Annotated in this window: 57 protein-coding genes and 1 tRNA gene (1 of these 58 only partly in view); 13 read left to right on the top strand and 45 right to left on the bottom strand. The window is 39.8% G+C overall.

All coding sequences use genetic code 11. The features are described 5' to 3' along the window. Positions 1-52 precede the first annotated feature (52 nt). The 4 genes from CSV74_RS00575 to CSV74_RS00560 are packed head-to-tail and all read right to left on the bottom strand — an operon-like array spanning position 53 to position 2868. Positions 53-493 (bottom strand): disulfide oxidoreductase, encoded by a 441-nt coding sequence (locus CSV74_RS00575; protein WP_099690209.1) that lies wholly within the window; start codon positions 491-493, stop codon positions 53-55. Beyond that, positions 493-1167: a DsbA family protein gene (locus CSV74_RS00570; protein ID WP_099690208.1), complete on the bottom strand. Its 675-nt coding sequence runs from the start codon at positions 1165-1167 to the stop codon at positions 493-495. Before CSV74_RS00570 ends, CSV74_RS00575 begins: the two co-directional genes overlap by 1 nt. Positions 1168-1191: 24 nt before the next feature. After that, positions 1192-2286: a copper resistance D family protein gene (locus tag CSV74_RS00565; protein WP_099690207.1), complete on the bottom strand. Its 1095-nt coding sequence runs from the start codon at positions 2284-2286 to the stop codon at positions 1192-1194. Then, positions 2287-2868 carry a copper resistance CopC family protein gene (locus CSV74_RS00560; RefSeq protein WP_233190709.1) on the bottom strand — a complete coding sequence of 194 codons (582 nt, stop codon included), beginning with the start codon at positions 2866-2868 and terminating at the stop codon, positions 2287-2289. 310 nt (positions 2869-3178) lie between these two features. Here CSV74_RS00560 and CSV74_RS00555 point away from each other — a divergent pair, with 310 nt between their 5' ends. Next, positions 3179-3499, top strand: a complete 321-nt coding sequence (locus CSV74_RS00555) for an ArsR/SmtB family transcription factor (RefSeq protein ID WP_099690206.1) — start codon at positions 3179-3181, stop codon at positions 3497-3499. Between the two features lie 13 nt (positions 3500-3512). Beyond that, positions 3513-6071 carry a heavy metal translocating P-type ATPase gene (locus CSV74_RS00550; RefSeq protein WP_099690205.1) on the top strand — a complete coding sequence of 853 codons (2559 nt, stop codon included), beginning with the start codon at positions 3513-3515 and terminating at the stop codon, positions 6069-6071. A gap of 244 nt (positions 6072-6315) precedes the next feature. Here the strand turns inward: CSV74_RS00550 and CSV74_RS16845 are convergent, their stop codons facing one another. After that, a complete protein-coding gene (locus CSV74_RS16845; protein WP_233190706.1) occupies positions 6316-6981 on the bottom strand; it encodes a cytochrome P450 in 666 nt (221 codons plus the stop codon). 12 nt (positions 6982-6993) lie between these two features. Then, entirely contained in the window at positions 6994-7326 is a 333-nt protein-coding gene (locus CSV74_RS16840; protein ID WP_233190704.1) for a cytochrome P450 family protein, read from the bottom strand. 381 nt (positions 7327-7707) lie between these two features. Between CSV74_RS16840 and CSV74_RS00540 the strand changes: the two genes are divergently transcribed. From CSV74_RS00540 to CSV74_RS00530, 3 genes are read left to right on the top strand one after another with little or no spacing between them, the layout of a single operon-like run. Then, positions 7708-8844, top strand: a complete 1137-nt coding sequence (locus CSV74_RS00540) for a betaine/proline/choline family ABC transporter ATP-binding protein (protein WP_099690204.1) — start codon at positions 7708-7710, stop codon at positions 8842-8844. Then, entirely contained in the window at positions 8837-9490 is a 654-nt protein-coding gene (locus CSV74_RS00535) for an ABC transporter permease (RefSeq protein ID WP_099690203.1), read from the top strand. Before CSV74_RS00540 ends, CSV74_RS00535 begins: the two co-directional genes overlap by 8 nt. 1 nt (position 9491) lies before the next feature. Next, positions 9492-10382 carry a glycine betaine ABC transporter substrate-binding protein gene (locus CSV74_RS00530; RefSeq protein ID WP_099690202.1) on the top strand — a complete coding sequence of 297 codons (891 nt, stop codon included), beginning with the start codon at positions 9492-9494 and terminating at the stop codon, positions 10380-10382. Between the two features lie 152 nt (positions 10383-10534). On the opposite strand, the gene CSV74_RS00525 is transcribed toward CSV74_RS00530, so the two are convergent. The 6 genes from CSV74_RS00525 to CSV74_RS00500 all read right to left on the bottom strand — a co-directional run bounded on the left by CSV74_RS00525 (position 10535) and on the right by CSV74_RS00500 (position 14094). Next, entirely contained in the window at positions 10535-10987 is a 453-nt protein-coding gene (locus CSV74_RS00525) for an SRPBCC family protein (protein ID WP_099690201.1), read from the bottom strand. Between the two features lie 118 nt (positions 10988-11105). After that, entirely contained in the window at positions 11106-11477 is a 372-nt protein-coding gene (locus CSV74_RS00520) for a VOC family protein (RefSeq protein WP_099690200.1), read from the bottom strand. A 57-nt stretch (positions 11478-11534) separates the two neighbouring features. Next, entirely contained in the window at positions 11535-11921 is a 387-nt protein-coding gene (locus tag CSV74_RS00515) for a DUF1801 domain-containing protein (RefSeq protein ID WP_233190702.1), read from the bottom strand. Positions 11922-12110: 189 nt separating this feature from the next. Further along, entirely contained in the window at positions 12111-12539 is a 429-nt protein-coding gene (locus tag CSV74_RS00510; RefSeq protein WP_099671161.1) for a VOC family protein, read from the bottom strand. Between the two features lie 107 nt (positions 12540-12646). Then, a complete protein-coding gene (locus tag CSV74_RS00505; protein ID WP_099690198.1) occupies positions 12647-13042 on the bottom strand; it encodes a VOC family protein in 396 nt (131 codons plus the stop codon). 776 nt (positions 13043-13818) lie between these two features. Beyond that, positions 13819-14094, bottom strand: coding sequence for a DUF2564 family protein (locus CSV74_RS00500; RefSeq protein ID WP_099690197.1), 276 nt, complete (start codon positions 14092-14094; stop codon positions 13819-13821). Between the two features lie 131 nt (positions 14095-14225). Here CSV74_RS00500 and CSV74_RS16570 point away from each other — a divergent pair, with 131 nt between their 5' ends. After that, positions 14226-14399: a hypothetical protein gene (locus CSV74_RS16570; RefSeq protein ID WP_158231720.1), complete on the top strand. Its 174-nt coding sequence runs from the start codon at positions 14226-14228 to the stop codon at positions 14397-14399. Between the two features lie 289 nt (positions 14400-14688). Here CSV74_RS16570 and CSV74_RS00495 read toward each other — a convergent pair whose 3' ends face one another. The 13 genes from CSV74_RS00495 to CSV74_RS00435 form a co-directional block, all read right to left on the bottom strand. Further along, positions 14689-16338: a long-chain-fatty-acid--CoA ligase gene (locus tag CSV74_RS00495; RefSeq protein WP_099690196.1), complete on the bottom strand. Its 1650-nt coding sequence runs from the start codon at positions 16336-16338 to the stop codon at positions 14689-14691. A gap of 93 nt (positions 16339-16431) precedes the next feature. After that, a complete protein-coding gene (locus CSV74_RS00490; RefSeq protein ID WP_099690195.1) occupies positions 16432-17154 on the bottom strand; it encodes a 2-phosphosulfolactate phosphatase in 723 nt (240 codons plus the stop codon). Continuing rightward, positions 17151-18215: a phosphotransferase family protein gene (locus CSV74_RS00485; RefSeq protein ID WP_099690194.1), complete on the bottom strand. Its 1065-nt coding sequence runs from the start codon at positions 18213-18215 to the stop codon at positions 17151-17153. Before CSV74_RS00485 ends, CSV74_RS00490 begins: the two co-directional genes overlap by 4 nt. A 75-nt stretch (positions 18216-18290) precedes the next feature. Further along, the gene (locus CSV74_RS00480) at positions 18291-19061 is read right to left on the bottom strand and encodes an SDR family oxidoreductase (protein ID WP_099690193.1); all 771 of its coding nucleotides are present in this window, start codon (positions 19059-19061) and stop codon (positions 18291-18293) included. 15 nt (positions 19062-19076) lie between these two features. Beyond that, complete coding sequence (locus CSV74_RS00475) at positions 19077-20285, bottom strand: acyl-CoA dehydrogenase (protein ID WP_099690192.1); 1209 nt, start codon at positions 20283-20285, stop codon at positions 19077-19079. Positions 20286-20383: 98 nt separating this feature from the next. After that, positions 20384-21115, bottom strand: a complete 732-nt coding sequence (nfsA, locus tag CSV74_RS00470) for an oxygen-insensitive NADPH nitroreductase (RefSeq protein ID WP_099690191.1) — start codon at positions 21113-21115, stop codon at positions 20384-20386. A gap of 126 nt (positions 21116-21241) precedes the next feature. Then, on the bottom strand, positions 21242-22174 hold the full coding sequence (locus CSV74_RS00465) for a phosphoglycerate dehydrogenase (RefSeq protein WP_099690190.1): 933 nt from the start codon (positions 22172-22174) through the stop codon (positions 21242-21244). A 17-nt stretch (positions 22175-22191) separates the two neighbouring features. Then, positions 22192-23085, bottom strand: a complete 894-nt coding sequence (locus CSV74_RS00460) for an isocitrate lyase/PEP mutase family protein (protein WP_099690189.1) — start codon at positions 23083-23085, stop codon at positions 22192-22194. Positions 23086-23103: 18 nt separating this feature from the next. Next, positions 23104-23667 (bottom strand): TRAP transporter small permease, encoded by a 564-nt coding sequence (locus tag CSV74_RS00455; protein ID WP_158231719.1) that lies wholly within the window; start codon positions 23665-23667, stop codon positions 23104-23106. Between the two features lie 86 nt (positions 23668-23753). Then, positions 23754-25058: a TRAP transporter large permease gene (locus tag CSV74_RS00450; protein WP_099690187.1), complete on the bottom strand. Its 1305-nt coding sequence runs from the start codon at positions 25056-25058 to the stop codon at positions 23754-23756. 45 nt (positions 25059-25103) lie between these two features. Beyond that, positions 25104-26219 carry a TRAP transporter substrate-binding protein DctP gene (dctP, locus tag CSV74_RS00445; RefSeq protein WP_099690186.1) on the bottom strand — a complete coding sequence of 372 codons (1116 nt, stop codon included), beginning with the start codon at positions 26217-26219 and terminating at the stop codon, positions 25104-25106. A 72-nt stretch (positions 26220-26291) separates the two neighbouring features. Beyond that, complete coding sequence (locus tag CSV74_RS00440) at positions 26292-26801, bottom strand: 3-isopropylmalate dehydratase small subunit (protein WP_099690185.1); 510 nt, start codon at positions 26799-26801, stop codon at positions 26292-26294. A gap of 11 nt (positions 26802-26812) precedes the next feature. Further along, entirely contained in the window at positions 26813-28063 is a 1251-nt protein-coding gene (locus tag CSV74_RS00435) for a 3-isopropylmalate dehydratase large subunit (protein ID WP_099690184.1), read from the bottom strand. A 201-nt stretch (positions 28064-28264) separates the two neighbouring features. Here CSV74_RS00435 and CSV74_RS00430 point away from each other — a divergent pair, with 201 nt between their 5' ends. Both CSV74_RS00430 and CSV74_RS00425 read left to right on the top strand, forming a co-directional pair. Then, a complete protein-coding gene (locus CSV74_RS00430; RefSeq protein WP_099690183.1) occupies positions 28265-28879 on the top strand; it encodes a TetR/AcrR family transcriptional regulator in 615 nt (204 codons plus the stop codon). A gap of 84 nt (positions 28880-28963) precedes the next feature. After that, positions 28964-29173 carry a glycine betaine ABC transporter substrate-binding protein gene (locus tag CSV74_RS00425; RefSeq protein WP_099690182.1) on the top strand — a complete coding sequence of 70 codons (210 nt, stop codon included), beginning with the start codon at positions 28964-28966 and terminating at the stop codon, positions 29171-29173. Between the two features lie 100 nt (positions 29174-29273). Here CSV74_RS00425 and CSV74_RS16835 read toward each other — a convergent pair whose 3' ends face one another. From CSV74_RS16835 to CSV74_RS00410, 3 genes are all read right to left on the bottom strand, one after another. Next, entirely contained in the window at positions 29274-29462 is a 189-nt protein-coding gene (locus CSV74_RS16835) for a hypothetical protein (protein WP_233190701.1), read from the bottom strand. Between the two features lie 224 nt (positions 29463-29686). After that, a complete protein-coding gene (locus CSV74_RS00415; RefSeq protein ID WP_158231718.1) occupies positions 29687-31351 on the bottom strand; it encodes an S-layer homology domain-containing protein in 1665 nt (554 codons plus the stop codon). 227 nt (positions 31352-31578) lie between these two features. Next, entirely contained in the window at positions 31579-32919 is a 1341-nt protein-coding gene (locus CSV74_RS00410) for a Na+/H+ antiporter NhaC family protein (RefSeq protein WP_099690180.1), read from the bottom strand. Between the two features lie 238 nt (positions 32920-33157). Between CSV74_RS00410 and CSV74_RS00405 the strand changes: the two genes are divergently transcribed. After that, positions 33158-33631 (top strand): S-ribosylhomocysteine lyase, encoded by a 474-nt coding sequence (locus CSV74_RS00405; RefSeq protein WP_099690179.1) that lies wholly within the window; start codon positions 33158-33160, stop codon positions 33629-33631. 495 nt (positions 33632-34126) lie between these two features. Continuing rightward, positions 34127-35098 (top strand): polysaccharide deacetylase family protein, encoded by a 972-nt coding sequence (locus CSV74_RS00400; protein WP_099690178.1) that lies wholly within the window; start codon positions 34127-34129, stop codon positions 35096-35098. Between the two features lie 81 nt (positions 35099-35179). Here CSV74_RS00400 and CSV74_RS00395 read toward each other — a convergent pair. The 8 genes from CSV74_RS00395 to CSV74_RS00360 all read right to left on the bottom strand — a co-directional run bounded on the left by CSV74_RS00395 (position 35180) and on the right by CSV74_RS00360 (position 44192). Beyond that, positions 35180-35251, bottom strand: a tRNA-Asn gene (locus tag CSV74_RS00395). 130 nt (positions 35252-35381) lie between these two features. Next, on the bottom strand, positions 35382-36470 hold the full coding sequence (locus CSV74_RS00390) for an S-layer homology domain-containing protein (RefSeq protein WP_099690177.1): 1089 nt from the start codon (positions 36468-36470) through the stop codon (positions 35382-35384). A gap of 450 nt (positions 36471-36920) precedes the next feature. After that, complete coding sequence (locus tag CSV74_RS00385; RefSeq protein WP_099690176.1) at positions 36921-37655, bottom strand: type 1 glutamine amidotransferase; 735 nt, start codon at positions 37653-37655, stop codon at positions 36921-36923. A 38-nt stretch (positions 37656-37693) separates the two neighbouring features. Further along, positions 37694-39022, bottom strand: a complete 1329-nt coding sequence (locus tag CSV74_RS00380) for an aspartate aminotransferase family protein (RefSeq protein WP_099690557.1) — start codon at positions 39020-39022, stop codon at positions 37694-37696. 67 nt (positions 39023-39089) lie between these two features. Continuing rightward, complete coding sequence (locus CSV74_RS00375; RefSeq protein ID WP_233190699.1) at positions 39090-40460, bottom strand: glutamine synthetase family protein; 1371 nt, start codon at positions 40458-40460, stop codon at positions 39090-39092. 1 nt (position 40461) lies between these two features. Then, entirely contained in the window at positions 40462-41637 is a 1176-nt protein-coding gene (locus CSV74_RS00370; protein ID WP_099690175.1) for a M20 metallopeptidase family protein, read from the bottom strand. Then, positions 41630-43009 carry an APC family permease gene (locus tag CSV74_RS00365; RefSeq protein ID WP_099690174.1) on the bottom strand — a complete coding sequence of 460 codons (1380 nt, stop codon included), beginning with the start codon at positions 43007-43009 and terminating at the stop codon, positions 41630-41632. Before CSV74_RS00365 ends, CSV74_RS00370 begins: the two co-directional genes overlap by 8 nt. 25 nt (positions 43010-43034) lie before the next feature. Further along, a complete protein-coding gene (locus CSV74_RS00360; RefSeq protein WP_099690173.1) occupies positions 43035-44192 on the bottom strand; it encodes an amidohydrolase family protein in 1158 nt (385 codons plus the stop codon). A 165-nt stretch (positions 44193-44357) separates the two neighbouring features. On the opposite strand from CSV74_RS00360, the gene CSV74_RS00355 reads away from it, so the two are divergent. Continuing rightward, on the top strand, positions 44358-46058 hold the full coding sequence (locus CSV74_RS00355) for a sigma 54-interacting transcriptional regulator (protein ID WP_099690172.1): 1701 nt from the start codon (positions 44358-44360) through the stop codon (positions 46056-46058). A gap of 216 nt (positions 46059-46274) precedes the next feature. Here the strand turns inward: CSV74_RS00355 and CSV74_RS00350 are convergent, their stop codons facing one another. The 3 genes from CSV74_RS00350 to CSV74_RS00340 all read right to left on the bottom strand — a co-directional run bounded on the left by CSV74_RS00350 (position 46275) and on the right by CSV74_RS00340 (position 47821). Beyond that, the gene (locus CSV74_RS00350) at positions 46275-46523 is read right to left on the bottom strand and encodes a DUF3658 domain-containing protein (RefSeq protein ID WP_255408319.1); all 249 of its coding nucleotides are present in this window, start codon (positions 46521-46523) and stop codon (positions 46275-46277) included. A 12-nt stretch (positions 46524-46535) separates the two neighbouring features. Next, the gene (locus CSV74_RS00345; RefSeq protein WP_099690170.1) at positions 46536-47252 is read right to left on the bottom strand and encodes a DUF1835 domain-containing protein; all 717 of its coding nucleotides are present in this window, start codon (positions 47250-47252) and stop codon (positions 46536-46538) included. Between the two features lie 143 nt (positions 47253-47395). Next, positions 47396-47821, bottom strand: a complete 426-nt coding sequence (locus CSV74_RS00340; RefSeq protein WP_099690169.1) for a hypothetical protein — start codon at positions 47819-47821, stop codon at positions 47396-47398. Between the two features lie 232 nt (positions 47822-48053). Between CSV74_RS00340 and CSV74_RS00335 the strand changes: the two genes are divergently transcribed. Then, positions 48054-48893: a conserved phage C-terminal domain-containing protein gene (locus CSV74_RS00335; protein WP_099690168.1), complete on the top strand. Its 840-nt coding sequence runs from the start codon at positions 48054-48056 to the stop codon at positions 48891-48893. 274 nt (positions 48894-49167) lie between these two features. Here CSV74_RS00335 and CSV74_RS00330 read toward each other — a convergent pair whose 3' ends face one another. Together CSV74_RS00330 and CSV74_RS00325 are read right to left on the bottom strand one after the other, a co-directional pair. Beyond that, complete coding sequence (locus CSV74_RS00330; RefSeq protein ID WP_099690167.1) at positions 49168-49908, bottom strand: hypothetical protein; 741 nt, start codon at positions 49906-49908, stop codon at positions 49168-49170. A gap of 160 nt (positions 49909-50068) precedes the next feature. Continuing rightward, positions 50069-50572, bottom strand: coding sequence for a hypothetical protein (locus tag CSV74_RS00325; protein ID WP_158231717.1), 504 nt, complete (start codon positions 50570-50572; stop codon positions 50069-50071). Between the two features lie 535 nt (positions 50573-51107). Between CSV74_RS00325 and CSV74_RS00320 the strand changes: the two genes are divergently transcribed. After that, complete coding sequence (locus tag CSV74_RS00320; protein ID WP_099690165.1) at positions 51108-52340, top strand: Fic family protein; 1233 nt, start codon at positions 51108-51110, stop codon at positions 52338-52340. 132 nt (positions 52341-52472) lie between these two features. Here the strand turns inward: CSV74_RS00320 and CSV74_RS00315 are convergent, their stop codons facing one another. From CSV74_RS00315 to CSV74_RS00305, 4 genes are all read right to left on the bottom strand, one after another. Then, on the bottom strand, positions 52473-53915 hold the full coding sequence (locus CSV74_RS00315; RefSeq protein WP_099690164.1) for an S-layer homology domain-containing protein: 1443 nt from the start codon (positions 53913-53915) through the stop codon (positions 52473-52475). Positions 53916-54079: 164 nt separating this feature from the next. Further along, positions 54080-55864, bottom strand: coding sequence for a choline/carnitine O-acyltransferase (locus CSV74_RS00310; protein WP_099690163.1), 1785 nt, complete (start codon positions 55862-55864; stop codon positions 54080-54082). A 27-nt stretch (positions 55865-55891) separates the two neighbouring features. Beyond that, positions 55892-56014: a hypothetical protein gene (locus CSV74_RS16975; RefSeq protein WP_255408317.1), complete on the bottom strand. Its 123-nt coding sequence runs from the start codon at positions 56012-56014 to the stop codon at positions 55892-55894. Positions 56015-56023: 9 nt separating this feature from the next. Further along, positions 56024-57671, bottom strand: the 3' portion of a protein-coding gene (locus CSV74_RS00305; RefSeq protein ID WP_099690162.1) for a transglycosylase domain-containing protein. The gene runs 401 nt beyond the window's last position; only the last 1648 of its 2049 coding nucleotides appear in the window; its start codon lies off the right edge, out of view — the gene reads right to left on this strand; its stop codon occupies positions 56024-56026.

Here is a 57671-nt window from a genome sequence, read left to right as displayed (position 1 = left end):
AAGAAGCCAAAGATCGACAATCGACCACTTCGGCTTCTTAAAACAGCATTCTTTATTCGATTAACTTCTTTGGTTTAATAAGAAACATACAGACAGCGATTAGTACAAAGGCCATTAATGCCAAAAAGGGTATCGTAACAAATCCAAACCAATTGATGTACTCGGCATTACAAGGCACTCCGCTTACGCACGGCTTGATCCCTCCAAAACCCGGTATCTTCTGTTCCAAATAGTGCATGAAGGAGATGCTTCCTCCAATAAGAGCTAGCGGAAGCACAAACTTTTTAACAGTAGTGTCATTCTGAAAAGTTGCAATCCCCAATAGTAATGTAAGTGGGTACATCAGTATGCGCTGATACCAACATAACTCACATGGAATATAGCCTTTAATCTCGCTGAAATACAGGCTCCCAAACATAGCAACTAGCGAAACCACCCAAGCCACATATAAAAGGTATCCCTGTGGTTTGGATTGGTTTTCTTTATACTTCATCAGTCTTCATCCTTCTTCGCTTGCTCGATTGCGGCCTTAATCGCTTCGTAATCAAATGGATCCTCCATCACTTTTCCGTTTATAGTAATAGTTGGAGTCATGGAAACACCAACTTCTCTTACTAAATCTTCGTCGTGTTTAACACTCTCCATAGTCGCTTGTTGTTCCATATCTTCTTTTAATAGAGCCTGATCAATCTCAGGGAAGCCACTCGCAATTTCAAGAATTTTTTCAGGAGTTATCCACTCCGCATCATGATTCTCAGCTGGCTGTGCATCAAACAATGCGTGATGGAAATCCCAATACATACTCGGGTGACGCTCCAAAACGGATTCAGCGGCAATCGACCCTAACGTCGATTCTTCACCGTGGAATAATACATTCACGAATGCAAATTGAACTGTACCTGCTTCGATATAATCAGTAACTAATTTCGGATAAATCATTTCACCCCACGCTTTACATGCAGGACATTTGAAATCACCAAATTCAACTATCGTAACAGGAGCATCTTCATCCCCAAGTGAAGGTTGCCCGGTAATATCAATTTTCTTTATATCCGTTGGCGCGGATTCTTCTTTATTGCTGAATACAACGACTGCAGCCAGTATAGCGACTGCTAATAGTGTTAAAATAACTACAAATTTCATAGTAGAATTTTTATTCTGTTTCATCAAATACCTCTTCTCTTATCATTATTATTGCATGCTAGACATGATTCCAAAATAAAGCGATAGGACACTGAATATTCCCATGAAAAACGGGACAATTGCGGGCGTCTTTTTCATGAAGCTAAATACGATTAGCCCCATGAAGATCATCGCGACTACAAAAAATAGAATGTTTAGTGTGTTAAAACCAAATGGCAAACTCATTGAAGGTTCAATAACCCCTGAATAGAAATACTCGAAGCTTGCTGAAGGACCGCTGCCTGCAAGAGTGGTCTCGATACTATGCGGTGGTTCCTGCTGTCCTAAGACGCCAGTCGAAACGAACGTAAAGAATAGAAGCACGCTTTCGAACTTCAACCACGGTATTGGATTCATTTGCTCTTGCATTTTCAATTTACGTTTAATCCAAAATCCGTTGATAAAAGCGAAAAACAGAACAGGGATGATAGTCAAATGCTTCACCAATAAGGCTTGTCCATAGGGCAGCATCCATGCATCGCCATACTCATTTACATCAATCACCAATGTCATAAGAAATAATCCCGTTCCTACAATCGTAAGAAAACAAGCGATTGCCACTGGGGTAAACCATCTTAAATATGAAAGCCAATTCTCTTGGTTTTTTGAACACCAACCGACGATCAGGAGGATCCCAATCCAAACAGTCACTGCTAGAAAATGTAACGAATGAACAATAAACCCACTCCATTCGGTAAGCGACGCTCCATGACTTGCCCATCCCAATGCTAGGAGCAGGACGAAGGTGAAAGCTAATGAAATACCGGAAAGTACTTTGCTATTCAAGACTGAAAACAAGGAGACAAATAAATAAAAGAATACTGCAACTATAATGGTGACTATCCATGCCTTTCCTACTTCAAACCCCGTAAGCACATTTTGCATCGTCAACATTAGACCGATGTCTTCATAAAGAAACAAGATGACTCTAATCAGGGGGGCGATCGAAAAGAACACGACGCCTAGTATGGACAATTGAAGTAGCCTCTTCGAAATACGGATTTCAGGTTTCAACCGTTTCGGAATGAATTGAATGATCAATGCGCCCATCAATAGGGAGAAACATAGATACAATAAACTTTCTGAAATATAAATCCAAATCATTTATGTTTGCCTTCTTCCTATGATCCAGCCGAAAAATCCGCCAGCAATCGTTAATAAAACGACCAGGATGATAACTAAGACATCATTCGAAGCTATTTTTGATTGAACTTCAATTGACTGCTCCACTTTTTCTTCTACTCGTTCTTCACTGGGCTGAACAGGTGTTTGTTGGGCTTCTTCTGACACGATCGGATCCTTTGATTCGTCTTCATTGACAACGAATGAATACGTTCCTTGTATCGGATGACCATCCGCCCCGATAATCTTCCAGTCCACAGTATATGTACCAGGGACTAACGGAGACAAAAAAACAGCAGTCATGACATGATCATTCACGTTAATAGTACTGACGGTGACTTCCTCATTCGCCTCGTTAAATACTTTCACCGTACTTGTGGCTTCAATTTTTGTATTAAAATCCAATGTGATTTCATGAATTTCTTCAAAAACCACTTCACCATCAGCTGGGGTAGCACTAGTTAAACCAGTATGTGCGATACGGTATTTGTTGAGATGATGAATAACAAAATGGTCATCATGACAATATTTTTCCTCATATCTTCCCCCTTCACTTCCTTTCATTCATATAAAAGTCATGCCTCCTTTTAAATCCCTGTAAGCATGAGGTGCGTACTATATACTGTCCGCTTCTTTAACTATTGACTTTTGAGAAAGCTCTTAGGTTCCGACTCTTCAAAAACAAATGACAACGATATAGATCTTGTAATTCCACTCTAAAATAACCTTTTCATTATGTACTAACCTGATGTTGCGTTGAACACAAACAGTGGCCCCCATACAGGATTCACTTTAATTTGACATACATATTAGTCATTGCTAATGTGATAATAACAAAACATATTAGTCATGTCTAATATAAGGAGTGATATATATGATACAAGAAAACTTAGAACTTAAAGTGAAGTTTTTGCGTGCATTTGGCGACAAAACTAGGGTTCAAATATTGGAATGCATCAAATACGAGGAAAAGACTGTCTCACAAATTGTGGAAAGTATAGAAGGTAATCAGTCAAATATCTCGCAACACTTAGCTTGTCTAAGAGGTTGTGGGATTATTGTAGGAAGGCAAGAAGGTAAATATGTCTACTATGGACTACGAAATCAACAAATTAAAGAGTTATTAGACACATTTGATCATGTGTTGACTCAAATTGAAAACAATGTTGCTTGCTGTGATAATCATATAAGTTAAGGACGTGCATAGATTGGAAAATACATGCTGTTCTACCAATGTAGAACCTGAAAATCTAGAGAAACAAACATCCTGCTGCAGTAGCAATCAAGTACAAGAAAGTGAAAAATCGACATGTTGCAGCACTAACGCTAGAAAGACGGAAGTGCAAGATGCTAGTTGTTGCAGTGCATCGAATACTGTAGAAGAAAGTACGGAAACATCGAATTGTTGCAGTAATACAGAAAAACCGATAGATCTAGTTAACGTGAACTTGGATCAGGGAATCAAAGAGGAATTTCGGGTATATGGAATGGATTGCCCTGCTTGCGCGGTGACCATTGAAAAGAACTTAAGCACTCTCCAACACATCAATGGAGTGAATGTGAATTATAGTTCTGGCAAAATGCAAATCAACGCGACTCAAGAACTTGATGAAGAGTTAATTCAAAAACAAATGAAAAAGCTCGGTTTCGAAGTCGAACCTAACAAAGTAAATCACAACGTACAGAATTATTTTATTGAGGGCATGGATTGTGGATCTTGTGCGCTAACAATCGAAAACCATTTGAATCATCTTCCCGCTGTTAAACACGTGAGGGTGAATTTCTCAACAGGTAAAATGAAAATTGAACATGAAAATAGCCCCGAAGAAATTATGAACGAAGTAGCGAAAGCTGGATTTAAAGCATCACCTATTTCTACGAATAAGCAGACGCCTTCCTCCACACATTCTCGTAAGCAGAATGAAGCGGTCATTTTTTCAGGTATCCTCATCGCACTAGCATTCATCGGATCGTATACAGGAGTTTCTCCTTATGTAACGACATTCATGTACATCGTGGCCATGATCGTCAGTGGCTTTAAGCCGGTGAAAAGTGCATACTATGCGATTAGAAGCCGTTCGTTGGACATGAATGTTCTGATGTCTGCAGCAGCAATCGGCGCCGCTATATTAGGCGAGTGGCTTGAAGGCGCCACCGTGGTTTGGCTGTTTTCTTTAGGTCTCACCCTACAAAATCGAGCCATCGAAAAGACACGAAAATCCATTCGGGGACTTATGGAGTTAACGCCGCCTGAAGCTTGGGTGAAAGTTGGACAAGAATTCATCAAAAAGCCTGTTGAAGAGGTGTCTGTTAATGACATCATCGTCGTCAAACCGGGAGACAGAATCCCATTGGATGGGGAAATCATCGATGGTGAATCCAGTGTCAATCAAGCCGCGATTACAGGAGAATCTATACCGGTTGATAAAGCTATAGGCAGTTTCGTATACGCAGGCTCTATCAATGAACACGGCTCACTCACCGTTAAAGTGACTAAACTAATTGAAGATACAACCATCTCAAAAATCATCCACTTAGTTGAAGAAGCCCAAGAGAAAAAGGCGCCTACGGAAGCATTTATCGATAAGTTCGCGCGTATTTACACACCCATCGTATTCATACTGGCTCTCTTGGTGATGGTCGTTCCACCGGTATTGACGTTCGGTACTTGGGAGGAATGGATCTATAAAGGATTAATGCTCTTAGTCATTGCATGTCCTTGTGCACTCGTTATATCCACTCCAGTTGCAATCGTTACAGCACTTGGAAATGCTGCTAAAAATGGGGTGCTCATCAAAGGTGGAACCTTCTTAGAAAACGCTGGATCTATTGATGCCATTACCTTTGACAAAACAGGTACACTGACAGAAGGTAAACCGAAAGTTACGGATGTCGTAACCTTTCATGATTCCGAGGAAAATATGTTATCGATCGCTCGAACGTTAGAAGAGCACTCTACTCATCCAATCGCTAAAACGATAGTAGATTACACGAAAGAACAAAACATTCAAGCGATGAAAGGTACGCAGTTTAAAAACTTGGTTGGAAAAGGCATCCAAGCAACAATTGAAGAGACACCTTACTTTGCCGGAAACAGAAAGTTATTTGAAGAGATCGGTGCTCCTCTCCATGAGTATTCACAGCAGATTTCCAGCCTGCAAAATGAAGGGAAAACCATCATTATAATAGGATCCGGTCAGAAGGTTTTAGGCATCATTGGCGTTTCGGATACCATTCGAGAAACAACAAAACTATCGGTAAAAAACCTGAAAAAAATCGGTGTTCAACAAGTCGTTATGCTGACGGGAGATAATGAAGGAACAGCAAAAGCCATCTCTTCCGAAGCTGGCATGAACCGATATTATGCTGAACTATTACCGGAAGAAAAAGTGCATACGATAAAACAATTGCAAGAAGAAGGATATCGCGTGGCCATGGTTGGAGACGGAATCAACGATGCCCCTGCATTAGCAACGGCTGACCTTGGTATAGCTATGGGGGGTGCGGGTACCGACACAGCAATGGACACTGCAGATATCATATTGATGGCTGACAACTTAGAGAAACTCCCACACACCATAAACCTCAGCCGAAAAGCATTGTCGATTATCAAACAAAACATTTGGTTTTCATTAATCGTAAAAGCAGTAGCTCTAGTCTTGATCTTCCCAGGATGGTTGACGTTATGGATTGCGGTATTAAGTGATACCGGTGCTGCGCTGATTGTGATTTTGAATGCGCTTCGGCTTTTGAAGGTTAAGGGTTAGGAGGAACGGTAGGAACGGTACCAGGTCCCCACACAACTCCAGAACAATTCAGAATCGTTTCCAAATTGTGTGGGGACCTGGTACATTCCGTTGGTACATTCCGTCACTCTTTGAATAACAGCACTTTACTGTTCGGGTACGTCGGGAACTGATTCATTGGAATCATCCAATCTTGCTCGGGTACAGTAAATTTGTATTGATTCACTAAGTGGTCAGAAAAGACACGTAAGCTATGAAGTGTAATTCATTCCCCCGCACAACGGTGCATTTCTCTAAACTTCCCGCCACCTTGTGCAATCATTTCATACTCTTCTTCATACGAAATATCTTTCGCTCTTCCTATAAATCGTCTGCTATCAAATTTTTCCGGAGAAGCGATAGTACGCTCGTCGTGGTTACTACCGTAAAGATCCAATACAACCCAACTATCTTTAGGAATCAAGTATCCATCAACTTCAACGTCACTCATCGCAATCGCCGGCAGCATCGGGAAAAATGGATAGTAACGACGCAGTTCTTGAATAAACGAATCTTGCAATTCATCAAAATCACTGTGTAACTCGTCATAAATTTCTCTTTTCGCAAAGAGCGCATGTCCCATTAACGCCACCCAAATGGTCAACGCGACAGTCGGACGAATAATATTTAATAATTCCACCGCTGCTACTTCCACAGGTAATAGTTCTCCATCGAGATCCGTCGCATGGGCAAAAGCATACAAAGCCAGATGTTCTTTTCCCGGCACCGGATGCTCTCGTGCTTCTTTTATAAGATTCTCAGCCCACTTTTCGGACTCATTTCGACCCGTGATCCCTTTTATGTGATCTACAGGCGACGTAACGGCGCCACTAATCATAGAGATTTGATTTCTCGCCAGTTTTTCCAATGTTTCCGAATCAAATTGTTCCAAGTTGATCCCAGACTATTCAGAAATAGAATGAAACAATACTCTATTAGCGAGATCAAACAACTCAAATTCACCGTGCTGTTTGTCTAACTCCTCAGATACATTCTTCGCTAATAATTCATGATACTCTTCCATTCGCTCCGGAGAAATTAAATCCATGAAGTAGTTCTTTCGATGACCGTGTTCTTCACCATCTAAAGTCTGCACGCCACCTTCACCGAATAATGTTTTCAACACGGGTTTCGGCATGGCGCCTTCACGTGTAAAGTTTTCCGGATCGTAAAACTTACGGGCCGCCGCTTCCCCGTATATAACCGTTACTTCTTTCCTTAAGAATTCAGCTTTCACTACTGGCGCATCCACTTCTTCGCGAAGTTATCCTAACAGATTATATCCTTTATTGATTAGTTCTTTCACATCCGTTAATTTAACTTTGGTTTCCGGTAATTTTTTCATGATCTTTCACTCTTGTTTTATATTCATTTTAAGTATTTTTTTATCATGGATTAAGGCTCTATTGCCTGATATACAGTTTGGTAAATATATTAAAGATGCCAGGTACATACACTATTGTAGATCCATGAAAAAGGACTTTTTATTTGTGTAGAGGACTGAAATCTAATTAAATCTTGAATAAATTTTACTAATATGTTAAGCTGTTAATTCAGACGACTTTCTTAATTTATTAAGGAGTGCCGTCTATTTTTTTAATTACTACAGGAGGTACTTATGCTGAAGTTTGAAAATGTGACTAAAACGTACGATGGCGGATTTCAAGCTGTGAAATCTGTCAACTTCGAAATTGCTGAAGGTGAACTACTTGTTCTAATAGGACCGAGTGGTTCAGGTAAGTCTACTACTATGAAAATGATTAACCGGATTATCCCACACACAAGTGGAAAAATTTCTATCAACGGCAAAGATATCAAATCTTACAACGCTGCTGATCTTCGCAGAAATATCGGTTACGTCATTCAACAAGTCGGGCTCTTCCCTCATTACACGATCGAAAAAAATATTTCAATTGTACCGCAACTAAAAAATTGGAACGAAAACAAAACGAGAACACGCGTACTCGATCTACTTGAAATGGTCGGACTCGATCCGAAAATTTATGCTTCGCGGTATCCAAAAGAATTATCAGGTGGACAACAACAACGTGTCGGTATTGCGAGAGCGCTTGCAGCGAATCCAGATGTCATTTTGATGGATGAACCGTTCAGTGCATTGGATCCCATTACACGCGAGCAGTTGCAAGAAGAATTACTAAAGCTACATAAACAGTTAAAGAAGACCATTGTCTTTGTTACACACGACATGGACGAAGCATTAAAGATGGGCGACCGGATTGCCATTATGAAAGACGGCAATTTACTTCAGTTAGACACTCCAGAGAAACTACTACATGAACCCGCTCACGGCTTTGTAGAAGAGTTTATGGGTAAGCATCGAATTATCCAAAACCCTGAACTTATGCCTGTTACAGAAATTATGGCAGAGAAGGTCGTCACGACCCGTTCAAACACTTCTCCAGAACGAGCCATTTCGCTTATACGTCAACGAAAAATCACCGATCTGCTCGTGGTAGATGATCATAAGAAGCTACTTGGAATTGTTTCCGCCTACGATTTAATCAAACAAATTGACGGCATCAAAACCATTGATGAAGTGATGAAACCAGCTGTCCCTTTTTTACTCGATACAGCAACAGCGAAAGATGCCATTATTATGATGGACTCCTCACCGTTTGGCATGATCCCTATTGTGGATGAACAACATATCCTAGTAGGACTCGTCAACCGTGGCTCCTTACTCTCTGCCATGTCTAGTCAATGGACAGATCAGGAGGCCGATCTAGATGAATAATTTAAATATATGGCAACAACTTGTAGAACAAACCAAATTGAGATGGCCAGAAGTACTCCAGGCAACATCCATCCATATTCAACTCGTCTTCTTCTCGATGATCCTTGCCGTAGTCATTGCGGTAACGCTCGGAATTCTTATTACACGCGTACCTAAACTGAAAACTGGAGTCCTCGGTGCGGCAGGCATTATGCAAACCATCCCGAGTTTAGCTGTACTTGGTTTCATGATTCCAATTTTCGGAATTGGCGTTAAAACAGCCATCGCTGCATTATTTCTTTACTCTTTACTCCCTATTATGCGAAACACGTACACGGGGATTAAAGACGTCGATCCAGCCACAATTGAAGCCGCAAAAGGTATGGGTATGACAAGTACGCAAATTTTATTTAAAGTAGAATTGCCTCTTGCCATCCCTATTATTATGGCCGGAATTCGAACAGCTGCGGTCATTAATGTCGGTAACGCGACACTAGCTGCATTCATTGGAGCAGGTGGACTCGGTGACTTCATTTTCCTCGGTATCACACGTGGAATTGATGGATTGATCTTACTTGGGGCTATTCCAGCGGCGATCCTTGCGATTGCTCTTGAAACGTTCTTTAGCGCCGTTGAACGTTGGACGACGCCGAAAGGATTGAGATGATTTGAAAAACAAACTCACACTTTTGCTCGTCACGACCTTACTGGCTAGCCTACTATCAGGATGTATATTCAATGAAAAAGATTCACTCAGACTCGGTTCTCGAAACAATACGGAAAGTATAATTTTGTCTAATATCATGGGACAATTAATTGAAGATCGCTTAGGTGTAGATATTATTTACAAAGAAAACCTAGGCGGCTCATCCGTCGTCTGGAACGCCATGACCAATGACCATATCGATGTCATCCCGGACTATACAGGAACCATCGTCGTGACGTATTACCAAGAAGAGCCTGGCACAGCTGAAGAAACATTAGCTGCAACTAAACGACTGGTTGCTGGTGACAACATCACTGCACTCGGTACGTTCGGATTCAATAACACGTACACACTGGCACTTGACGAGGCGAAAGCTGAAGAGCTTGGTCTAGTGACGTTTAGCGATTTCGCTAAAGTGTCCAAAGACTTTACATTGGGTGCCGTATTCGAATTTATCGACCGACCAGACGGATTACCTGGTTTCGAAAAGGAATATGACATCCAGTTTAAAGACGTCAAAGGCATGGATCACGGCATGATGTATCGTGCGATCGGCGCAAACGAAGTAAATGTCATCAACTCCTACACGACGGATGGACAGCTCGCGATTGCGAACCTCCGAGTGCTAGAAGATGACAAATCATACTTCCCTCCCTACCACGCACTGCCGTTAGTACGAGATGAAACACTCAAAGAATACCCAGAACTCGAAGAAATACTCGGCCTTCTCGAAGGTAAAATCGATGAAGAAACGATGCAAGTCATGAACGGAAAAGTCGATAATGACGGCATCATGGTTGAACTCGTCGCCAAGGAATTCTTGGAGGATAGTGGGTTAATTGAAGAGAAATGAATGGAAACAGCGCACCCTCGTATGTATGGCGAGGGTGCGCTGTTTTTTTCGTAGATGGTACCAGTGTAGAAGGTGCCAGGTACACACACAATTTCAGTACAATTCAGAATAGTTTCCGAATTGTGTCGGGACCTGGTACCGTATCCAACGTTCTACTTCTCCAAATAATGCTTCAATGAATCTAAGTCCTTCGCACATGCTTTCTTAAATGTTCCTGCCATCATCTTTCCAAACAATTTCAAAACGCCAGTTAAACCATTAATCTCACCATTTAATGTAACTTCGGATTGGGAACCTATCGGCACAATTGTGTATGCAAACACATATTCACCTTTACCGGTTGTCCCTTTTGTACCATCACAACGAAGCACAATTTTATTCGGTTCATTCATTTCTACAACCTCAAAGTGTTCGGAAGCTTCTTTTCCATACATTTTCCTTGTTTCCTTCCACTCGCTTCCTACTCGCATAGAACCCGCATCTAATCGTTCAATTCTTACTAAACCTTGCATCCAATTCTTTGCAGCATCTAAGTCGAGTAATCCTTTATACGTTTCTTCTATTGGTGCGTCAATCGTTCTTTTCACTTCAAAATGAATACTCAAATATTTTCCTCCCCAAATTTATAGTAGTAGCTGTAGTCAGCGAAGTACTTTTTGAATGTTTCGACCCGAATAAATTTTATACTAAATAAAACAGTATGTTCCAATTGGATATTCTGCATCATCGGTGTTGGTCGAACAGAATTTTATTACCATCGGGATCCTCAATAGATAAACTTGCAGGACCTTCGCTTGTTTCATCTGCTTCTGACAACAACTTAATACCTTTTTCTTTTAGCTGTCTTTGAATAGCTCTTATGTCTGTGAATGAATCTAGATTTTGAGCATTTTCATCCCAACCTGGATTAAACGTCAGAATGTTCTCTTCAAACATTCCCTGAAATAGCCCGATAACAGTACCTTCATTCTTCATAATAACCCAATTTTGATTCATGTCTCCACCAAATACTTTAAATCCAAGTTTTTCGTAGAATAGTTTTGATTTCACAATGTCTTTTACAGTTAAACTTACAGAGAATGCGCCTAATTTCATATTTCCTCCTCATGAAAAATTACTGTTTAGAAAATCAGTTACTTTAAATGTATCAAATCATAAACTTCCCTTAATTGCGTGATCCTCATTTAGACTCATAGCGTCTTTAATTAGCAAAGTAATAGCTTCTGTCTGAATTTCTTCCAACCTTTTTATTCTTATATGTCTCATTGTTTTTCCTGTACCTTGCAATAATTTATTTTCATCTTTTTCTAGGAGTTCATTTCCTCTATGAAAACCCAAATTCACGTGCTTTTTGGCAGGTTGCAGATAACAAACTAAACCAGTATATGAATAATTGGGCATAGACCATTTAAACTCTTCGGTAAGTTCTTGCGAAGACTCAAAAATTATTTTCCTTAAAGCAGTTGTAATACCTTTAATATCTTTCGGCAATTCTGAAATAAACTGGTCAACCTCTTCAGTATTTCTTTTCTTATTCACCATAAATTTCTCCTTCTAATAATGGTTTCTATTCATATTACTGAAGTAACAGTAAATATATAATTTAATAATAAAAACCGTTCAGACCCCATGGTGTCAGGGGTTTAAACAGTTTTTATCACTCTGTTTTTACAGGTTTCTATTTTTATTTTCCTTTATTCAAATTTAATAATCCGTGTGAAATCAAGATTAATAAGCAGTTTCTTCGTTGTTTAAATTAAATTGCCAAATGACGCCGAATTTGTCCGTGATTTGCCCATAAAGTTTTGCCCAAAAAGTCTCTTGGAGCTCCATTTCAACAGTTCCGCCTTCTTTTAGTCGATCGTATACCTTTTGCAGCTTGTCCTCATCAAAGCTATGATAAGCTAGACTTACGTTATTTCCAACCGTAAAAGGAGAACCTGGGAACGTATCTGAAAACATCACATTGCTTCCTTCAATGTCCAAACGCGTATGCATCACTAAATTTTTGGCTTCCTCGGGAAGAGGATAATCTGGATTGGGAGGATTTTCTCCAAACGTCATAATCTGCGGTTGTTCTGCTTCAAAAACCTTTGCGTAAAATTCAACAGCATCACGGCAATTCCCATTAAACGTCAAATAAACATCAATAGCCATTTCCACCACTCCTCTAAAAATAGTACTTACTCATGCATTATAAATGAAATAAATAACAAAACTTTCCTTCAGCCAATAGCAATTCATTTTTTCAAGAAAACAGGTTATTATTTTGCGTTTTCATCTGGCTGATGAATTCCAAAAATATTTCCCTCAGTATCAAGATAATAGCCTTGCCACGCCATTCCTGGTAGAGCATATTTCGGCATTGCTAAGCTACCGCCACTGGAAAGGATCTTCTCCTCCGTTGAATCGTAATTTGCCACTCCCATCGTACACGCATATCCATTTAGAGCTTGGTTGCGTTCTGGCGGAGGACCTTGACGCTGCATCAACGCACCATTAACACCAGGCTCATCATCATCACCCGTGACGGCTCCGCAATAAGGCATTCCAGCATACTCACTCCAGTCCTGAAATGTCCATCCAAACACTTCCCCATAAAACGTTTTCGCCCGTTCCATATCATCTACATGAATCTCAAAATGGACTAATCTTCCCATTTATATTCCCCCTAGGATTAGCAGAATATTCTTAACTGCTATCTTATTTTAACACATATGAGTTAATTTCCTAATTGTTCTTTTTTAAAAATACACAAAGCGTACATTATTAAACGTACCGTCGGACAGTGTCTCTCTGTAATTAAGATTACTTGTAGACCCAGCATCCATTATATTCATTTAAAATTATCAGCCAGTCCTAGTTCCTTGGATGTTGCACCATATAAAAAGCTGTCAGTAGATTCAAAAGCCGTCTCACTGTACCGCACTTCTTCTCCATTCGTAAAGCGGATCGTCGCGATATACTCACCCGGCTTTTCGATCTTAATATACGTAAAAGGAAGCGAACATAACTGTGTATACTAGAACAGTCAACCAAGCTTGCATACATTTAAATGAATTTCTTGTCTTCACTATTACTGTATATCAAACAGAATCATTTGTAGCGCATCTTTTACTGATATACTATGGGTAACGATTGTTAAGATAATAGGTACCAGGTCCATACACAACTCTAGTTCAATTCAGAATTGTTTCTGAATTGTGTTGGGACCTGGCACCTTATCGATGGATATCGCGTTAATTGAAGAAAAACAAATGGAAACAGCGCCCCCTCTTGTGCAGATGAGGGTGCGCTGTTTTTTAAAAGATGGTACCAAGTGCAATGATAAAGATACCTATGCGTGAAACTTTCACGATTATTTAAACAATCACGTTTGTTTTTCACACAGACACCTTATTTTTAAAGTAATGAAATGATGTAGTGCCATCATTGATTACTCGCCTTTCTGCATTTGGGTTTCATTTAATTGCTGCTTGAGCGAATCCAACTGTCCCTTATGCTGCTGAACCATGTCTAACTCTTCGTTAAATTGCTTTGCATTCCTAAACGCGTTTTCAGCACGCTCGATTGCATTAAACGCATGCTCAATTGCCATTTCTTCCGGATGAGACATCGCTTGTTTCACTGCACGATCTGCTTTCTCTACCGAATTACTAAAAAATGTGCCCGGATGATCCTTTTTCCAACTTGGGCCAGAATCCTTTGCCATATACTTCGCCTCCCATATGTAAAATAGATGATAACAAGCTTAGTATCGCAATTTATAGTGGAAGTATACGCAAGAAGATTCAATTCAGAATAAGAATGGAACCGAGTTTCATTCAGAGTTGCTTCTGATTTGTGTTGGGACCTGGTACTTGCTTCAACGAAAATACTATTCCATTTTCACCTTCACTGGCAATGAATGTTGGACTGAATGCTGCACTCTTCCTGCAACAACTTCACTACCGTTTGAACGCTTCTAAAAACATCCGTGACGGTCATAAGTGGGTCTTCAATACGTATGACGACTGAATGGAACAATTTCTATTTTGGTCGCTGAACTCGGTCATACGGATTACGTATGACTTGGAACAGAAGGCTTACCTGATTTCCACTTCGAAGCACAACAAGACGATAATCCACAACACCATATTTAAAAACACCTTTTGTGTAATATTCATGAGTGCTTAAAAAATCACATTTGTTCTACATAAAGGTACGTTGTTTATCATATTATACTTTTCTTTATTCTTAATACAGACTAAATCTACTAGAAAAGACAATGCTGAATAAAATCTAGGAATATATATTAATTTATTTTCTATGTTGATTGTAACTGTCGCCACAAAATCTTCCCACTACTCGTTGTTGGAAAACTATCTCTGAATTCCACAATACGGGGATACTTGTAACTAGCCATTTGATCTTTAGACCAGTTAATTATCTCTTTAGCAGATACTTTACCTTTATACTCATCTTTTAATATAATGAGTGCTTTAACTGTTTCCCCACGTAGTTCATCAGGATGCTTAACGACACACGCTTGTTGAATCGCTTTATGCTTGTACAAGATAGATTCTACTTCTGTAGGCCAGACCTTATAGCCAGCTGCATTGATCATTCTTTTCACGCGGTCAACAATGAAAAAATATCCTTCTTCATCTACTTTAACAATATCGCCAGTTCTAAAATATATTTTCCCATCTATCTCTATATGGCTCGCTTTGGTTTCTTCAGTTTGACGATAGTACCCTTTAAACATTTGAGGGGCGTTAACAATTAGTTCACCTTCTTCATACAGTTCAACTTCACCGCCAGTCACGGGATCTATGACTCTGGCATCCACGCCAAATGAAGGTATTCCCATACATTGCTTTTTAGGGCGATGGGTGGGGTTAAAATGGGTATGCGACATCATTTCAGTCAACCCGTAGCCCTCAATATATGAAAGACCTAGCCATTGCTCTAATTTCTCACCCACAGCTTGTGGTAATGTAGCACCCCCGCCGCCAACTATTTCAAGAGAGGACGTATCATAATCCGCAATGTTAGGGTTTGCCAGGAAATCGATGAGCATCGTACTGATGTTTATCCAATGCGAAACCTCGAATTTCTCAATTGCTTTTACTGCATACTCACGATCCCATCTTGTAAGGACAACCAGTAAACTGCCTGATAAAATTGGACTTAACGCACTATGCGTTAGTCCTGTAACATGGAATAGAGGTAAACTTACCAATGTCACCATGTCAGGACTCATAGACATCCAATGGTAAGATCCAGTTATATTAGCTTGTATCGTTGCATTTGTATGAATACAACCTTTCGGCAATCCTGTTGTACCTGACGTGTAAGGTATCATTGCCATGTCTTCACTTTCTCCTTTATATAAGGAAAGTGTGACATGTTCCTCTAGCGCTTCTTTCCAAGCTATAGTCTTCGGTAAATCTTTTTTCATTTCTTGCACTTCTTTCGGAATCTCTGCAAGTGCTTTAGATTCATCAATATATTCACCATACGTTGCAGCAATTACTTGCTGCAATGTTGTACTACCTATTAATGGTTCTATTTTTTCATAGAGTTCCTGTCCTATAAATGCACAAGAAATATCTCCGTCCTCTAAAAAAAAGCGAAGGTCTTCAGTCGTGCTCATCGGATTAATTGGAACTACGACTGCTCGTATGCGAAGTATAGCAAACATACTGATCAAAAACTGTGGTGAGTTTTGCATGAATAACAATATCCGGTCACCAGCTTTCACCCTCGCTTTGGACTCTAGATAACCCGCTAATTGCTCGGCTTCATCAAGTATGTTTTGATAGCTTACAGATCCTCCATAGAATTCTATAGCTGTCTTATCTGGGTATTTTTTGGCAGTCATAGTTAAGTTGTCAAAGATAGTAGTCTTAGGAAGGCTCAATGTCTTCGAGAGTCGCGGTGGCCAAAATTTAAAGTGTGCTGTATTTTTCATTAAACCTCTCCTTCTTGGTTTCTTCTACTGACCTAATTAAACTAAGTAGATTATATATTTCAGCTATAACTAAATTCTTGAAACTATTATGTTCTACTCAAGTACTATTAGGCCATCTTTCACGTAAGGCGCAGATCGAATTATACTTTTTTGGCTAACATATTGAATCTCACTACAATGGTCATGTTGTTCGAGTGATGTTCCAACTCGCGATTTTTTTAAAACTTGTTCACTTTCATCTTGATAACTTTCATAAAACCACTTCGCTCCTAATGCGCTATCGGTTAACTCAAGCTGCTCGTTATATTTCATTTGTAAACAAGAAATAAAATAGCCAGCTCCATAAAAGTCTTCTAAACAAAACTGTCCGGCTGAACCTGAACATACTAATAAAAGTGTTTCATCCTCATAGTGTTCAATTACTTTTTCTACAACTACTTCTGTATTAAGCAACGACGCAGTCCAGACCTTTTTGGCACCTGCGGCTTTCCGTATTGCTATGGTACCGTTTGTAGTAGATAAAACTATATGTTTATCTGATACATGTTCAATAAGCAACGTTGGTAGCGGGTCTAGAAACCCTTCAATTGTTTTGCCATTGACTTCTCCAGCTAAAACTGCTTCACCTTCGCAACTTTCAATAAGTCTTAGTGCCTCTTCTTCATTAAGAGCAGGTCTTATAGATTGTGCCCCACGATCAAAACAAGCTGCAATCGTCGAGGTAGCCAATAAAATATCAAAAATAACAACCGACTTAGTAGATGTGATTTTTTCAGTATCTAATTCTTCTTTAGTCATCAGTACATGAACTTTCATGCCTGATCTCGCTTTTTTGATACTTCTACTGCATAATGAATTAAGTTTTCAACAAAAACATTAAAGTTCTCAAATCGTGCATCATTCGTCTGGCCGTTTTCGTAACGATAGTATATTTGTTGACAGATAGCCGCTAATTTAAAATAAGCAAATGCCATATAATAATTAATTGAGCTTACATCTCTTCCACTTTTCTCAGCATAGGATTGAATAAATTCTTCGCGTGTGTAAAAACCATCCATAACCGTAACAGGTGGCTCCCCAAGTCCATTTTTCAGGAAATCCGGGTCGTTATTCTGAATCCAATAACTCATTGCCACCCCCAAGTCAGCTAATGGATCTCCCACCGTAGTCATTTCCCAATCGAATAATCCTGTCATTTCAGAAAAATCTTCTGAGAACATTGCATTATTTAACTTATAATCATAATGGATAATAGTAGGTTGTTGTGAAGTTGGTAAATGATCTACTAGATACTCTTTTATTTCATCTATACCATTAATCTCACTTGTCTTTGCTTTTTCGTAACGAGTGATCCAACCGGTAACTTGCCTTTCCAAGAACCCTTCAGGTTTGACTAAATTCACCAGGTCGGTTTCTCTATAATCGATTTCATGTAAAGCGACAAGTTGATCAACCATCAATTGAGAAATTTTTCTCCCTAACTCTGCATGGTACTTTACATCACTAGGAAACTCCGAATCAAGAACTATTCCTTTACGTCTTTCCATAATAAAAAATGGTGCTCCTACAATTCCAGTATCCTCAGAGAAAAAATAGGGTTTTGGAGCTGCCTGGAATACTTGATTCAAGCTTTTCAAGATAGTATATTCTCTTTTCATGTCATGTGCTTTTGGTGCAACTGGTCCCATTGGCGGCCTTCTAAGAACACCTTCCCAGTCATTCATTTGAAGCAAATACGTTAAATTAGAATGACCAGCGCCGAATTGACGAATAACTAATTCACCTTTCGGTATATTGGTTAAATGATCATCAATAAATGTATGCAGTACATCTAAATTCACTTCTTCTCCACTTCTTACTTCAATCGTATCACTCATTCGATAACCTCCCTTCCAACTCAAGCCGTTAAAAATATAAAGTAACAACAGGTAATCAAATTTCTTTGTTTAGTATTAGAATGCTGTAGCACCGCCATCAACCGTTAAAATATCACCTGTGACATAATCTGATGCATTTGAAGCTAAGAAAAGTGCAGGTCCTTTTAAATCCGAATCACTTCCTAGTCTTCCAAGTGGAGTACCATCCAAGATCGTTTGTTGTCCATGTTCAATAAGTACTTTTGACATTTTAGTTGGAAAGAAACCGGGAGCTATTGCATTTACATTGATTTGATGTTTTCCCCACTTTACTGCCAAATCTTTTGTCATCGTCATCACGGCACCTTTGCTGGTGTTATAGCCGATTGTTTGCATGAAAGGATCCGTACCCCCAAAGCCCGCGATTGATGCGATATTAATGATTTTCCCACCTTTTTGTTCAATCATGACCTTACCTACTTCTTGACTCATTAAAAATGTTCCTGTTACATTAACATTCATAACTTTTTCCCATGCTTCTAATGGCATATCCTCAGATGGTGCCGCCCAACTTGCTCCACTATTGTTCACAAGAATATCTATTCTTCCAAACTTTTGTTTTGTTTTTTGAACTACCTTCTTTACATCTTCAGGGTTTGTCACATCACAGCTTATTGCCAGTGTGTCAACGCCAAGTTCTTGTAACTTCTGACTCATCTCTTCACACGCCGCTCCATCCCTTGAACAGACTACAATATTTGCACCTGCTTCAGCGAAAGACTCCGCAATTTGTGCTCCGAGGCCGCGTCCACCACCCGTCACTATTGCAGTCTTACCTTTTAGAGAAAATAGGTCCATTGTATTCATGATGCACTCCTCCTGTCATAGATGCTTTTTTAATTCTAATCTTGCGACTTGTCTTGCATGTACTTCATCAGGACCGTCTGCAATGCGAAGTGTACGTGCACTAGCATACATATAAGCTAAAGGTGTATCTTCACTAACACCCGCTCCACCGAACGCTTGAATGGCACGATCTATTATCTTGGTAGCCATATTTGGCGCAACAACTTTAATCATCGCAATCTCTGCTTTAGCCACTTTATTCCCTACCGTATCCATCATATAGGCAGCTTTCAACGTCAGCAGTCTCGCTTGTTCAATCTCCATCCGTGATTCCGCGATCCATTGTTGCACAACTCCATGTTCCGCAATCTTTTTTCCAAATGTTTCACGTTCTTGTACACGTTTGCACATTAGCTCCAGTGCTCTCTCAGAAGCACCGATTAGACGCATACAGTGATGAATTCTTCCCGGCCCTAAACGACCTTGTGCAATAGCAAATCCTTTTCCTTCTTCCCACAGCATGTTCTCTGCCGGTACTCTTACATTATCGAAAGTAATTTCCGCATGACCATGAGGAGCATCATCATACCCAAATACCGGGAGCATACGCTCAACTGTCAATCCTTTTGTATTCATTGGTACTAGTATCATGGATTGTTGGTCGTATTTTGAAGCATCTGGATCGCTTTTTCCCATGACAATCATAATTTTACAGCGAGGGTCTCCTGCACCAGAAGTCCACCATTTCTTTCCGTTAATTACATATTCATTACCTTCACGAATGATGCTAGACTGAATATTCGTTGCATCACTTGAACCTACTTCTCTTTCGGTCATCGCAAATGCTGAACGAATCTCACCATTCAATAAGGGTATTAACCATTCTTGCTTTTGTTTATCAGTACCATAGCGCGACAAGACTTCCATATTGCCCGTATCAGGTGCGTTACAATTAAATATTTCAGGAGCTAGGAATGACCGTCCCATTATTTCACAAAGGGGAGCGTATTCTAGATTCGTTAATCCTGCACCATACTCTTCATCAGGCTGAAATAAGTTCCACAATCCTTTAGCTTTTGCTATTTCTTTTAATTCTTCTATAATAGGCGGAACTTCAGTCCAACGATTTTCCTGAGCATCCAGTTGATTTCGAAACACAGCCTCATTTGGATAAATATATTCCTCCATAAAGTTTGTTACTTGCTCTTGTAATTCAATGACACGGTCTGAATAAGAAAAGTTCACTTTGTTTACTCCCTCCAACATACCGATCAATCAGTATGTACATAATGTTTTCATTTGTGATTGTATAGCTTGATATTGATACTGTTTCTACACTTGATTTATCTATGTTTATATCCTCTCTCCGACATAAACTTTCCTAAATTTTCTCTTCTTGGGTTTTCCAAGAATCGCGTCATGGACTCCGACCAATCCGTGTCTTTTTGATTCGTTTCTCTGCTTTGATAATAAGCTTTTAGCTGAATATCGTATTGAGGAATTAACTCCTCATATTTCTTTTTATTGTAAGCGTTTTCATGAATAACCGCTTCTACCGGAAGTCTCGGCTTAACCTCATTAGATTCATCTGGAACACCTATCGTCAAACCGTATAGAGGAACAACTCCATATGGCAATTCAAGTAGCTCACTAATTTCATAAGGTGCGTTACGCACTCCTCCAATATAACAAATACCAAACCCCATTGATTCAGCGGCAACTACCATATTTTGAGCAAATAAACCCGCATCGGTTACGCCAACTATTGTATTTTCAGCAAGTGAAAACTCTATATCACGCCCTAATAGACTAGCCGCCTTTTTCAATCTGGCATAATCCATACATATTACGAAGACCGCACCGGCACCATTAATTTGCAAAGGATTTTTTGCTAAATCTGCAAGTTTCTTTTTCTTTTCCTCGTCTGTCACATGAATGACTGAATACGTTTGGACAAAATGGGAACTGGCTGCCGCTTGACCCGCACTTACAATATCGAGTACTTGCTTCTGACTTAAAGGAATATCTTTATACTTCCTGACTGATACATGCGATTTCAATAATTCAATCACCACGAAATTTCACCTCCAAGTGTTTCTCTTTTTCTTATTAATGAATTTTTATAATGATCCATCTATACGCATTCTATATAATGTTACTTACGTTACCTCAATTATAAATTTATGAAGTAGAAGTTTATCTTAATTAGTCAGTACATGAATTACATTTTTCGCCGTTTCCATTCCCATGAATGCTAAGGAATCGTACGTATAGGCAGCTGTATGACTGGAAGCGGTAAATCGTTCATGTTTCATTAATTCCTTATTAAATTCCGGTTCATGCTCGAAGACATCCAAAGCAGCGCCTGCAATGAGATTTTCATTCAAAGCAGTCAATAAATCCTCTTCGTTTATAATTCCACCCCTCGCAGTATTGACTATAATTACATTGGGCTTCATTTTCTTGAATGCCTTTAAGTCGAGCAAATGTTGTGTCTCAGGATTCAAGTCAGTATGCACTGCAATATAATCAGACTGTCGATAGATCTCTTCTAACTCGTGATAGGTAAAGCCAAGTGTTTTTGCACTTTCTAGATTTGGAAATTTGTCATAAGCTATGACATTCATACTGAAACCATTCGCTCGTTGAATTACTGCCTGACCAATTCTTCCGGTACCAATAACGCCTAATGTTTTACCTGAAAATCCAAACCCCGGCTTCTTATGCCACTCACCTTTTTTCACTTCTTCTACTGTTTGAGGAATATGTCTAGCCGAAGAGATCAATAGACCGATAGTGTAGTCCGCCACTGCATTTGTACTCGCATTTGGTACATTTTTTACGGCTACTCCTTTACTTTCCGCCAATTCTAGGTCGATATTATCAATACCGATTCCATGTTTAGCAATCACTTTTAGTTTTCTTGCATTTGCAAGCAATTGCTCATCTACTTTTTCAATTCCTACTACAAAAGCATCTGCATCTCTCAAGCTGTCAGCAAATATTTCTCGATCATTTATCTCGTCATCCTTCAAAATGATTACTTCACAATCATTTTGTTGTAGATATATAATCGGTTCGCTAGTTATTTTTCCGAATGTTGGAGAACTGCTTACGACTTTATATGTTGTCATACATGAAAACCACCCTATTATTTAGTAATTACTTCTTCACTCGGTAAATATTTTTCTTCCATGTTACTTACCCTATCCATGCCTAGTTTCTTGACCAGTTCTCCGTGCAGTGTCCGAGGTGTTTCCATTCCCTTAGTAGTCCCCTTGGATCCAATCTCATAAAATGCATTCTCAACTGCCTTATGAGAGGCCGTTACGGAAACTAAGGCGAAATGAGCAATTTTGGGCCCAATCCATTGAATTTCCTTCATGGATAACTCCTCTAACCAACCTACAATGACGAGAGAGACAGGACAGTCCACTGCATCGACGAATTGTTTTACTTCCTCTTTATTACGAAACGCTTTTGAAATAGGCTGGACAATATCCGCGCCTGCTTCTCGGTAGCGTTTCGCTCTCTTAATGGATTCTTCTACATTCGTCGCATCCGTTCTAGCTATAATCAATGTATTAGGATTCGACTTATTTTCAGCAGCTGCTCTAATTTTTCCCACTGCTTCTTCGATTGGCAAGATGTTGTTCGTTTCATCCACGCATATCGGACAGCGTTTCGGACTAATCTGATCTTCAAATATCATCGCCTCTGCACCAGCTTGTTCAAACTCATGCACTGTTTTAATTACATTTATCGCGTTGCCGTAGCCCGTATCTACATCTGCAATAAGGGGCTTGTTGGATACATAAGTCATTCTTCTAACGGTTTCTACATTTTCCGTTCTGGTATACATTTCAATATCCGGCAACCCCAGTAGTTGCGCTGAAATAGCAAATCCACTCGAGAGTAATGCATCAATTCCATCTACATCATTTGCGATTCTGGCACTCAGTGCATCCCCTACTCCAGCAGTTATAATCAAATCTTTTTTATCCATCAATTCTTTTAATGTATATAGTTTTTTTTCTTTAATCATAGTCTATTCCTCCTTATGTCACGAAACGTATGTTTGATCCATCGCTTCTTCACTACTTTGTTGTTTAGTAAAAGTTATCCAAAGTTCTTTAGAGAAGATGTTTTTCATTAGAACAAATACTATTTCAATAGCAATTCCCATAAAGCCTATTGGAACCAAAAACAGGAATGGGTAAATTGGAAATAAAATTCCTCCTGCAGGAAAAGCGAATCCTTCCGCCACTCCGGTGAAGGAGTAATTCAACGTATAGTAAGTAAATAACAACGCAATGATTAGCTCTACTAAGAGCATTAACAACAATAATATCTTCTGAACAAATCGCGGCATTTTCTCTACTACCATCGATATTCGCGGCATTACACCCGTCGAATATGCATAAAGAATAATAGTAAAGGATGCCAGGCTCATGAAATAGTTTTGAACGATTTCATAACTGCCTGCAATGGATTTAGAAGTGACGTTTCTAGATAATACATCTGCAGTGATTAAGAATATCATTCCAAATAAAGCTATTCCTGATAGAAAAATACCTGCTTTTTTGAAGTAACCAAAAACCCTATATGCATTCGTTAACTTGTTCATTAGGATCATCCTTCACGTCAGTTTTAAAATCTGGTTATCCATACAAATTTTGAAGATTGATTCTGACATATATTTAGTAGTTTGTATTATTTTACTGTTGAAGGTAACCAAGTGACCAAACTAGGGAATACAATCATTAATCCACAAACAACAATGGTCAGTATAAGTGCAATCATAATTCCGTATTTGAAGATCGCTTCCGACGAAATGCCGCTTGTAGAAGATACAGCATATACACTCAGTCCTACTGGTGGTGTAATTAAACCTAGTGTACTAATAACTGCAATAAATACACCGAACCACAGAACATCGACATCTGCCGCTTGGATAATAGGCAACACTACAGGTAACGTCATTAATATAACGGCTGCTCCTTCAATAAACATGAAGAGAAGGAAGAACAATACCGATAAAATGCAGAGAATTAATACTGGGTGTCCGAGTAATGGTTCCAATAATAAAGTGATTTTTCTCGGAAGTAAGGAAAGCGATACAAAACGACTAAATATATTCGCACCTATTAATATTAGGATAATCATACCTGTGATCTTTGCCGTCTCACTTACAGAGGATTTGATAAAATTCAAATCTACCTTTCCCAATACTAGAGCAGTTAATAAACCCGCTAAAGCTCCAATGGCTCCTGCTTCAGTCGGAGTAACGATACCCGAGTAAATACCGCCAAATACAACTGTAAAAATAAATAACCCGACAACTACTATAATAAGAGATCTTCTCCAGCCTATCTCTCTTGCTCCAGCAGAAATCTGATCTTCTTCCTTTCGTTGATCTTTAAACATAAACAATAAGCACACAATTAAAGTGAGCATCATAAGTATTCCAGGAACTATTGCTCCAATAAACAATTTACTTATCGGCGTCTCTGTAATTACACCAAAAAGAATTAATATAATACTTGGAGGAATAATTCCTGACAACGAACCGCTTGCTGCAGAAATCGCACCAGCCAAGGCAGGTTTATACCCGTACTTGGTAAGTTCAGGAACTGCTACTTGTCCCAATGAAGCAGACGTAGCAGCACCTGATCCCGATACAGCTCCCAATAGACCTCCAATTACGATAGTCAAGGAACCGAGGACTGCGGGCTTTCCACGCGAAACGTTATATACCATCGCAAAGGCATCCTCGACAACACCTGCCTTCAAGATGAACTGAGCCATAATGATAAAAAGTGGAATGGTCGTCAGCGTATAACTTGAGATTTGAGTAAAGGGGTCATGACTGAGAAAACCTGAAATGATATCAAATCCATCGACATACATTAGACCTAAAATACCAATCGTCAGCAATATCGTATGAATATGGAATCCTGCAATCATGAGTAGGATAAAACCTAATACTATAACCGTTAACAATCCCAAATCATGCATAAGTATTCGCTCCTAACTAATTGGACTTCAGTGTTATAGATATACTTACAGATCTTTAACTGCTTCTGGCACATCTCCGCCCTGCTCAATTACGATATCTCTCCACAGTTTCGCGATTTCTGTACCTGGATCACCTTGTTTATTAAGCAATTCAATGAAGTCAGTCCATGTATCTTCCATTCCTTCAATAAGTAATTCTTTTACTTCTGGGTCCAGATCGTTTAAACTGACAAATTCTCCGCCTTGCTCCTTAGAGTTTGCAATAATTTCTTCGCTTCGATCGACCCAAAGTTCTGCACCATTTTCAACAAGTTCATCAGATGCATCTATCATGATTTTTTGAATATCTTCAGGGAATTCATCCCATTGCTTTTCTGTCATAGCTAGAAGAGAACTAAAATGACCTAAGTTTATATCGTTAACTGTATACTTAAACAATTCTTCAAACCCATATCCTGTCCAGTCTGAAATGAAAAGGAAACTTCCATCTACAGCTCCCCTGCTCATTGCATCATATAAATCAAATGTAGGCATTGTAACAGAGTTTGTACCAATCTTTTTTGCATAAATCTCATGAATACGAGATGGTGTACGTAATTTGGCCTTTTGAACGTCTTTCACACTATCAAACTTTAAACCGGTTGTAGAAATTGAATACTCTTCAGAGATTGTTGCCGGCAGTACTTTTAAAGACTGTGCACCGTATTCTAGCTCTGCAAATGTTTTTCCATCTTGCAATTCTACATCACTGTTAATCAACTCTTTAAAAGCTAAACTTCCAATTATCGGACTGGATTTAGTTAAAGGCAACATTGAAACTTCAGATAGCGGGAAAGTTGAAGGTTCATAAATAGGAAGTAATGGTGCAGCAATATTTACTGTGCCTTGTTTAAGTGCTTCTACTTCGTTTGTAGCTTTTACAAGTTCTTCAGATGTAAAGGTCTCGAATGTAACTCTACCATCAGAATCTTCTTCTACCTTTTTCATCCAAGGTTCATAGAAGCCTACCCACAATCCATGATTTGCGCTAAGTGCTGAAGTAACTCGTAGTTTATAAGTTTCACCATCATTTGAATTTGCTGCTTTTTCTGAATCCTCACCACAAGCTGTCAATAATAATAATGCAAATCCTATAATTACTAAAAACATTTTTGATTTCATTTGACTTCCTCCAATTTCATGAATTTTGGATGTTCAAATCCAGATACAGATCACTTTAGCGTTTTCATTAAATCAAGATGTCAATCTTCTTTCACGCAAATAAGTAATAATATCTCCATACCTGATTAACTCCTTAGTTTTCTCCGGTACTCTTTCACTCTTCAAAGTAATTCCTTTATCAATAAAAGTTAGCTCTTCCGTATTCCAATCGTATTGTAGGCGATCCCAACGATCAGCAACATCTACAACACCTTTACATTCGATAAGCGGAAACCCATTTGTCGATTCCCCACGATAGAATCCAGGTGAGAAGGATTCTGCAATAATTCCTTTAACTCCTAGCGCCCTCAGTGCACGACAAGATGGATAATGTGGATGCCCATACCCAAAGTTTTCTCCACCAATTATCACATCGCCCTCACGAACTTGATTTTTAAAATCTACATCATAATCGCTCATGCACACATCTTTCAATTTTTCAATATCTTGTATTTTCATATTGTTTACTCCTACTACTAAATCGATATCAAAGTTTGGTTCATCGAATATCCAAGCGACTCTACCGTCCAAGTTCTTAATCATATATTCTCCTCCTATAACATAGTCCTAGGATCAGTTATTTTGCCATTTACTGCAGTAGCGGCAATTGTATAGGGACTAGCTGTATATATATCAGCTTTGTTACTTCCCATACGTCCCGGTACGTTTAAAGTCCCAGTTGATACTGACCTTTCTCCATCTGAAAGCGCTCCCATTTGTCCGATACAGAAATCACATGAAGATGCTTGTACCAAGGCTCCAGCTCTTATTAATTTTTGAGTAAGTCCTAGTTCACTCATCTGCAATTGAATTTGCGTTGTAGTTGGCACCGCATTTAAACGAAAACTTTCCGCAACTTGGCGCCCTTCTAGAATTTCTAAAGCTTGTTGGAAATCTTTTATTCGACCGCTAGCACAAGATCCAATATATCCGTGATCAATAGATAGACCCAGGACTTCCGAAATTGGAACTGTATTTGCAGGTGTTGGCGGTATTACAATAACAGGCTCCACTTCATCTAACTTAATAGTATATTCAAGTAAGTATTTTGCATCTCTATCTGGATAAATATCTTCATAATCTTTCACATTATGTGCTTCAAGATATTCATGTGTCACTTCATCTGTTTCCATAACAGCGGACACACCGCCTAGGAACATAGCTAAATTACATAAAGTAAATCGTTCATCCATTTCCAATGATTTAAGACCAGGTCCACCGTACTCAATTACGCTAGAGCGACAACCTGAGGGTCCGATTTGTTTAATAATAGAATGGAATACATCCCGAGAAGTAACTCCTTTGAGCAATTTACCCTCTAAATTGATTCTAACTGTAGGTGGAACAACAAGTGAGACTTGTTCTGTCACAAAAGCCTCTATCATACTATTCCTGATTCCCATCCCAATTGCTCCTAGAGCCCCAATTGTACTAATATGTCCATCAAAATGAACAACAAATTCGCCAGGTTTGATATACCCTTTTTCTGAAATTACTTGATGGCCAATGCCTGCACCTTCATATAATTTAAAACCATATTTTTTAGAAAACCTTCTAGTAATTTGATGTATCTCTTGTTCTTTAGGCGTTCCGGCAGGATAGAAGTGATCTATAAACAGTAAGAATTTTTCAGGATTCTTCACTGTGTGTATATCCAACTCTTCCATTTGCTTTTCGTACTTATCTATATATCCCGGATAATCATATGCAGTGATAATATCTGGAGAAAATAATTTTTCTTCTCCAACCTTCACTCTCGTATTGTAGTTTTTAGAAAATATTTTTTCGGCTATTGTTTGACCCAAAACTACACGTCCCTTCGATTATTTTTAATAAAACATAATTCTTGATTTCATTTACTGAATATAAATGCTACTATAAACGTAAATAGACAGACAATTTAATTCAGTCATTGAATTAAGTCATTGACCCAAGTCAAATACTTAATAGAATAGTACAACTAATCTGAACATTTAGCAACATCTAATTTAACAGGAGGAATTAATATGAATAATAAAACACCGATTAGCCGCGAAAAGAAGGCAAAGAACACAAAAAACAAATTATTCAAAAGTGCTTTAATATTGTTTAAAGACAAGGGAATTGAGAATGTACATATTGAGGAAATTACTGATTTGGCTGGCGTTTCCAAAGGTTCATTCTATACATACTTCAAATCGAAGCATGATGTAATACTTGAGCATTACCAACTCATAGATGAAGTTTATGAGGAAAAGTACAACGAACTAAAAGATGTGAATTATACTCTAACTAATCAATTGCAGGCTATATTACTTTCAGGTTTTTACTTTTGTGATGATATGGGTTTCGACTTTCTATCAGCTGTACTAATTAACCAACTATCTTCTCCTGATGATGAAACATTTATAAATAACACAAACCGGAAATTGTATATAATTGTTAAATCTATAATAAAAGAAGGTATGGAATCTCAGGAATTCAAAAATGAAGAAAACGAAGAATTTTACACAGAAATGATCTTGGTGTGCTATAAAGGATTGTTTTTAGAGTATAGCTTACTCAAAAATTCAACAATTCTATTAAGTGACTTTGGCAAAAAACCAATGGATATGCTGATTAAAGAGATATTAACTAGGTAAAGTAACAAAATACACCGAGGATAGTACTTTCATTAATAGAATTATATTACGTTATAATAAAGGGAATTTGAGCATTGTTGGAAGATGACAAATCATTACTTCCCTCCCTACCACGCACTGCCGTTAGTACGAGATGAAACACTCAAAAAATACCCAGAACTCGAAGAAATACTTGACCTTCTCGAAGGTCAAATTGATGAAGAAACGATGCAAGTCATGAACGGAAAAATTGATAATGACGGCATCATGGTGGAACTCGTCGCCAAGGAATTCTTAGTGGATAGTGGCAAGTGAATGGAAACAGCGCATCCTCTTGTGAGGGTGCGCTGTTTTTTTGCACTGTAAAGGAACTATACGTGAAACTTACATGTGCTCTTCACGCAAGTACCTTATTTTAAGATAACTTATTGCCAGAATCGATTACTCCCCTTTTTTTCATCCGGGTCTCATTCAATTGTTGCCGAATCGAATCCAACTGGCCTTTATGTTCTTCAATCGTATCTAACTCTTCGTTATACTGATTCGCATTCCTAAACGCGTTTTCAGCACGCTCGATTGCATTAAACGCATGCTCGATTGCCATTTATTCCGGATGAGACATTGCTTGTTTCACTGCACGATCTGCTTTCTCTACCGAATTGCCGAAAAATGTGCCAGGATGTTCTTTCTTCCAACTCTGGCCAAGTTTCTTTGCCATACACTTCGCCTCCCGCTTGTGATAATAGGTACCAGGTCCACACACAACTCTAGTTTAATTCAGAATTGTTTATAAATTACGTTGGGACCTGGCACCCTATTCAACAGTATTTATTCTGTTCCCCATTCCGCATGGAAACGTTTTACAGCTTCTGCTCCGGAAACTGTTTTAAGGAAATATTCTTCCGCCCGTTTAGTACGGGCTTTGATGAAGTCGTCCAGACATACATCGGCGCAGTTGCCGTAATCATCGTCTGTCATCGCGCGTAACGTTCGGTAGTCCTTAGTCACTTGTGAGAAATCGCCTTCAAGCCAGCGGTTCAGCATCTCGCCAACGACCGAATCCTCTTTGGTAAACCATTTTAAGTAGAGGATGTTCTGCTTCGCCATTTCGTTGTATTTACCGAACTGTCTTTCGTAAAATTCGATTTCACGCATTTCGCCGTACGGTCCGTCTTTGATGGGATCGGTGATCAGATAATCGGCTGGATAGTGCGTCACTTTCTGCCCCATCATGGTGAGCATTACATGGGCAATTCTGTAATCGGCATCCTGCAGATCCTCGGGCAGATAAGTCGTCAGCTGCCCTGGCAACGGCTTCTCCGGGTTTACCGGATCAAGCGGGTCAACAGGCGGTCCTATTTCTACCGAATTTGTACCATATAAAAAGCTGTCATCCATTTCAAAAGCTGTCACTCTGTAGCGCACTTCGTCTCCATTCGAAAAGCGAACCGTCGCGATATAATCGCCCGGCTTTTCAATCCTAATATACGTAAAATTATATTCATTTTTTTCAATCGTTACGTTGTCAGAGATATTCTCTCCGTCCGTTTTGGCCAGAGCTATATTTTGTACGGGTTTATATTTCGTATTGAGCGATACCAGTGTCGGCAGTGATTCATCCGTCTTTTCTAACGTCAAACGTAGTTTCCTGCCCTCTTTTTTCACATGAACATGATATTTTTGATACTTCATATTCAATTCTGCGTCTCTTCCCCAAATGACAACTCCACCTGTTCCTTCTTTGACCGGAAATAATTGAACTTGACTTAGCGTGTCGTTTTTCCCTTTCACTTTTACTGCACGAAATACGTCCGGATTCACTTGATCATCGATAACCGCCGTCATCGCATGCCATCCTAAGTCGCCCGCTTTCACCGTCACAGCATTCTTCATTACTACCTGCTCCGCCGCCACAAGCATTTTTGAGGCTTGCCCTCTCGTAATCGATGCGTTCGGGCTGAATGTTGTAGGTGAGGTACCCGAAGTGATACCAAGCTTGTAAATAACCAGTACGTCATTTGTAATGCCGACTTCTCCTTTGAACGGATTTTTCACCTCTACATCACGAGGTAAATCAAATGCTTTCACAAGAATCGCCGCCATATTTTTACGCTTAATCGGCTCATCCGGTTTAAAACTACCATCTGGATACCCACCGATAATTCCTTCTTCCGCCATCCTCGCAATCGCTCTATTAAAACCATATGATGCGGGTACATCTTTAAATTTCTGTTCTATTCGATAGGATGTATCCAGACCAATCATCTTCGCAATAATCGCCGCAGCTTGGCCTCGTGTAATCGAATTCCCCGGCTTGAACGTTCCGTCCGGATAACCTCCGATGATGTTACGCGCGGCCAGCTCATTCACCGCATTCGCAAAATGCTTCGACGGCGGCACATCAGAAAACATTTGCTTACCAGCTGCAGCCCCTGAAAGTGGTAAACTGCACGCTAGTAAGAATGCACCAACTATAGCAACTAACTTCTTCATTTCTTTCATCCTCTCTAAACACCCTATTCTCTTAGCTGCGTATAGATGGGAAATTACTAAAAAAGTTTCAAACCTTGAGAGAAAATTCATATCCATAAAAAAATAACCACATCAGCTGACTGAGTGGTTACCTTCTCTACTATTTATGAAGTTTATGAGTAGTCTGTTGTTTTCCTAATGCCTTCTTTATTATAAAACTGGAAAACATAATGAGTAAGTAATTTATTTTATTCCTCTACAGGCACTGTAGCGACCTGTTTCACTTCTTTACTCTTTGTGCCTAGTTTCGGATATCCGATAAGAATCGCAAGAATTGCACAACCACCCATTAAAATCGGATAAAACGAATACGGGATAATACTTACCGGTGAAATCGCTGCAAGTCCGGCCGCTGCAAGCATTTGCCCTCCATAAGGCAAAATTCCTTGCCAACTGCCAGCGAAAGTGTCGAGTAGACTCGCTGACTTTCTTGGATCAATTTCATACTCATCAGCAATACTTTTTGCTAATGGGCCTGTAACAACAATTGAAATTGTATTATTGGCAGTAGCAATTGCTGCCGCACTGACCAATCCTGCGATCCCAAATTCCGCACCTTTTTTCGATTTTATTTTACTGTTTACAGTATACAGAAGATAATCAATCCCGCCATTATACCGAATAACCTCCACCAGACCACCAATCAAGAGTGCAATAATCGCTAAATCTTCCATACTCATTAATCCTTCACCAATCGTTTTTAAGAAGCTGCCAAAACTATAAGACCCGTCAGCCAATCCGACACCACCGGCAAAAATCGTACCGCCAATTAACACGATCAGTACATGCACGCCCGCTAATGCCGCAGCCAATACGGCAATATACGGAAGAATCTTTATTAGTTCATAATGAAAATCCGCACCGATTACAGCTTTATTTCCCCGCGTAATAACACCCAGAATAATCGCTGTTAAAATGGCACCCGGCAATACTATGAAAAAGTTCACTTTGAATTTATCCTTCATTTTTGTATGTTGGGTCCTGACTGCTGCGATGGTTGTGTCTGAAATCATCGATAAATTATCTCCAAACATCGCCCCACCGATCACCGTTGCCATCGTCAGTGCCACCGGGATATCCGTCTGGCTTGCGATACCAATTCCAATTGGCGCCAAAGCTACAACTGTCCCCATTGAAGTTCCCATTGATATTGAAATGAAGCAGCCAATAGCAAACAGCCCTACCATCAATAGATTTGCAGGCAGTAGAGACAATCCTAAATTAACAGTAGAATCTACAGCGCCCATGCCTTTTGCGACCGTCGCAAAAGCACCTGCAAGTATGAAAATAATTGCCATTAACATAATATTGGGATGGCCTGCGCCTTTCGTGAATATACTCACTTTATTCTCGAATTTTTCTTTTCGATTCATTAGTAAAGCAACTGCAGAAGCAATAATCACTGCTACGTTTAGCGGCATATTCGAAAAGTCCTTCGTCAATACACCAGCGCCAATAAAGAGCGCTACAAAAATAATTAATGGTAAAAGTGCAAATGCATTTCCTTTCTTCACTTCTTTTACGGTCATTTCAAATCCCCCCTCAATTCATTTTGTATGATAAGTCTTTTATTCTTCTAAAAACAATTTTTAAATGATCTTTAATTAAAGAATACCAATAAGTCATATCGGAATTATAAATATAATATCCTAGTCATAAGAGACTGTCAATGTAATAATTCACTTTTCTAAATATTAGTAAATATTTATTTACAACACTAGTGAAGTTGTGATAGTTTATATATCAACTACGGAAAGGATGATAACAATGGCATTAGTCGAAAGTTTTTTACTTGATCATACGAAAGTAAAGGCTCCATATGTAAGATTGGCTGGCACAGAACAACATGAAAAAGGGAGTGTATTACAGAAATATGATCTACGTTTTTTACAACCTAATCACGATTCAATCCCTACTTCAGCGATACACACACTAGAACATTTGCTTGCCACATACTTGCGTGATGAACTAGAAGGAATCGTCGATATTTCTCCCATGGGCTGCCGAACAGGTTTTTATATGATTATCTGGAATGAACATGAACCAAAAGATGTTGCTGCGGCACTTACAACAGTACTTAACAAAGTAATTGAAACTGAACATATTCCCGCTGTTTCTGCACTCGAATGCGGAAATTACCGTGATCATTCACTATTCGCGGCACAAGAATATGCTAAATTAGTAGTAGAAGCAGGACTAAGTGACGACCCATTTCGTTCGCTAACTGCTGAAACTGTCTAAACCTTAGCCTAAGATTGAATAACACAAACAGGAGCCACCGCTGAAATCAGCTCAAACTGATATTGCGGTGGCTCCTGTTTTATAATTCTCAAAACTGGCTTGCTGTGGAGAAACTGGCATCGCCCCGTGCAAAAACGGCAAACCAATTCGCGGACCTGTCACACGACCGGAAGCTATCCTACCAATTATCAAAATATACCAGTTTCTGATTTTGTTTACGTGTGTATCACACAACTCAGGCACTATTCTGAATTGCTCTTGAGTTATGTGGTGCACAGGTAGGCTATTTTAACTTGGAACTGGTTTTATATAACCTCTTTTTTTTTGCAATAAAATGGTTTTTCGATATCCTTCAGCACGGATCATTTTACAACGAGTAATGATCTATTCAATATCTGTCAAAATGATTCAAAACCCTGCTCTATCACTTCCTCAAATCAAGCATACTTATTCAAGTACAGGAAACACTACTGACTAGAGAAGAGGTGATATAAACTGAAACGTTTCTGGCTTATTTCTTTCATTGCTTGTATAGGATTACTTTACTTAGTTCTTTTCACCAATCTTAAGGGAGCAGATACGAATCTAGTAAGCACTGCCTCCGCATCTAAAAATGGCAAAGACAGACTGACGACAGAATTAGAATCATTCAGCAAGGCGCATCATATCCCGGCGGTGGATGCAAAGGTCGACAGAGTTTGGAAAGCCATCCCGGGCTACAATGGACTGGAAGTGGATCTGGAAGCCAGTTATAAGAAAATGAAAGCGACTGGCAAATTGGATGAATCAAAAGTCGTGTACAAAGAAACTTCCCCCTCTGTTCATTTGAAAGATGTGGGCCCCCACCCCATTTTCAAAGGAAATCCTGATAAACCGATGGTGTCATTTTTAATTAATGTTGCCTGGGGTAATGAATATATTCCTGAAATTTTGGATGTACTGAAGAAGCATAAAACGAAAGCTTCGTTCTTCTTCGACGGCAGCTGGGTAAGCAAAAATCCCGATTTAGCTAAATTGATTTATAATGATGGGCATGAAATTGGAAACCACGCTTACAGTCATCCCGATTTACAGCAGAAATCAGAGGCTGAAACAATGGAAGAATTAAAAATGACAAATGAGGTCATCATAAAAACACTCGGGATTTCCTCGCCCAAATGGTTCGGTCCGCCAAGCGGCAGTTTCAACCAGCAAACGGTTGAAACCGCAAGTCAGCTGGGAATGCATACGGTTTTATGGACAGTGGATACAGTCGACTGGAAAAAGCCGGCGACTCATGAAATGGTGAACAGAGTCGTATCCAAAGTGGAGAATGGCTCGATGGTTTTAATGCACCCGACTAAACCTGTAGCTGAAGGAATGGAAGATATGATTACACAAATCACAGAAAAGGGTTTTCGTCTGGGCACTGTCAGTGAACTGATGAGTGAAAAACGTGTCAACGGAACAGCATGGAATGATGAATGAGGCGCCTTCGAAACAAACATGTATGTCCGTGCAAAGCAAAAACTCTCCTGACCTAAGCCGGTCGGGAGAGTTTTTTATGTACTCCAAAGGCAGGAATCGAACCTGCGACCGATCGGTTAACAGCCGATTGCTCTACCGCTGAGCTACTTTGGAATGTGAGTTCTTTTGCGTTATATAGTATGGACAGGAATCTTACATATATACATAGTTCATTTAGTAAAGGATCTGGTCCCCAAGCAATTCAGAATAGTCCTGACATTGTTTGAGGACCAAGTCCGTGCACTTATTTTTTCACACGCTTCACCAGTCCGTACAGTTCATTCCCTAAACTGTCCACTCGCTGGATCAAGCCAATATCTTTTGCGTAGTATTCGATCACAGTTTCTTTACTCCACGGGAAGTAACTTTCAACGACCAGCACGTCACGATACTCTGTACCGCGAACTGTTTTCTTTCCGTTTGTAGAGGTAATCCACCCGTTACCGTAACCAACCGGCCCTATCTCATCATGATGATGAATCTGCGTCACCACGAAAGGATGCGGGATATATTGATCGAAATGGGCCCAGTCATCGTATCCTTCCCCGTAGTACGAGGAATCCTGCACAAAGCCGAGGCGCGGAATGTCTTCATATTCCGTCTCATTGGTAATGCGCCAGTAGTCCAGGCCGTTCTCTTCTTTGCCCTCATGATCGTAGCGGTATGTGCTGGAGCCGTCCGTGTAATAGTACATATAACCAGCGTCCGGCATAATATTCATCGTCCTTGCTGTCATCGCCCGGGTCAGGAATGCGGCGAAATGCGCACGGGTGATCAGCTGATTCGGCTTGAATGTCCCGTCCGGATAACCGGTGGCGACGTTATTGGTCGATACCCTCATAATATCTGTATGAAATTCCGAATTTCTTCCCACATCACTGTACGATGGCATATAGTAAGCTTTATTTTGCACCTTCAAATTAAATGCCTTGCTCATCAACCGCGCCATAAATGCACGTGATATGCTGGACTCCGGTTTGAAATTAGCTGCCTTGGAAAATAGTCCCGCCTTGTACGCTGTTGCTATTTCATCGTAATAAGGATGTGTTTTCGGAACGTCCTTATATCCCGGGTCCACTAAATCCGTCATCGGCAACTCTAGTGCCTTGACGAGCATTGCCGCAATATGTTTCTTTGCGATCGGCTCATTCGGCTTGAACCGGCCGTCCGGATACCCGCTGATGATTCCCAGGTCCGCCAGATAATTCACTTCCACATACAGCGAAGAACTGTTCTTCTTCATGTCCTTAAAACTTGCAGCTTCTGCAGACTGCATCGTTCCGGTAACCGCCAGCAGAAAAATCGCACATGCCATCATCCACTTCTTCAACAATCGTTCTACCCCCTTTATGTACTCTTATTTTTGCACACCCTATATGTATATGATGATCGTCACTCCCATATGACAAATTACTAGTTTGTTGATGACTATCTTCCATTTATGGGTTCTCTTATAGAATCCATACCCTTTTTTCTGTCTACGTAAAACAAGACACGAAACTCCTGAGAGTTCTGTGTCTTGTTCAGTTTAGCACCGTTTTTGTAAAGGTACCAGGTTCTCACACAACTCTAGTACAATTCAGAATTGTTTTTGATTTGTGTGGGGACCTGATACTTTATTCTAAAACAGGACGACAAGTTAACGAATTACTAAAGTTGACCTGCCGTCCTAAATGAAAGGATCCTACACGTGAGACATTCATAAATGTTCATACATTCAAGTTTATCTCTCACACCAGTACCCTCCACTCTGCCTCTCTCCCAGAAGTATTAAATTGTTATTTTACATACACTTTGTGTTTTTTGTAGAGCTAGTATTCTCTTGGTCAATTAAATGTTCAAAGTTATCCAAGATCTGAAATAGATATTTTTTACTTTGCTGGCAAGTTTCTTGATTGGCTATTTCTTGAGATGTTTGTATATAGCGATCTTTTTCAAAGGAGTCACCAAATTGATCTAGTATACGCTGTAAATATTCTTTGTCAATTTCGGGGTGAAATTGAACTCCGAGAATAGAACGTCCTATTGTAAATGCTTGATTATGGAATGCTTCATTGCCTGCTTGAAGTACAGCTTCTTCAGGCAGGTCAAATGTATCTTGATGAAATTGAAAAAATGGAATTTCATTCGGCAAGCCTTCCAGCAAAACATGAGACTTGCTGTTTTCATTAAAAGAAATCTGCCACCAACCTATTTCTTTATGCCTCGCTTTTCTTACGGTCTTTCCATAGATATCAGCAAGTAGTTGAGCTCCTAAACATATTCCGAAGATCGGTTTTCCACTGTCCGCCACACTGCGGATCCATTTTTTCTCTTGGATTAACCAGGGATATTTCTGTTCTTCGTACGCACCCGCTTGGCCGCCTAATATAATAAGCATTTCAAAATTTTCGATTAAGGGATACTCTTGCCCGCAGTCCACACGAATAATTTGCATTTCATGACACCGGCTGATCATCCATTCCTTTATAAAACCAGGCGCAACTAGACCTTCGTGCTGTAAGATACAAACCCTCATATTCTAACTGCAACCTTTCTGTAGTCATATTTAAGATGTTAACCCCAACCTGTGTATTCTTCTAATTTGGTATAATCAAAATTGCCTTGCGCTATATCTTCACAAGCAGTTTCCAAAAGTTTCAGAGCTTCTTGTACTTCATCCTTATTGATTATAAGCGGAGGTGTGATCTCCAGTACATTCCCGTGAATTCCTACCGTATATAGAAGTAAACCCAATTCATAAGCCCGGTAACATATCGCTGCAGTCGCTAACGGATCCGGCTGGGTGCTTCTAGAACCAACGATTTCAATTCCTATTGCCAACCCTTTACCTCTTACATCTCCAATGAAATTGTATTTCTTTTTCATTTCTTCAAGACCTGTCAAAAACTGCTTTCCGCGCTCTGTTGCATTACTCATTAAATTTTCTTCTTTAATAATACTTAAATTTTCTATGGCTGCGGCAGTTGAAATAGGATTCCCGCTAGCAGTGAACATATGGCCAGCCGCAACAGCATCCATGATTTCCTTTCGCCCGATAACCGCACTTATAGGTACACCCGCACCAAGAGATTTACCGACCACAATTGCATCAGGAATAATATTATCGTGTTCAAACGCAAACCATTTTCCAGTCCGTCCTAGGCCCACCTTCACTTCATCTAGGATCAGATAGATTCCATGCTGATCGCATATCTCTCTTAGAGCCTGTAAAAAACCTTCAGGTGGCAGTACCATTCCTCCATCACTCTGTATCGCTTCGATAATTACGCCTGCAGTTTCTCCAGGCGGACATACTGTAGCAAATACCTCTTGTAAAAAGTGAATAGCCTGTTCTTTGATATTTTCTTTAATTCCGCTGAATGGCCGGAATTCATTTGGGTACGGAATTTTAACGACATTGCCTCTTCCCTCAAACATTGATTGAGCTGCATGTCCCGAAAGGGAGGAAGCACCCATTGTTTGTCCGTGGTATGAACCGAAGAAAGATATCATTTTTGAACGTCCGGCAGCCACTGGTATAAACTTGCTAATAAATTCATTTGCATCCGAGCCTGAATGTCCAAACCATACTTTTTTCTCAAATGTACCCGGTGAAATACCGATAAGTTCATCTGCCAGCAGAGTCATTGTTTCACTTGGTGCACTCAGTTGGGTAGTGAATGAAAGCTTTTTATATTGATCATATATCACCTTTGCAACTTCTTCTCGGCTATAACCGATGTTTGCTACTGCCCAACCTGCTGTCAAATCTAGATAAGATGTTCCCTCTGTATCAATAATTCTCGTTCCAGATGCACTCTCTACGGAAATAGGATGGAATCGAAGATTAAGTGCTTTTGAAATTACCTTTTTTTCTCTTTCAATAATAGTTTCTGGTTTCATCAAACATATCTCCACCTTCTAAAAAGTAACTTAACTCTTGAGCAACCTTCCGAATCGTTGACAATAGTTAATAAACAGAAGAAAACAACTGTCTTTCCCATTCATTTACTTGATAAAAATGATAGTTCCATTCAGATTTTTTAACTTTAATAAACTCTTCCCAAATATCTCTTCCGATACTATCTGCTAGTATCGTATCTTTTTCAAGATAATAAAGAGCTTCCTTTAGATCCCTTGGTGCATCTTCTACGCCTAATGCTATTAATTCTTCAGCAGATAATGAAGCAATATCTTTTTCAATTGGAAGACCAGGATCCATCTTCTGTCGGATGCCATGCAATCCTGCAGCAATCAATGCGGATGACAACATATACGGGTTACATGTTCCATCAGCACCTCTGTATTCAAATCTTCTTTCTCGGCGGGGTTCAAGAACACGGACGAGAGCAGAACGGTTGCCTACACCATAACAAACATGCGCAGGAGCAAAAGTTCCAGGCAACAGGCGCTTATATGAATTCATAGTAGGCGCCGCTATTGCGGAAAGTGCTTTCGCGTGGTGCAAAATGCCACCGATAAAGTGATAGGCAGTATCGGAAAGCTCTAACCCTCTGCTATCATTAGTTTCTTTAAAAACATTTCGTTCTCCTTCAAATATACTGATATGGACATGCAACCCACTGCCTGCGTATTCTTCAAAAGGTTTCGGCGCCAAAGTCCCCACCATCCCCATATCCCTAGCTAAATGTTTGAATAGCTGACGGAAAGTTACTTGGTTATCAGTCGCTTTTAGGCTTTCATCGTATTTTGTATTGATTTCCAGTTGACCAGGACCATATTCACTTGATATCTGTTCTGTTTCGATCCCAAACTCATACATTATTTCAATAAACTTCTGAACAAATTCTTCCTGAATATCTAATCCATCTGTTGAAAAACATAAGCTGTTATCTGCCGGTACAAGTTTCCCGTCACGCTCTTTCAGCAAGTAGGCTTCCTGTTCGTAGACCATGTTAATCTCGCCGCCGGTTTCTTCTTTGGCTTCCTTCAACAGCCTTTTTAACGCACTTCTGGGACAACCGTGCCAAGGGTTTCCATCTTCATCTACTAAATCAGCATACATACGCGCTGTTTGATTTCTGTGCGGTAGAATTACAAAAGTGTCTGGATCAGGCATAGCAAAGAAATCACCATCATCTGCTCCATATCTTGCATTTTCAATCATCGTATCAAACATATTGAAATTCATAATCGCAGTACTGAAATTAACCCCCGTTTCCATTGCGCTTCTCACTTGACTTTTATGAATAGTGCGGGCACGGATTGTCCCTGCGTAATCTAAAAATTCTACACGTACATATTGGATATTCTCGCGCTCAATTCTATCTAATACTTCTTCTTGCTTCGAGTTCATACTCGTTAGTTTAATTGACGTCATTTCACTCTCTCCTTTTCAGCAATTCTTCGGCAATATTTGTATATAATTCAACCCCGCAAATCAAGACCGTATCGTCGAAGTGAAACTTGGGATGATGCAGATCAAATATTTCTTCATTGTCTTTTTTGATACCTAACCGGAAGTACAGCGACGGTATTTTTTCCGAAAAGTATCCGAAGTCATCAGCACCCATCGAAGGTTCATCCAACTCATAGACTTGAGTATCGCCTAACAAATCAGCAGCAGTTGCCTTAAATACTTCTGTCATACTGAGTGAGTTATTGATTGCTGGAGCACCAATAATATATTCTATCTTTATAGTTGCGTTCCATAGTTTTTCTGCAGCTTCACAAATATCTTCAATTTTTCCTCTGATTAATTGTCTCGTTGCCGCAGAGAATGATCTTGCCGTTCCTTCTATTTCTACCGTATCTGCTATTACATTATTAGCTTCTCCGCCTTGAATTTTACCAATATGAACTAAAGCTGGCTGAGTAGGACTTGTGTGTTTCAATGGAATTTCTTGCACGTCTTGAACTAACTTTGTTGCGATATTGATAGCATCAATACCCAGATGGGGTCTTGCACAATGCCCCCCCTTGCCTTTAATAATAATTTTAAAATCGTCGCACGATGCTGTCATGCTTCCGCTCTTTACACCAACAGTTCCAAACGGTAGGTAAGGCCATAAATGCATACCGACCACGCATCCTACTGAGGGATTTTCAAGTACTCCTTTATCAATGAGCTCCTGTGCAGCTCCATCCAATTCTTCACCAGGCTGGAAAATACAACGCACAGTACCTTGAAGTTCATCTTTTTTTTCATGCAGCAGTTTAGCTGCACCTAATAACATAGCCGTATGCCCATCATGACCGCATGCATGCATTACTCCATTATTACGGGAACGGTAAGAAACATCTGCTTCTTCCTGAATAGGCAGTGCATCAATATCAGCACGCAAGCCTATGGTTTTGCCTGAAGGGTTGCCGGTGATATCAACAAACACCCCTGTTTCCCCAATTTCTTTATAGTTGATCCCCCATCCGGTAAGAATCTTTTTGATTGTTTCAGCAGTTTGATACTCTTTGAAAGACAGCTCGGGATTTTGATGGAGTTCTCTTCGAATGGATATTACTTCATCTTTTAATTGATTCAAATAGTATTTGTTATTCATAATCCAAATCACCTTTCACTGGTTCCGCGCTCTTTTCGCGAAAGGCATTTTTATTAAAGATTTTAAATAGAACAAACAGCACAGTTAGCCAAGCAGCCCCTCTAAGTAACGTCCCAAGATCATTGACGAAGGATCCATAAAGAACAACTACTATACCGATAAACCCTAATACAGGGAATAACGGAAACAAGGGTTGTCTCCATGATAACTTTGCTACTTCGTCTTTGTAGCGTACTCTGTAAATCACACTGGCAACCAATGTAATCCCCCATGAAAACAACCAGGCAATCACAAGCTGATTGGACAACTCTATATATATTAAATCTGGATTAAATTGACCGATAACAATCAATAAAACAGTCGCAGCCCAAATTACTAGAATTGCATTAATGGGCGTGAAAGTCTTAGGGTGTATTTTACCCATGAATTTAGGTAACATACCTTCCCTTGCCTGAGAATAAAAAATACGGGAAGTCGCATAAATAGTTCCCATGAGAATAGTAGTTGCTGCGGCTACCCATGCAGCAGTATTCATAATAAATGCACCTGCGACACCAAAAACTTGACCTGCCGCTACTGTAAATGGCGAACTGTCAATTGACACATTTTGCCAAGGGATGATCCCTTGAAGTACAAAATGGGCAAAAGAATAAATAAATAAGAATGTCAGACTTGACCAGATTAGTCCGCGCGGAAGATCTCGTTCAGGATTAATAGCTTCAGCGCCTGCTGTAACAAGTGTAAGCGCGCCTAAATATGCGTATGTACCTAAAGGAATTGCACTTAAAAATCCGGAAGTTCCATGCGGCATTAGTGGTGTGAAATTACTAAGATTTACATCTTTAAGACCAATAAGCGCAAATACGATCATTATAGCAACCAGGCCCAACACGAGCCAAAGCTGTATCCTGGCTGCAAGCATGGTACCCGCTATATTCATCAAAGCAAATATAGTAATAAACACCAGTGCAAACACCATCGGCCACCAATTAGCAGTTAAACTTGGAAAATACCACATTGTGATTTTTCCAAGCGCTAGTCCTACACTGCCGCCTGCTATAATCCAGCCGATCGCAAAAGTCATTCCTGCAATGAACCCCCAAGATTTCCCCATAATCCGCTCAACCCAGTGTGACATTGCGCCTGCATTAGGCATGGCAACCGCCATTTCCACTAATGCCATAATTAGAAATAACTGTGATAGACCTGCTACTCCATACGAAATAATTGAACTTGGTCCTGCCACAGCAATTCCTTCACCCATCAAAAGAAATATCCCGTCACCGACTACCGCTCCAACTCCTAAAGCCCAAATATGCCAGAATTTCAAGGTCCTTTTCGGCTGAAGATCCAACTGTAAATGATCACTCATAAAATTGCCCCTTTCCTATTGTTTTTTATAATGTGATATTATAAATCTTCTCGAAATTCCTGTAGAGAACCATTTCTCCGATATATTGAGCCTTTTCTACATCCATGTAATCTTTTTCAACCCAAGAATTCAGTACCCGCTCAAAGTTTTCGATAAAAATCTTAACACCCATCCAGTTCATTTCAGGGACTGTAAAAGCATCTGATCCATACATGACCTTATCAAACGGTGCCAATTCAAATACTTGAGACATAATCCGTTCGACTCCATGTGCCGTAAACGGATTTTGCAGGGAAATATCCATATATACATTGGGAAGGATACTGACTATAAAGGCAGCCTCCTCCATCCATGGATAGCCTCCGTGTACAAGATGAACTTTTGTATTTTCATATTTTTTTTGCCGGAAAATATCTAACAAGTAACTTGGACTTGCTTTAGGAAGTACAACTTCTCCATCACCAATGCCGGTATGGATATGCATAAATTTGTCTGCTTCAGTACAACATTCCATCGCAATATGGAAACAGTAGTCTCGCAGCCTTTTCACAGGACTTCTTGTATCGTTTTTAAACGTTTCATATTCTTCTTTCGCTGCAAACTCATCAATGTCTTCAACATCCAAGCCACTTCGGTAAGCAATAATGGTTTTTAATCCTACTACATGATCTTTGCTCAAGTCTTCTTGTAAGCGCTTTCTATAAAGGTTAATAAAATCGTCAAACAATTGATGATTCTCGGAGAGTTCCACCATAAGAGGCTCTATTCTACTTATTTCCCAAACCTTGATATCGCATAATTCCTCGAACTTCTCTCTGTCTATCGGAGGTTGCGGATAGCCAAAATCCATGATAGCCCCCTGCAGGTTTACATCCCTGAAAAGTTTTTGTGTGTAGGAAGAAAAATCTTTTGACTGTTCATTTCTCGCATGGACAATCGCTTCAATTTCCTCATCGCAATTAAGATAACGCGACATTCCCCTTAACAGCCTCTGGATCCACATGTTTGATCCTGGATACGGCTGATGTTGTTCCACTTCACTCAAGTCTGAAAACATCTCCGGAATTACTGATAAGGAAAGGTTCCGTAAAAATCCGACTGGTGATTGGGTTGTTCGATTTTCCGTAAATGGGTGCGCATGCACGTCCACTACTTTTACTCCAGCTAAGTTTACTTTCTTCATTCCATATCTCCTCTCCATTCTACATTCCAAAACAGAAAAATATTTTACGAAAAAATTTTTTCTTATAATTATTTTTCTATTCTAAAAATTATGATATGATTGATTATATTTTCTAAACCTATTAATTTCAATGAAAGAAAAATATTTTTACAAAAGGAGAAAAAAATGAATGAATCCAATTTAACAAATGCAACCCGGATATTGGCACCTTTTCTCTTCGAAGGAATTATAATTATTGATAACCATGGTTTTATTAAAACACTTAATCAATCAGCGATAGATTATTTCCCTGGCGCCACTAAAAGCCAACTGATTAGCAAATCTATACAGAATTATCTTCCTTCTACGAAAATCTCTCAGTTCTTCTTGAATAGAATAGACATGAAGAATATAGATATGTCTATTGGACAAAACCAAGCTTTAGTCAATATACACGCGATTAATAATTCAGAAGCTCTTATAATCTTGCGGCAGGTTACAACTATTAACCGTCAGAATACGGAAATACAAAAGTATCAGCAGTATTTACGTCAGTTTGAAATAATCTTAGACCAATTAGAAGAGGGAATATGTTTCATAGATAATAGCCAAAAAATTGTTCTTTATAATAAAAAGCAAGGGGAATTGGATTCAAGAGAAACAAAAGATGTTCAGGGGAGATACGCTGCCGAGGTTTTCTCGCATAAAATCAATCAAGCTTCCTCAATTTACTCACTCACTAACAATAAGGAAATCGCATCAAGCAACATATTCTTTTCAAATAGTGGAAAGAGATATAGTGTCTATCAGAGAAATATACCTCTTCTGATCGGCAAACAAAAAATCGGAAATATTCTCATTACAAAAGATTTTTCCAAAACTGAAGATTTTATCGAAACTCTTTATGCGCGGCAAACAGAAGTAACACAAGATGATATAAATGAAGAAAAGCAGCATTCATGTTTCTTTTCAGACACTAAAGTACTATCTTCAATACTCACGGAGTTAAAACAACTGGGAAACCCATCTGCTAACCTCATATTTTATGGTGATCGAGGTACAGGAAAAAATGCTTTAGCTCGTTTCTATGCTGAGAACCTTTTAAGTAAGCCTGTATTTATGATCAACTGCGGCCTTCTTTCTCCTCAATCACTGTCCAATATGCTATTTGGTTCTAACAGTAAAGCAGGCTTCTTAGAACTTGCACATAAAGGCACATTAATAATAGATAAGCTGACGTTAATGCCGCTATTTATCCAGGAAAGACTTTTTAATGCGCTTAAAACCAACACGATTATCCGCAATGGGAGTGACGAGGAAATCGAGGTAGACACACAAATTATTTCTCTGCTGAATGAAAAGCCCTGGGAGGCCATTCAGGAACAGCGATTGAACGAAAGCCTCTTCTACGAACTCAGCTCAATCTCATTTCACCTTCCTTCCTTACAGGACCAGCAGACATCAATCATGCAGTACGCAGAGTACTTTCTTAAAATATTTGGAGGTAATAACAGTAATATAAGGCGCTCATTTGCATCGGAAGCTGTCACCTTCTTGAAAAATTATCATTTTCCCGGTAATTTGAGACAATTGAAACATATGATTGAGTGGATGATTAATCGCTTTCCTGACGAATCTGAATTTGAAATAAAACACCTACCAGAATACTTACAAACGGTAGATGCTCGGATAGACGGTATTACAACAGCATCTTACAACCCTAAAATTAATTTGGTAGAAACAGTCGAACAATATGAAAGGCAAATTATCGAAAATACATTAAAACGCTGCAATTACCACTTAACCAATTCGGCTGATCAGCTTGGAATATCCAGACAGAATTTAAACTATAAGATTAAAAAGCATGAAATCGAGTTTGAGAAATAAAATATGTATCCATTGAATCAAAGTACTGTAAATAGTAAAAAACGGAGGTGGACACAAAGTTCCGACTCCGTTTTTTCAGTTGCTGTTACCGCATAGGCATAGTCTAACGGTCATCTGTACAACAAACAAAGGTACCTTGGGATGATGCTTTCTTGATTGTTTAAAAATTCACGATTGTTTCTCACACCTAATTTTAATATTAGGAATAATATTCTTCTACTCTATTACTCGTATCTCATATTTCCGCCAGTCATCAATATCCCCTCTGGTCGCGAGCCCCCCGTGCCGGATCAGTTCCTTCACGCGGTATTCAATCCACGGATCACCCGTATACTGTTCAAGTTCGCCATATACTTGTCCAATGAGACGCAATACGTTGTAATATTCGCCAGGATACACGGATTGTAACTGACGTGCACAATTCATGATAAACGTGTCGTGGCGATCTTCATTTGAGCTCCACAGTTCGTCGAATTCTCAAGTTCGCAAGTAAGACCCATCATACAAAAGTGATTCGCCTTCCTGTTCGATTGCTGCACGTCGAGCTGGGTTCCAATTCCACGGTTCATAATGCGCGTAAAATTCGAGCAACTGTTCAGGTGACAGTTCACTGGAACGCAGTATGTGAATCTCCTCGCTATGCTCTGCGGTTCTGTACAGGGATTCATATGCTTTGGTACTGTTGATTTCACTAATTTCATTTGGCTGACCGCACAAGAGATAGGTGGCAAATCGTAGGCCAGTTTGTTCTGCTGCGTTGTTACCAGCCCAGAAAATGATTGGTAAGTGTGGAAGGATGCTTTTGATGTCCTGTACCGCACTTCGGAATTCTTTCTCTTGTTCTTGGATGTCAGCCCGGAGATGTTCTTGAAGCCAACAAAATCGGTTCTTGATTCCTTCATCTGTATGGAGAGATTCCACCGGACCGATAGACAGGATGTCAGATATCGATATGATTTGCTCCGTTGACTTTAAGGGCTCTTTGCGAAATGCATGTCGTAGGGCTCCCGCAAACGCACGCTCGAAGACGATGTGGATCGTCTGCGGGTACGTTTCATCCGCAGCGAGCAACGACCGCGTAATTTTCCCGAGCGCTTCATCGTCTTGTCGCTCCGCTTGAATGAACAGTTGATCGACAATTGTTTTTGCTTGTTGCGGAGTGAATTGTTTACTGTATTGGTGATTTTCATTCATTTATATTGCACTCCTTTTGCTTGTTTTCAAAGTCCAAAAGTTTATGGTATGCATAATATTAATGTGAAATTTATAAAAGGTATGCATGTAGGATTCTTTCGTGTTTGTTTCTTACACAGGTAACTTATTTCTATTTCATTAGTTTACTTCTTAATCACAGATCTAATAATCTGCGGTCCAAATTTTATAGCCGTACCGACTACTGCTGTTAAAACTACGCCTGTTAATCCATTGATAAACTTTTTATTATTATCATCATGTTGATGTGCATCCTTAGCATGCTGATCTATTCTATCGTAAATTTTTTCTCTTTGTTCTTGACTGAGATCTTCTCTTTTCAATTCATCTTTATAAATTTCAATAATATTCCTTAATAAATCAAACATGTCTTTTGATGAACCAAAATTCGCATCCACTGCTTTTGAAAACATATCTTTTACGTTGGGTGCAAGTTCTATTAATCTTGTTATATCCTCTAATGAAATATCAATTTCTTCATTTACAAATAAATCAAATGCTTTCTCAGCTAGCGTAAATTCTTGCTTATTTATATTGTTTTCTTTACTCATACAATGCCCACCCTTCAAAGTGATTTTTTTCAATCTTATCAGTTAAACACCGAGATTAGAAGGTTTCTCAATTAAAGTTACGTTGTTTTGCAAATTCCAATTAGAAATACAACATGCGTCCTTTCATTTTTTTTTAATAACCATGTATCCTTTTTAGAAATACTCTCTATATGAAGTATGAGGAGCACTAAATGAATACTCCTACAACACTTTACTCGAGGGGGACCACCAGATGAAATTATTAATTAATGAAGATCCGATTCCACTATTACCTTCATTGGCAATGAAAGTAGGACTGAACGCTGCGCTATTCTTGCAACAACTTCACTACCGTTTGAACATTTCAAAAAACGTTCGTGACGGTCATAAATGGGTGTTCAATACATACGACGACTGGATGGAAGAATTTCCGTTTTGGTCGCTAAACACGATTAAACGAATTACGTACGACTTGGAACAAAAAGGGTATCTGATCTCCACTTCCAAGCACAATAAGATGAAAATCGACAACACCAAATGGTACCGAATCGATTATGAAAAGCTGCCATTTTCGTATACGCCAAATGAGATACCGGTCAACCCAAAAGTGGACACTCTACCAGCTCAACATGAAACGTCAATCAACTCACAATTGGACGCTGTGCAAACCCACACTGGGACGACGGCGTATCCCACTATGGGACGGCCTATAACCAAAGAACTTAAGAAGAACAATAATAAAACCATTGTCGAGAAGAATCTCGACGTCGCACATTCTGTGATACAGTACTTGAATGACAAAACCGGTAAACATTTTAAAGCGGAGTCCGCTGCTACCCGTAAATTCATCAACGGCCGAATCAAGGAAGGCTACACACAGGAAGACTTCATCCGCGTCATCGACTTAAAGACCAAGCAGTGGTTGAACCTTCCTAAATTCCATGCGTTCCTAAGACCATCTACTTTGTTTAACGCAACAAACTTCGAAAACTATGTCAATGAGCTAGTCACTACTAAGAAACCAGAAAAAGAACCATACATTCCACCTGTTCTCGATTTCAATCGTGGTGAGGATTTACTATACGGTAATTAACTATTGAAGTAGAGGAGAATAATCTTGGACATATTTTTAGACATGAAAAAGCACCTCTTGAAATGAATACATGGATTGTATCAAGAAGGTGCTGCATTTTAATTTATTAATAGGAGCTTGACTGTTGTTCATTGATCGACACTTCTGGCACGTAGTGGGAAGTATTCCGTAGAATCTAGCACCCCATATAATGTGTTTCAAACAGCTCTATGTCTCTTCACTACTTCCTGATGACAGCGAACTGAATGGCATGAAAATTGGATTGGTACCTTCTTCAAACTCTCGCAATCTTCAAAACTCCGCTCAGCAGATTGAAGATCGCAACGAGCAAAATGCCGTCTACCAGCTTGGTGAAAAATAGCTGAAAGGTATGGAAGTATGATAACGTCGTGTGTTGATTTACCAAGCTAATTAGTTTGGAATACCCGGCATCACTGACAGGCAAAGTGTTTGTCAACAGTAGACTTAAATAAAACGATTCAAATCTGCTCCCGATCTCGATATCCAATACACTTTTGAAAAACAAATCGTATCCAATCCCGAACACCATGCTAGGACCCACTAATGTAATGAGCATCGCAATGAACAGTATCGACACAAACATGATTTTATTCAACAGGCTGTCACTGCCGCTAAACCTTTTAGCCTCTGAAATAATCGTCACTATATTCCTGATGACTACATACAAACTCATTAGCGGAAGAGCCCAGCAAATTGAAATAATTACCCCTTTGGAAGAGTGGACTTCAAAATTGATCAATGCCTCCAGCAACATATAAATAACAAGCATGACACTAATTAATTCAATCCAAGGCAGTAGCACTTTTATGCCTAGTCTTTCGACAAGATCATGCTGAATATCTGTTTTCAATCGTCTTTTTAACCAGACATAAACGACCAGTAAAAATACTATAACCAGACTCACCGCAAATGAAAATTTTAACATCTGGGAAAGCGGGTACGAAAACACGATCAGAATCAAGAACAATACTTTTACGAAGTAATTTGAAAACATTCCTTCCTCCTTACACCAATCGATTATTTATGTAATAGTGATACGCCGTTTTAAATAAAAGTACAATTAAGGTAGTAGGTCTGAACACGAAGTTCGTTCGTTTCAGAGTTCCGTACGATTTACTTCTGGACTAGACATCTCACGAACAATTCTTTACCAGTTAATTAATACTCAATCTCTGAATATCCTCATAGTTTTTCACAATGGCACCGAGCACTAGCAACCCGAACACCGCGATGGCGATCAGCCATCCGGCTACGCTAATCCAGTTGAAGAACCCGAATACAGCTCCTGCTGCCAACAAAACAACTGTGATCACGAACCATGGGATCTTCCAGCCATACAACCGTGTGAGCAACGACATATTCTTCGGCGGATCACACAGCTCTTCATAGAACTTCACATGATGCAGCCGCTCTTCCGAATAAAATAAGTACCGACCGTCCTTCGCCTGCAACAGGAATGTATGCTTATTCACTTTCTTCACAATCTCTAGCGGCTCTTCATCCACTATATGAAAGGATGTCTTCACACTCACCATGGAAAAGAAGCCATAGACAATGAACAGCAGTAAAAACACAAAGATCCCCGCAAGAGTATACGACTGCCCGGCCAACAGTTCCCAGGACACCCCTGAAAGCGGATCGTTCCCTTCTTCGTTCATCCCACTCACCCCGCCAAACACTAGCATGAACAGGGCCGTGCCAGTCAAAGCGGACAGAATCACCCATTGAGCGAAATACACGGTGAACTGCTCACTCACCGTTAAACGTAATTTTTCAATAGGCCTCATATTATACGAATTGAGCGCAATGCGAAAAAAAGGGACCAAAGTGATAATAAGCAGTGCCACTGCCCTCCACGGCCCCTGAATATATTCGATTATCTGCACATTCAATCACTCCTTATTACCGCGTAATGGTTTATACTACCATGAATGCGATATAAGCAGATATCAATTAAAGGTACATGCGTGAAACTTTCAATATTGTTCCTCACATAGGTACCAGATTTTGTTCTTGGCACGATAATGAAGGAAAATTGTTTAGTCCTTGATAGTGGAATACAAAATTGCGTAGGGACCTGGTAACTCTTTTAAAAATAATTCGTCAATTTTATCAATTTCTTGTTTTACTATGGATTTCTATGTATACTAATTTAAAAAGTAACGCATATTTTAAATAAGGGAAGGTGATTCGATGGATTATGAAAAACTCACGAAGTTATTTTATAAGTTAGATGGAGCGCAATTTGAGAAAGAATACGCTAAACGTATCAATAGCTACGGCAGTATGCATACACTCTTGCAGATTCAGTCCTTTAGGAAAGGAAGACTTGATAAGGAGCAATTTGAACTTTTCTATGTCATGACACCTGAACTTATTAAATTAAGTAACAAAGTGTTGCTTAACAGCGGAACTATTCAGTCGTTAATCGGGAAATTACCACAGTTCGCAGCAGAGCCGTATTTCCGTCGTTTAATCATCAATGATGCGCAAAGTAATAATGAAATCGAGGGTGTGCGCAGTACGAAACAGGAACTGAGCGGTGTGCTGAAGCGATTGGATGAGCCTGACCCGAAAAAGAAACGCTTCACTGGCATGATGAAAACTTATCTGCATATTGAAGACATCGGTCCCTTTCACAGTTTGGATGACTTCAGGAAACTATATGACGAATTAGTCGCAGATGAAATTGCCGGTCAGCATGCCCCCGACGGTCGATTGTTCCGGATAGAAGGAGTTGAGGTGACAGACGGCGCAAGAGTGACACACATCGGACTGCAGACAGAAGACCAAATTGAAAAGGCACTGTATCAGCTCATACAGTTTTTACAAGACAGTACCCATCCCGAACTCTTCCGGTATTTAATTGCACACTACGTTTATGAGTACATTCATCCGTTCTATGATGGAAATGGGCGCACGGGCAGACTGTTGGTCGGCAGTTACCTAGCAAAGTATCTGGAGCGTTATTCCGCAGTGACGTTCTCATACACTATCAATAAAGATAAAATAAAATACTACAAGGCACTGGAGCAAGTACCTTCTCCCATGAACCGGGGCGAGTTGACGTTTTATTTGAAAGATATGCTGGAACTGCTGATTGCAGGCCAGGAAAATGTAATAGAAGACTTGATAATTAATGAAGTAAAATTATCGAGAATACATGACTTTTTATTCAGTGGTAAGTGGCAGTCAAGTCCCGATGAACGTTCCATTCTTCTCCACCTACTCGTATTGACAGTATTTAACGCGATTGAGGATATTCAGGTGACACAACTAATGGAAGTATCTGATCTCTCACGTTATAAGGTGAATCAGATCATGGATATGTTGGTAGAGGAAGGCATTGCTGAATTGCATCAGTTGCGACCCAAGTCCTACCGAGTTAATTCCGAGTTTCTGCATGAGACGCTGAAAATAGAGTAGCTAGCCCATAGAATCCTATGGTACCTGCTCTGTCAAAAGTAAAATAAACCTAAAAAACAAAACAGATACTGCACCCACATAAAGCGGACACAGTATCTGTTTTGTTTAATCCAGTTCAAGCACAGCAATCTATCAAATATCTGTAACATAACCGTCTCCGTGTATTTCAATATTCATGATGGAACCTAGTTTACGAATACTAATGTAAAGACCTGTTTCTTGATATAATTCAGAACGTTCCCCACGTTCGAATTCAATCCTAACTATTCCAGCTTTGTCACCCGTAAGTCGGGCAGTAAAATGATTCGTCCCCGGATCTCGAGTAATCGTAGCCAACTGTTCATAGTTTTCCGTCAAGATTGTATGCTTTCCTATATCAAATGTTCCGCGGTCATATGTCGACACATGCTGCTCTTTTAACGTCTCCACTTTATAATAAAATGTACCCTTCGGTTTCACTTCAATTCCATGACGTTCTTTCTCTCCATTCTTCAAATGAACAGTCATAATATATTGACCTGCCTCGTCCATCTTGATACAAGTTCCTCCATAGAGACCTTCGCATGTCACAAGCTCTACATCATCAGACAACTTTTTCCCGTCCATTGTCGTCAGGGAAATACGTTGAATCTCATTTGCACTGAAAGGCATTCTTGCATCTGTCGCTAAATAATCCGTCGTTTCTTCCAAAGTCAACTTCAATTCCCCATCGACTTCTTGAACATGCACATAATACTTTTTATACCTTTCCGTACCCTCACGATAGTTGCTTCTAAAACTGATCGCTCCCTTGCCTTCCTTCATCGGAATCAATTGAACACGATCACCGGTATAGCCGTTTGGTGTATCCTTGCCTTGTAGACGTATAGCTTGGAAAACGCCAGAGTTCATCTCACTCGAGTTGACCCAGGCAATACGCTCCCACCCAAAATCTTCTGCTTTGACCGTAACCATCGGGACGTTAACTTCTTCAGTAGCTTTCATCATTTTAGCTGCCTGCCCTCTAGTGATCGGATTTTTCGGGCTGTATGTCGTCGGCGTAGTGCCTGTCGTGATGCCGAGCTTGTAAAGAATCAAAATATTTTTCTCATGAGACGGATTTTTTGAATCAATGAATGGATTATCCATCTGTTGATAATCATAACGCGGTAAGTCAAATGCTTTTACTAAAATGGAAGCCATCTGTTCACGGGTAATCGGATCATTGGGAGCGTAACTACCGTCTGGATAGCCGCCAATTATATTCGCTTGCGCTAATGCCGCGATTGCCTTGTAGTAGCCATTAGCTGTCTTCACGTCCTTAAAACCGGGATTTTTGACGTTCTTCGTATCTAGTTTCAACAGCTTCGCAATAATTGCAGCCGCCTGTCCCCGCGTGATCGAGTTACTTGGCTTGAACGTACCGTCGGGGTAGCCTCCGATAATAGCACGCGCTGCAAAATCATTCACAGCCTCCGCAAAGTGCTTTGTATCCGGTACATCCGAAAACCGCTGCTCGCTTGCGGCTGTTCCGGATAATGGTAAGCTGCACGCAAGTACAAGTGCACCAAATAGGATAGATAATTTCTTTTTCATTTGTTCTCTCCCTTTCCCTTGTCTGCCGAATTCTTCTTCATTGAAGCACCTTACAGACGCGGAAATCTTGGAATAGTTTCAAAGTTTCTTTAAAGAAAAATGCAACACAAAAACTCCGATAGTTTATATAAACCAACGGAGTTTTTGTAGAGGCAGTCAAGTATTTAAAGAATACGGTTCGCAATCTGTCTTAATTCTAAAAATGCATCTACCAAATGATTTGTTAACTTCTGCGCATGATCTGCTTCATCCGCACTGGAGGAGATATTAATAGAAATCGTTTGATCTAATAAAATATAAGCGAGCCCAAAACCGCCTTCAACGACTGGGCCGAATATCCGATACTTTACATTGTCATAAGCCATACCACTTGTCGAAATAAAATCATGACGCATTGTCAGATAGCCAGTGTCGCTAAAGAGTGCAGGTGTATCCGTCATACCGATGTCTCCCCCGTGCAACTTATACATTTGCTCCAGGCCGTACATATGCCTTTCAACACCGAATCCTTTACGGCACCTTATGATTCGATCTGTATGAGCCGCGCTCGCCTTTTGCATTAAGGCATACAACACTTCATGACTCTCTTCCCCGTTTTCTAGCGCTTTCACCAAATGTAGCTTCTCCATACTGGTCGCTCTCGCACATTCTGTTCTTCCCTCATAAAATGCGCGGACTGAAACGGGTTCATAAACACTTCTAAATACGCCAAACGTTCTGTACTGTGCAATCTGTAAGGCCATATGGAAAAAAGCGTCCGGACTAATATCCATTTTTTTGATTTCATCTGAACCAAAGCTATTGAAGGTTGTCGTTTTAATAGAAAACTCTTTTTTGACTCTTGCATGATCTTTTTCGCATCTCATTAATGACTTCTCAATTTCCGCGGATAATTCCCATTGTTGTTTTTCCATTAGAGTGGATTCAGTCGTATATATGGTTTCAGGCTCTTCACTTTCCAGGCCTTCATTTACATAGCTAATGACAGCAAATATCGTCGTACCATCAACCGAAGAATGCTCGATGCTATAACCCAATTCACCTTTTTTAGTAAGGATTACTTGGATGGTTTTATCAAAGTATTTGTTCGTTCCATTTAACATTAAGTTCTCAATCGCTTCTTCGGAATTACTACTTTCTTCATCCATAGACAGGACAATTAGCGAATCCGCTATCGCTTGTAGATGATCCGCATTCACTTTAGATACGATGAGTTGATTATATATCTTCGCAGCTTCGTCTCTTTTCGCAGTTGTAAAAATTCCTACGTTGGCGCCTTCACTTTGCTCTTCTTGAAAGGTTCTTTCAATTGCGTTTGCGATTTCACGGCTATGATACATCTCACCTTCACTATTTGTTACGTTCACTTTATACATATTTCTTTTATATAAAATCATGACATGGTTATTTCTTTTCTCGAATGCCGCTAGTCTAAATTCATCTCTTTCTACTTTTGGAATGCGAACGGACTTAAAAAACTTCTTATACTGACTCATATCTTGGGGCACACCATTTTTTACGACGGCCGCTACTTCGCCATCAATTATTAAATGATAGAATTCCGTGACTAAACGGCTTACCTTTCCGGCAAGTTCCGCACGCGTATAACGATTTTCATGCTTTTTATTATCCAATAAAATATTGAAATGCATGCCCGTTGGCAAAGGATCACGGAATTTCAAATACATATCATCCCATAAAGGCTTTAGCCAACTACCTTCGATTTTGACATCCAATTCGTACAATTTTTTTTGAAGTTTTTCTGCGTCTCCATCCACTTTAAAGAAATGATTAACAGCCTTCGTAGTTTCTTCAAGTTGTTGATCGTTTACAAGAGGTTCAACCCATTCAAGAAGTTTCTCTTTTGTATTCGTTAATGGCGGTATGGGTAAAGTTGGTAGTTCATTTTCGTAAGCAAATGTCTTTTTTATAATAATTCGTCCCTTCATGATTCATTTCTAAGCGATTATCATTTTTCACGCTAAAAAGAAGATCGGATTTCCAATCTTCTTTTCGAGCCATTTATTTGTTTTTGCATTCAATAAAATCATGAAGCCGAAATCAACTTTTAATCGTGATATGCATCGTTTGTTTCTCACACAGCTATCCTAATTAAACCATTCCCGGCCCCACTCTTCAACCTTCTCCCAAAACTCTTTTTTCTTCTTGTCCTTCTTTTCTTTCTTCTCTTTCTTTTCTCTTTCTTCCTTTGTCTTTTTCTTCTGCTTCGTAAGCTCTTTTATTTCTTCATCAATTAACGATAAATCAAATTCCTTTGCAGTTAATTCGCTGGCTGATTTTGAAACAACTTGCGCGAAAATGGGCGGTGCGGTAAAGCTGCTGGTAGATGTTAAATAATGGTCGGCGTCTGTTTGATCATATCCGAGCCAGACTGCACCGGCAATATCCGGTGTATAGCCAACGAACCAATGATCTTTTGAACCGTCCACTCCTTCAAACGGGAGCTGTGTGGTGCCTGTCTTCCCCGCCACGTCCACGCCGGAAATTTGTGCTTTTTTGGCAGTCCCTTCCTTTACAGCCCCTTGCAGCATATAGGTCATTTGCTGGGCAACTTCCGCATCTGTCACCTGTACAGACTCACCTTGCCACTTTCCGAGCACTTTTCCTTCCGAATCTTTAATCTCTGTAATCGCATGGGCTTCCTCCATCACGCCATCATTCGCAAAAGCGGAAAACGCTTGGGCCATCCGCAAAGGAGATGTACCTTTGACCAATCCTCCTAAGGCTAATCCAAGTACACGGTCATTTTTCTCCAATGAAATCCCAAACCGTTTCGTTGCACTGACGCCGTCTTCGATGCCAATCTGATCCAACAGCCAGACGGGAGGGATATTATACGATTGGGCGAGCGCCTCATACATGCTTACTTCCCCTCTATACTGCTGATCAAAGTTTTTCGGAGAGTATCCATCCATATCGATCGGTTCATCCACTAGCAAATCCGACATATGGTACCCTTTCTCAAGTGCCGGAGTATAGACCGCAAGCGGTTTTAACGCAGATCCAGGCTGACGGATGAGGTCAGTCGCATTATTGAAACGTTTCTGCGTATATTCTCCTCTCCCACCGACTAACGCCAAGATCCCGCCTGTTTTAGGATTCACGAAAACAGAGGCGCTCTGCAAGAGTTGATCTGGAGTGCTCTTCGGAAAATAGCTATCATCCGCATACACTTCTTCCAGCGCATTCTGGACCACCGGATTGATTTCTGTCGTAATATGCAACCCGCCGGACAACACTTCATCTCTCGTCAAACCGTACATATTCACCGCCTCATCCACTACACGGTCGATATAATACGGATACTTCTCTTCATAATCCGGCACTGTCGATTCGCCCAGTACCACTTTCTGTCCAATCGCTTCATCGTATTCTTGCTGACTAATATACTGTTCACGCAGCATCAGCAACAACACCAGATTCCGTCGGTTCACCGACTTTTCCATGTTTTCCGTAGGCGCTAAATGCGACGGTGCTTTAATAAGGCCTGCGATTGTCGCAGATTCGCTTAACGTCAACTCACTGACATCCTTACCGAAATAGGTCTGCGCCGCACGTTGAACACCCCACGCTCCGTCGCCGAAATAAATTTGGTTCAGGTAACGTTCCATGATCTGCTCTTTCGAATACACTCGTTCAATCTTCTTTGCGAGGATCAGTTCTTTGAATTTACGCGAGTACGTACGCTCCTGCGTCAAAAATACATTTTTCGCAAGCTGTTGCGTAACCGTACTG

Source organism: Sporosarcina sp. P19 (assembly GCF_002743165.1).
In the GTDB taxonomy this organism is placed as follows: domain Bacteria; phylum Bacillota; class Bacilli; order Bacillales_A; family Planococcaceae; genus Sporosarcina; species Sporosarcina ureae.
This window is presented reverse-complemented; position numbering and strand designations above follow the sequence as displayed.

Excerpts from the sequence above, each read along its gene's own strand:
- CSV74_RS00575 (WP_099690209.1), bottom strand. The coding sequence starts at position 493 with ATGAAGTATAAAGAAAACCAATCCAAACCACAGGGATACCTTTTATAT.
- CSV74_RS00570 (WP_099690208.1), bottom strand. The coding sequence starts at position 1,167 with ATGAAACAGAATAAAAATTCTACTATGAAATTTGTAGTTATTTTAACA.
- CSV74_RS00565 (WP_099690207.1), bottom strand. The coding sequence starts at position 2,286 with ATGATTTGGATTTATATTTCAGAAAGTTTATTGTATCTATGTTTCTCC.
- CSV74_RS00560 (WP_233190709.1), bottom strand. The coding sequence starts at position 2,868 with ATGAAAGGAAGTGAAGGGGGAAGATATGAGGAAAAATATTGTCATGAT.
- CSV74_RS00555 (WP_099690206.1), top strand. The coding sequence starts at position 3,179 with ATGATACAAGAAAACTTAGAACTTAAAGTGAAGTTTTTGCGTGCATTT.
- CSV74_RS00540 (WP_099690204.1), top strand. The coding sequence starts at position 7,708 with ATGCTGAAGTTTGAAAATGTGACTAAAACGTACGATGGCGGATTTCAA.
- CSV74_RS00535 (WP_099690203.1), top strand. The coding sequence starts at position 8,837 with ATGAATAATTTAAATATATGGCAACAACTTGTAGAACAAACCAAATTG.
- CSV74_RS00520 (WP_099690200.1), bottom strand. The coding sequence starts at position 11,477 with ATGAAATTAGGCGCATTCTCTGTAAGTTTAACTGTAAAAGACATTGTG.
- CSV74_RS00510 (WP_099671161.1), bottom strand. The coding sequence starts at position 12,539 with ATGGCTATTGATGTTTATTTGACGTTTAATGGGAATTGCCGTGATGCT.
- CSV74_RS00505 (WP_099690198.1), bottom strand. The coding sequence starts at position 13,042 with ATGGGAAGATTAGTCCATTTTGAGATTCATGTAGATGATATGGAACGG.
- CSV74_RS00500 (WP_099690197.1), bottom strand. The coding sequence starts at position 14,094 with ATGGCAAAGGATTCTGGCCCAAGTTGGAAAAAGGATCATCCGGGCACA.
- CSV74_RS00495 (WP_099690196.1), bottom strand. The coding sequence starts at position 16,338 with ATGAAAAATACAGCACACTTTAAATTTTGGCCACCGCGACTCTCGAAG.
- CSV74_RS00490 (WP_099690195.1), bottom strand. The coding sequence starts at position 17,154 with ATGAAAGTTCATGTACTGATGACTAAAGAAGAATTAGATACTGAAAAA.
- CSV74_RS00485 (WP_099690194.1), bottom strand. The coding sequence starts at position 18,215 with ATGAGTGATACGATTGAAGTAAGAAGTGGAGAAGAAGTGAATTTAGAT.
- CSV74_RS00480 (WP_099690193.1), bottom strand. The coding sequence starts at position 19,061 with ATGAATACAATGGACCTATTTTCTCTAAAAGGTAAGACTGCAATAGTG.
- CSV74_RS00465 (WP_099690190.1), bottom strand. The coding sequence starts at position 22,174 with ATGACAACATATAAAGTCGTAAGCAGTTCTCCAACATTCGGAAAAATA.
- CSV74_RS00460 (WP_099690189.1), bottom strand. The coding sequence starts at position 23,085 with ATGATTAAAGAAAAAAAACTATATACATTAAAAGAATTGATGGATAAA.
- CSV74_RS00455 (WP_158231719.1), bottom strand. The coding sequence starts at position 23,667 with ATGAACAAGTTAACGAATGCATATAGGGTTTTTGGTTACTTCAAAAAA.
- CSV74_RS00450 (WP_099690187.1), bottom strand. The coding sequence starts at position 25,058 with ATGCATGATTTGGGATTGTTAACGGTTATAGTATTAGGTTTTATCCTA.
- dctP (WP_099690186.1), bottom strand. The coding sequence starts at position 26,219 with ATGAAATCAAAAATGTTTTTAGTAATTATAGGATTTGCATTATTATTA.
- CSV74_RS00440 (WP_099690185.1), bottom strand. The coding sequence starts at position 26,801 with ATGATTAAGAACTTGGACGGTAGAGTCGCTTGGATATTCGATGAACCA.
- CSV74_RS00430 (WP_099690183.1), top strand. The coding sequence starts at position 28,265 with ATGAATAATAAAACACCGATTAGCCGCGAAAAGAAGGCAAAGAACACA.
- CSV74_RS00425 (WP_099690182.1), top strand. The coding sequence starts at position 28,964 with ATGACAAATCATTACTTCCCTCCCTACCACGCACTGCCGTTAGTACGA.
- CSV74_RS16835 (WP_233190701.1), bottom strand. The coding sequence starts at position 29,462 with ATGGCAATCGAGCATGCGTTTAATGCAATCGAGCGTGCTGAAAACGCG.
- CSV74_RS00415 (WP_158231718.1), bottom strand. The coding sequence starts at position 31,351 with ATGAAGAAGTTAGTTGCTATAGTTGGTGCATTCTTACTAGCGTGCAGT.
- CSV74_RS00410 (WP_099690180.1), bottom strand. The coding sequence starts at position 32,919 with ATGACCGTAAAAGAAGTGAAGAAAGGAAATGCATTTGCACTTTTACCA.
- CSV74_RS00405 (WP_099690179.1), top strand. The coding sequence starts at position 33,158 with ATGGCATTAGTCGAAAGTTTTTTACTTGATCATACGAAAGTAAAGGCT.
- CSV74_RS00385 (WP_099690176.1), bottom strand. The coding sequence starts at position 37,655 with ATGAGGGTTTGTATCTTACAGCACGAAGGTCTAGTTGCGCCTGGTTTT.
- CSV74_RS00380 (WP_099690557.1), bottom strand. The coding sequence starts at position 39,022 with ATGAAACCAGAAACTATTATTGAAAGAGAAAAAAAGGTAATTTCAAAA.
- CSV74_RS00375 (WP_233190699.1), bottom strand. The coding sequence starts at position 40,460 with ATGACGTCAATTAAACTAACGAGTATGAACTCGAAGCAAGAAGAAGTA.
- CSV74_RS00370 (WP_099690175.1), bottom strand. The coding sequence starts at position 41,637 with ATGAATAACAAATACTATTTGAATCAATTAAAAGATGAAGTAATATCC.
- CSV74_RS00365 (WP_099690174.1), bottom strand. The coding sequence starts at position 43,009 with ATGAGTGATCATTTACAGTTGGATCTTCAGCCGAAAAGGACCTTGAAA.
- CSV74_RS00360 (WP_099690173.1), bottom strand. The coding sequence starts at position 44,192 with ATGAAGAAAGTAAACTTAGCTGGAGTAAAAGTAGTGGACGTGCATGCG.
- CSV74_RS00355 (WP_099690172.1), top strand. The coding sequence starts at position 44,358 with ATGAATGAATCCAATTTAACAAATGCAACCCGGATATTGGCACCTTTT.
- CSV74_RS00345 (WP_099690170.1), bottom strand. The coding sequence starts at position 47,252 with ATGAATGAAAATCACCAATACAGTAAACAATTCACTCCGCAACAAGCA.
- CSV74_RS00340 (WP_099690169.1), bottom strand. The coding sequence starts at position 47,821 with ATGAGTAAAGAAAACAATATAAATAAGCAAGAATTTACGCTAGCTGAG.
- CSV74_RS00335 (WP_099690168.1), top strand. The coding sequence starts at position 48,054 with ATGAAATTATTAATTAATGAAGATCCGATTCCACTATTACCTTCATTG.
- CSV74_RS00330 (WP_099690167.1), bottom strand. The coding sequence starts at position 49,908 with ATGTTTTCAAATTACTTCGTAAAAGTATTGTTCTTGATTCTGATCGTG.
- CSV74_RS00325 (WP_158231717.1), bottom strand. The coding sequence starts at position 50,572 with ATGAACGAAGAAGGGAACGATCCGCTTTCAGGGGTGTCCTGGGAACTG.
- CSV74_RS00320 (WP_099690165.1), top strand. The coding sequence starts at position 51,108 with ATGGATTATGAAAAACTCACGAAGTTATTTTATAAGTTAGATGGAGCG.
- CSV74_RS00315 (WP_099690164.1), bottom strand. The coding sequence starts at position 53,915 with ATGAAAAAGAAATTATCTATCCTATTTGGTGCACTTGTACTTGCGTGC.
- CSV74_RS00310 (WP_099690163.1), bottom strand. The coding sequence starts at position 55,864 with ATGAAGGGACGAATTATTATAAAAAAGACATTTGCTTACGAAAATGAA.